This is a genomic window from Bradyrhizobium sp. AZCC 1678, assembly GCF_036924765.1.
Lineage (GTDB): Bacteria > Pseudomonadota > Alphaproteobacteria > Rhizobiales > Xanthobacteraceae > Bradyrhizobium > Bradyrhizobium algeriense.
Genome location: NZ_JAZHSE010000001.1, coordinates 4267735 through 4325405 on the forward strand (window position 1 = coordinate 4267735; position 57671 = coordinate 4325405).

The 57671-nt window shown below is 62.7% G+C and carries 51 protein-coding genes and 3 pseudogenes (2 of these 54 only partly in view); 30 read left to right on the plus strand and 24 right to left on the minus strand.

The genetic code is table 11. From position 1 onward, the window contains the following. From dxr to lpxB, 10 genes are all read left to right on the plus strand, one after another. Positions 1–613, plus strand: partial view of a 1-deoxy-D-xylulose-5-phosphate reductoisomerase gene (gene dxr / locus V1294_RS20115; RefSeq protein WP_334499560.1) — the 3' portion only. It extends 611 nt beyond the left edge of the window; only the last 613 of its 1224 coding nucleotides appear in the window; its start codon lies off the left edge, out of view; its stop codon occupies positions 611–613. A gap of 43 nt (positions 614–656) precedes the next feature. Then, a complete protein-coding gene (gene rseP / locus V1294_RS20120; RefSeq protein ID WP_334499562.1) occupies positions 657–1832 on the plus strand; it encodes an RIP metalloprotease RseP in 1176 nt (391 codons plus the stop codon). A 173-nt stretch (positions 1833–2005) separates the two neighbouring features. Further along, the gene (gene bamA / locus V1294_RS20125) at positions 2006–4534 is read left to right on the plus strand and encodes an outer membrane protein assembly factor BamA (protein WP_334499564.1); all 2529 of its coding nucleotides are present in this window, start codon (positions 2006–2008) and stop codon (positions 4532–4534) included. A gap of 126 nt (positions 4535–4660) precedes the next feature. Beyond that, positions 4661–5728, plus strand: a complete 1068-nt coding sequence (gene lpxD, locus V1294_RS20130) for a UDP-3-O-(3-hydroxymyristoyl)glucosamine N-acyltransferase (RefSeq protein ID WP_334499566.1) — start codon at positions 4661–4663, stop codon at positions 5726–5728. After that, on the plus strand, positions 5728–6186 hold the full coding sequence (gene fabZ / locus V1294_RS20135; protein WP_334481091.1) for a 3-hydroxyacyl-ACP dehydratase FabZ: 459 nt from the start codon (positions 5728–5730) through the stop codon (positions 6184–6186). Before lpxD ends, fabZ begins: the two co-directional genes overlap by 1 nt. Positions 6187–6324: 138 nt before the next feature. After that, positions 6325–6960 (plus strand): histidine phosphatase family protein, encoded by a 636-nt coding sequence (locus V1294_RS20140; protein ID WP_334499568.1) that lies wholly within the window; start codon positions 6325–6327, stop codon positions 6958–6960. 178 nt (positions 6961–7138) lie between these two features. Continuing rightward, complete coding sequence (locus tag V1294_RS20145) at positions 7139–7462, plus strand: hypothetical protein (protein WP_334489706.1); 324 nt, start codon at positions 7139–7141, stop codon at positions 7460–7462. A gap of 126 nt (positions 7463–7588) precedes the next feature. Continuing rightward, on the plus strand, positions 7589–8392 hold the full coding sequence (lpxA, locus tag V1294_RS20150) for an acyl-ACP--UDP-N-acetylglucosamine O-acyltransferase (protein WP_334481088.1): 804 nt from the start codon (positions 7589–7591) through the stop codon (positions 8390–8392). 19 nt (positions 8393–8411) lie between these two features. Beyond that, positions 8412–9269, plus strand: coding sequence for an LpxI family protein (locus V1294_RS20155; protein ID WP_334499572.1), 858 nt, complete (start codon positions 8412–8414; stop codon positions 9267–9269). A gap of 23 nt (positions 9270–9292) precedes the next feature. After that, positions 9293–10456, plus strand: a complete 1164-nt coding sequence (gene lpxB / locus V1294_RS20160; protein ID WP_334504734.1) for a lipid-A-disaccharide synthase — start codon at positions 9293–9295, stop codon at positions 10454–10456. Positions 10457–10655: 199 nt separating this feature from the next. On the opposite strand, the gene gltA is transcribed toward lpxB, so the two are convergent. Next, a complete protein-coding gene (gltA, locus tag V1294_RS20165; RefSeq protein WP_334499574.1) occupies positions 10656–11960 on the minus strand; it encodes a citrate synthase in 1305 nt (434 codons plus the stop codon). Positions 11961–12198: 238 nt separating this feature from the next. Beyond that, positions 12199–13623, minus strand: coding sequence for a glutamate--tRNA ligase (gene gltX / locus V1294_RS20170; protein WP_334499576.1), 1425 nt, complete (start codon positions 13621–13623; stop codon positions 12199–12201). 142 nt (positions 13624–13765) lie between these two features. On the opposite strand from gltX, the gene V1294_RS20175 reads away from it, so the two are divergent. Together V1294_RS20175 and V1294_RS20180 are read left to right on the plus strand one after the other, a co-directional pair. Next, positions 13766–15448: a glutamine--tRNA ligase/YqeY domain fusion protein gene (locus tag V1294_RS20175; RefSeq protein ID WP_334499579.1), complete on the plus strand. Its 1683-nt coding sequence runs from the start codon at positions 13766–13768 to the stop codon at positions 15446–15448. 7 nt (positions 15449–15455) lie between these two features. Then, entirely contained in the window at positions 15456–15848 is a 393-nt protein-coding gene (locus tag V1294_RS20180) for a YybH family protein (protein ID WP_334499582.1), read from the plus strand. A 41-nt stretch (positions 15849–15889) separates the two neighbouring features. Here V1294_RS20180 and glnA read toward each other — a convergent pair whose 3' ends face one another. The 3 genes from glnA to V1294_RS20195 all read right to left on the minus strand — a co-directional run bounded on the left by glnA (position 15890) and on the right by V1294_RS20195 (position 18029). Continuing rightward, positions 15890–17320, minus strand: coding sequence for a type I glutamate--ammonia ligase (glnA, locus tag V1294_RS20185; RefSeq protein ID WP_334481081.1), 1431 nt, complete (start codon positions 17318–17320; stop codon positions 15890–15892). A 103-nt stretch (positions 17321–17423) separates the two neighbouring features. Continuing rightward, positions 17424–17606: a hypothetical protein gene (locus tag V1294_RS20190; RefSeq protein ID WP_190241850.1), complete on the minus strand. Its 183-nt coding sequence runs from the start codon at positions 17604–17606 to the stop codon at positions 17424–17426. Between the two features lie 168 nt (positions 17607–17774). Beyond that, positions 17775–18029: a hypothetical protein gene (locus V1294_RS20195; RefSeq protein ID WP_334499584.1), complete on the minus strand. Its 255-nt coding sequence runs from the start codon at positions 18027–18029 to the stop codon at positions 17775–17777. A 462-nt stretch (positions 18030–18491) separates the two neighbouring features. On the opposite strand from V1294_RS20195, the gene V1294_RS20200 reads away from it, so the two are divergent. Beyond that, positions 18492–20786 (plus strand): ComEC/Rec2 family competence protein, encoded by a 2295-nt coding sequence (locus V1294_RS20200; RefSeq protein ID WP_334499586.1) that lies wholly within the window; start codon positions 18492–18494, stop codon positions 20784–20786. Between the two features lie 105 nt (positions 20787–20891). Here V1294_RS20200 and V1294_RS20205 read toward each other — a convergent pair whose 3' ends face one another. The 4 genes and pseudogenes from V1294_RS20205 to V1294_RS20220 form a co-directional block, all read right to left on the minus strand. After that, positions 20892–21071: a hypothetical protein gene (locus V1294_RS20205; RefSeq protein ID WP_244608325.1), complete on the minus strand. Its 180-nt coding sequence runs from the start codon at positions 21069–21071 to the stop codon at positions 20892–20894. Positions 21072–21212: 141 nt separating this feature from the next. Next, positions 21213–21641 (minus strand): hypothetical protein, encoded by a 429-nt coding sequence (locus V1294_RS20210; RefSeq protein ID WP_108516112.1) that lies wholly within the window; start codon positions 21639–21641, stop codon positions 21213–21215. A gap of 224 nt (positions 21642–21865) precedes the next feature. After that, positions 21866–22568: pseudogene (gene lexA / locus V1294_RS20215) on the minus strand (transcriptional repressor LexA). Positions 22569–22779: 211 nt separating this feature from the next. Continuing rightward, on the minus strand, positions 22780–23991 hold the full coding sequence (locus tag V1294_RS20220; protein ID WP_334499588.1) for a molybdopterin molybdotransferase MoeA: 1212 nt from the start codon (positions 23989–23991) through the stop codon (positions 22780–22782). 359 nt (positions 23992–24350) lie between these two features. On the opposite strand from V1294_RS20220, the gene V1294_RS20225 reads away from it, so the two are divergent. The 3 genes from V1294_RS20225 to V1294_RS20235 are packed head-to-tail and all read left to right on the plus strand — an operon-like array spanning position 24351 to position 27655. Continuing rightward, on the plus strand, positions 24351–26255 hold the full coding sequence (locus tag V1294_RS20225) for a YadA family autotransporter adhesin (protein WP_334499590.1): 1905 nt from the start codon (positions 24351–24353) through the stop codon (positions 26253–26255). Between the two features lie 32 nt (positions 26256–26287). Further along, positions 26288–26845: a hypothetical protein gene (locus V1294_RS20230; protein WP_334499592.1), complete on the plus strand. Its 558-nt coding sequence runs from the start codon at positions 26288–26290 to the stop codon at positions 26843–26845. A gap of 30 nt (positions 26846–26875) precedes the next feature. Continuing rightward, the gene (locus V1294_RS20235; protein ID WP_334499594.1) at positions 26876–27655 is read left to right on the plus strand and encodes a hypothetical protein; all 780 of its coding nucleotides are present in this window, start codon (positions 26876–26878) and stop codon (positions 27653–27655) included. A gap of 7 nt (positions 27656–27662) precedes the next feature. On the opposite strand, the gene V1294_RS20240 is transcribed toward V1294_RS20235, so the two are convergent. Further along, positions 27663–28289 (minus strand): HAD family hydrolase, encoded by a 627-nt coding sequence (locus V1294_RS20240; RefSeq protein ID WP_334499596.1) that lies wholly within the window; start codon positions 28287–28289, stop codon positions 27663–27665. Between V1294_RS20240 and V1294_RS20245 the strand changes: the two genes are divergently transcribed. Both V1294_RS20245 and V1294_RS20250 read left to right on the plus strand, forming a co-directional pair. Then, positions 28288–28725 (plus strand): hypothetical protein, encoded by a 438-nt coding sequence (locus tag V1294_RS20245; protein WP_334499598.1) that lies wholly within the window; start codon positions 28288–28290, stop codon positions 28723–28725. The two genes, V1294_RS20240 and V1294_RS20245, sit on opposite strands and share 2 nt — an antisense overlap. Before the next feature lie 73 nt (positions 28726–28798). Continuing rightward, entirely contained in the window at positions 28799–29962 is a 1164-nt protein-coding gene (locus tag V1294_RS20250) for an NADH:flavin oxidoreductase/NADH oxidase (RefSeq protein ID WP_334499600.1), read from the plus strand. Positions 29963–30116: 154 nt separating this feature from the next. Here V1294_RS20250 and V1294_RS20255 read toward each other — a convergent pair whose 3' ends face one another. After that, complete coding sequence (locus V1294_RS20255) at positions 30117–30602, minus strand: GNAT family N-acetyltransferase (protein WP_334499602.1); 486 nt, start codon at positions 30600–30602, stop codon at positions 30117–30119. A 274-nt stretch (positions 30603–30876) separates the two neighbouring features. Between V1294_RS20255 and V1294_RS20260 the strand changes: the two genes are divergently transcribed. From V1294_RS20260 to V1294_RS20270, 3 genes are all read left to right on the plus strand, one after another. After that, complete coding sequence (locus V1294_RS20260; RefSeq protein WP_334499604.1) at positions 30877–32211, plus strand: S41 family peptidase; 1335 nt, start codon at positions 30877–30879, stop codon at positions 32209–32211. 321 nt (positions 32212–32532) lie between these two features. Further along, positions 32533–33543: a hypothetical protein gene (locus tag V1294_RS20265; RefSeq protein WP_334499606.1), complete on the plus strand. Its 1011-nt coding sequence runs from the start codon at positions 32533–32535 to the stop codon at positions 33541–33543. Positions 33544–33829: 286 nt separating this feature from the next. Beyond that, positions 33830–34252, plus strand: a complete 423-nt coding sequence (locus V1294_RS20270; RefSeq protein ID WP_334499609.1) for a hypothetical protein — start codon at positions 33830–33832, stop codon at positions 34250–34252. Between the two features lie 368 nt (positions 34253–34620). Here V1294_RS20270 and V1294_RS38040 read toward each other — a convergent pair. The 3 genes and pseudogenes from V1294_RS38040 to V1294_RS20285 all read right to left on the minus strand — a co-directional run. After that, a pseudogene (locus tag V1294_RS38040) lies at positions 34621–34734 on the minus strand (PEPxxWA-CTERM sorting domain-containing protein); the annotation flags it as partial. A 1266-nt stretch (positions 34735–36000) separates the two neighbouring features. Continuing rightward, a complete protein-coding gene (locus V1294_RS20280; RefSeq protein ID WP_334499613.1) occupies positions 36001–36933 on the minus strand; it encodes a class I SAM-dependent methyltransferase in 933 nt (310 codons plus the stop codon). Beyond that, on the minus strand, positions 36926–37936 hold the full coding sequence (locus V1294_RS20285; RefSeq protein WP_334499615.1) for an acyl-CoA desaturase: 1011 nt from the start codon (positions 37934–37936) through the stop codon (positions 36926–36928). The genes V1294_RS20280 and V1294_RS20285 overlap by 8 nt, the downstream gene beginning before the upstream one ends. A gap of 192 nt (positions 37937–38128) precedes the next feature. Between V1294_RS20285 and V1294_RS20290 the strand changes: the two genes are divergently transcribed. Next, positions 38129–39271: a helix-turn-helix transcriptional regulator gene (locus tag V1294_RS20290; protein ID WP_334499617.1), complete on the plus strand. Its 1143-nt coding sequence runs from the start codon at positions 38129–38131 to the stop codon at positions 39269–39271. Between the two features lie 449 nt (positions 39272–39720). Here the strand turns inward: V1294_RS20290 and V1294_RS20295 are convergent, their stop codons facing one another. The 6 genes and pseudogenes from V1294_RS20295 to V1294_RS20320 all read right to left on the minus strand — a co-directional run bounded on the left by V1294_RS20295 (position 39721) and on the right by V1294_RS20320 (position 47447). Further along, a complete protein-coding gene (locus V1294_RS20295) occupies positions 39721–42453 on the minus strand; it encodes a bifunctional diguanylate cyclase/phosphodiesterase (RefSeq protein ID WP_334499620.1) in 2733 nt (910 codons plus the stop codon). A 264-nt stretch (positions 42454–42717) separates the two neighbouring features. Beyond that, complete coding sequence (locus V1294_RS20300; protein ID WP_334499622.1) at positions 42718–42984, minus strand: hypothetical protein; 267 nt, start codon at positions 42982–42984, stop codon at positions 42718–42720. Between the two features lie 108 nt (positions 42985–43092). Further along, entirely contained in the window at positions 43093–43611 is a 519-nt protein-coding gene (gene moaC, locus V1294_RS20305) for a cyclic pyranopterin monophosphate synthase MoaC (RefSeq protein ID WP_334499624.1), read from the minus strand. Between the two features lie 3 nt (positions 43612–43614). After that, the gene (gene trpC, locus V1294_RS20310; protein ID WP_334499626.1) at positions 43615–44436 is read right to left on the minus strand and encodes an indole-3-glycerol phosphate synthase TrpC; all 822 of its coding nucleotides are present in this window, start codon (positions 44434–44436) and stop codon (positions 43615–43617) included. 17 nt (positions 44437–44453) lie between these two features. Beyond that, positions 44454–45467 carry an anthranilate phosphoribosyltransferase gene (gene trpD / locus V1294_RS20315; protein WP_334499628.1) on the minus strand — a complete coding sequence of 338 codons (1014 nt, stop codon included), beginning with the start codon at positions 45465–45467 and terminating at the stop codon, positions 44454–44456. Between the two features lie 77 nt (positions 45468–45544). After that, positions 45545–47447, minus strand: a pseudogene (locus V1294_RS20320) (peptidyl-prolyl cis-trans isomerase). A gap of 258 nt (positions 47448–47705) precedes the next feature. On the opposite strand from V1294_RS20320, the gene tpiA reads away from it, so the two are divergent. Next, the gene (gene tpiA, locus V1294_RS20325; protein ID WP_334499630.1) at positions 47706–48458 is read left to right on the plus strand and encodes a triose-phosphate isomerase; all 753 of its coding nucleotides are present in this window, start codon (positions 47706–47708) and stop codon (positions 48456–48458) included. Between the two features lie 28 nt (positions 48459–48486). Here the strand turns inward: tpiA and V1294_RS20330 are convergent, their stop codons facing one another. The 4 genes from V1294_RS20330 to V1294_RS20345 form a co-directional block, all read right to left on the minus strand. Then, positions 48487–49878: an MFS transporter gene (locus tag V1294_RS20330; RefSeq protein WP_334499632.1), complete on the minus strand. Its 1392-nt coding sequence runs from the start codon at positions 49876–49878 to the stop codon at positions 48487–48489. A 150-nt stretch (positions 49879–50028) separates the two neighbouring features. Then, positions 50029–50562 carry a GNAT family N-acetyltransferase gene (locus V1294_RS20335; protein ID WP_334499636.1) on the minus strand — a complete coding sequence of 178 codons (534 nt, stop codon included), beginning with the start codon at positions 50560–50562 and terminating at the stop codon, positions 50029–50031. Between the two features lie 41 nt (positions 50563–50603). Next, positions 50604–50948 carry a hypothetical protein gene (locus V1294_RS20340; protein WP_334499638.1) on the minus strand — a complete coding sequence of 115 codons (345 nt, stop codon included), beginning with the start codon at positions 50946–50948 and terminating at the stop codon, positions 50604–50606. A gap of 6 nt (positions 50949–50954) precedes the next feature. After that, complete coding sequence (locus tag V1294_RS20345; RefSeq protein ID WP_334499639.1) at positions 50955–51521, minus strand: helix-turn-helix domain-containing protein; 567 nt, start codon at positions 51519–51521, stop codon at positions 50955–50957. 226 nt (positions 51522–51747) lie between these two features. Between V1294_RS20345 and secG the strand changes: the two genes are divergently transcribed. From secG to V1294_RS20380, 7 genes are all read left to right on the plus strand, one after another. Then, positions 51748–52125: a preprotein translocase subunit SecG gene (gene secG / locus V1294_RS20350; protein ID WP_334499640.1), complete on the plus strand. Its 378-nt coding sequence runs from the start codon at positions 51748–51750 to the stop codon at positions 52123–52125. Between the two features lie 166 nt (positions 52126–52291). Next, positions 52292–53923 (plus strand): CTP synthase, encoded by a 1632-nt coding sequence (locus V1294_RS20355; protein WP_334499641.1) that lies wholly within the window; start codon positions 52292–52294, stop codon positions 53921–53923. Positions 53924–54255: 332 nt separating this feature from the next. Beyond that, on the plus strand, positions 54256–54582 hold the full coding sequence (locus V1294_RS20360; RefSeq protein WP_057834587.1) for an NIPSNAP family protein: 327 nt from the start codon (positions 54256–54258) through the stop codon (positions 54580–54582). A gap of 94 nt (positions 54583–54676) precedes the next feature. Continuing rightward, the gene (kdsA, locus tag V1294_RS20365) at positions 54677–55528 is read left to right on the plus strand and encodes a 3-deoxy-8-phosphooctulonate synthase (protein WP_334499642.1); all 852 of its coding nucleotides are present in this window, start codon (positions 54677–54679) and stop codon (positions 55526–55528) included. Between the two features lie 14 nt (positions 55529–55542). Then, positions 55543–56718 carry an MFS transporter gene (locus V1294_RS20370; protein WP_334489699.1) on the plus strand — a complete coding sequence of 392 codons (1176 nt, stop codon included), beginning with the start codon at positions 55543–55545 and terminating at the stop codon, positions 56716–56718. Positions 56719–57085: 367 nt separating this feature from the next. Beyond that, positions 57086–57553 carry a hypothetical protein gene (locus tag V1294_RS20375; protein WP_334481040.1) on the plus strand — a complete coding sequence of 156 codons (468 nt, stop codon included), beginning with the start codon at positions 57086–57088 and terminating at the stop codon, positions 57551–57553. Next, positions 57546–57671, plus strand: partial view of an HlyD family secretion protein gene (locus tag V1294_RS20380; RefSeq protein ID WP_334481038.1) — the beginning only. 1107 nt of this gene lie beyond the right edge of the window; only the first 126 of its 1233 coding nucleotides appear in the window; it begins with the start codon at positions 57546–57548; its stop codon lies off the right edge, out of view. The genes V1294_RS20375 and V1294_RS20380 overlap by 8 nt, the downstream gene beginning before the upstream one ends.

Here is a 57671-nt window from a genome sequence, read left to right on the forward strand (position 1 = left end):
GCTGGAGCAGGCTCTGAAGCATCCGAACTGGAGCATGGGCCAGAAGATCACCATCGATTCGGCGTCGATGATGAACAAGGGCCTCGAAGTCATCGAGGCCTCCTATCTCTTCGCGCTGAGCGCCGACGAAATCGACGTTCTCGTCCATCCGCAGTCGATCATCCACGGCATGGTCGAATTCTCCGATCGCTCCGTGGTTGCACAGCTCGGCGCGCCCGACATGCGCATTCCGATTGCGCACTGCCTCGGATGGCCCGAACGAATCGTCGGCCCGTCGGCCCGGTTGGATCTGGCAAAAATCGGACAGCTGACCTTCGAGGCGCCGGATTTCGAGCGGTTCCCGGGCTTGCGTCTGGCCTACGAGGCGTTACGTACTGGACGTGGTGCGACCACGGTATTCAACGCTGCCAATGAGGTGGCGGTGGCGGCGTTCATTGCCGGAAAGATCAAGTTCGGGTCGATTGCGCGTCTTGTCGAAGCCACCATGAACGACTGGATTCGCGCCGGGAACCTTGCGCCTTTGAGCTCGGCCGACGACGCGATTGCCATTGACCATAACGCGCGAAATAGAGCCGCCTCCCTATTGCCTCAAATTGCCTTAAAGGCATCCTAGAGGGTTGGGGACGGAGCCTTTGGCTCTTGTCGAGGGGAACCTGATGTCAGAGTTTTTTCTAAGTAGTTTCAATACGTTGGGCCATGGACTCGTCGGCTACATCATTCCCTTCCTGTTCGTCCTGACCATCGTCGTGTTCTTCCATGAACTCGGCCACTTCCTGGTCGCCCGATGGGCGGGCGTGAAGGTGCTGACGTTCTCGCTCGGCTTCGGGCCGGAACTCGCCGGCTTCAACGATCGCCATGGCACGCGCTGGAAGATCTCCGCGATCCCGCTCGGCGGCTATGTGAAGTTCTTCGGCGACGAATCGGAAGCTTCGACGCCGGCCTCGGCCGAATCGCTCGCCGGCATGACCGAGGAGGAGCGGGCGGGCAGTTTCCATCACAAGAAAGTCGGCGCGCGCGCGGCTATCGTTGCCGCCGGTCCGGTCGCGAATTTCATTCTGGCGATCGTCATCTTCACCTGTCTCTTCACTTTCTTCGGCAAGCCGAGCACGACGGCGCGCGTCGACAAGATCGAAGCCAGCAGCGCCGCCGAGCGGGCGGGCTTTCAGGTCGGCGACGTCGTCACCGCGATCGACGGCAAGAAGATCGGCAGCTTCTCCGACATGCAGCGCTCCGTCAGCGTTCGCGCCGGCGATACCCTGACCTTCACCGTCAAGCGCGGTGATTCCACGCTGCAATTGAAGGGCACGCCGGAACTGCGCGAAGTGAAGGATCCCTTCGGGAACACGCAGCGCCTCGGGATTCTCGGCATCACCCGCGCAACGTCGCCGGGCGAAGTGACCACCGAGAAAGTCGATCCGGCCAGCGCGCTTTGGCTGGGAATCAAGGAAACCTGGTTCGTCATCGACCAGACGCTCTCCTATATCGGCAACATCTTCACCGGGCGGGCGAGCGCGGACCAGATCGGCGGGCCGATTCGGATCGCGCAGATTTCGGGTCAGGTGGCCACGCTGGGACTGATTCCCTTGCTTCATCTGGCAGCGGTGCTGTCCATTTCGATCGGACTGCTGAATCTGTTCCCGGTACCCCTGCTCGATGGCGGCCACCTTTTGTTCTACACGGCCGAGGTGCTGCGGGGGCGTCCTTTGTCGGAAAAATCCCAGGAATACGGGTTCCGAGTCGGGCTGGTTTTAGTGCTGATGTTGATGGTGTTTGCCTTCTATAACGACTTCCATCAGGTACCGTGGCTGAAGGGGCTGTTCGGGAGATCGTAGAAGCGGCTTTTTTGTGACGTTGCCCATTGGCAACGTCTTGGAATGAAAATGGAATCGCACCGCGATGTCTGGTTTGCCCCCCTGTCGAAATTGGCTACAAGCAATGCAACTTTGGGATTCTGCCGGTTCGTAGGGGTACGAGCCGGCAGTGCAATGACGAGGGCGCGTTGCGCATGATGTTGGGAATGCGAGTGCGGGGGGCTCTGCTGGGCGCTCTGATCATGGTGGCCGCGCCGATGGGGAGCGCGCTGGTGTCTGTGCCGGCTTCGGCCCAGACCGTGGCGTCGATCTCCGTTGAGGGGAACCGGCGTGTCGAGGTCGAGACCATCCGTTCCTATTTCAAGCCAGGCCCCGGCGGCCGGCTCGGGCAGGCCCAGATCGACGACGGCCTCAAGGCCCTGATCGAGACCGGCCTGTTCCAGGACGTGCGAATCAACCAGGTGGGCGGCCGGCTGGTCGTGACCGTGGTCGAAAACGCCGTGATCGGGCGCATCGCCTTCGAAGGTAACAAGAAGGTCAAGGACGAGCAGCTTTCGGCTGAAATCCAGTCCAAGCCGCGCGGCACGTTCTCGCGTCCGATGGTCCAGTCGGACGCCCAGCGCATCACCGAAATCTACCGGCGCTCCGGCCGCTATGACGTGCGCGTCACCCCTGAAATCATCGAGCAGCCGAACAACCGCGTCGATCTGATCTTCACGGTCACCGAAGGCACCAAGACAGGCATCAAGTCGATCGAGTTCGTGGGCAACGTCGCCTATTCGGCCTATCGCCTGAAGGACGTCATCAAGACGCGCGAATCCAACCTCTTGAGCTTCCTCGGCGGCGCCGACGTCTACGATCCCGACCGGGTCGAGGCCGACCGCGATCTGATTCGCCGCTTCTACCTCAAGAACGGTTATGCCGACGTGCAGGTGGTCGCCGCACTGACCGAGTATGACCCCGAGAAGAAGGGCTTCCTCGTCACCTTCAAGATCGATGAGGGGCAGCAATATCGCGTGGCCTCCGTCGACTTCCAGACCTCCATCGCGACCCTCGATGCCGCCTCGATGCGCAGCTTCTCGCGCGTCAACGTCGGCTCAGTCTACAATGCCGAGGCGCTTGAGAAGTCCGTCGAGGAAATGCAGATCGAAGCCTCGCGGCGCGGCTACGCGTTTGCCGTGGTGCGGCCGCGCGGCGATCGCAATTTCGAAGCGCACACCGTTTCGATCGTGTTCGCCGTCGATGAGGGCCCGCGAACCTATATCGAGCGCATCAACGTCCGCGGCAACACCCGCACCCGCGACTACGTGATTCGCCGCGAGTTCGACCTGTCCGAAGGCGATGCCTACAACCGCGCGCTGGTCGATCGTGCCGAGCGCCGGCTGAAGAACCTCGACTTCTTCAAGAGCGTGAAGATCCTGACCGAGCCGGGCTCGTCGACCGATCGCGTGATCCTGATCGTCGATCTTGAAGAGAAGTCGACCGGCGACTTCTCGGTGTCGGGCGGCTATTCGACCACGGACGGTGCATTGGCCGAAGTCAGCATCTCCGAGCGCAACTTCCTCGGCCGTGGCCTGTATGCGAAGGCAGCCGTGACCTACGGTCAGTATGCGCGCGGCGGTTCGCTGTCGTTCGTCGAACCCTATCTGCTGGACTACCGCGTCGCCCTCGGCCTCGATTTGTTTTATCGCGAGCAATTGGCCAACAGCTACATCTCCTACGGCACCAAGACGGCGGGCTTCAGCCCTCGGCTCGGCTTCACGCTGCGGGAAGATCTTGCGCTGCAGTTGCGCTACTCGATCTATCAGCAGGAAATCTCGCTGCCGAATAACCTTGCGAACTGCAACAACAATCCGGCGAACTCGCTGCTCGCGTTCAATCCAAGCCCCGCCTTCGCGAACGCGAACGGGATCGACCTGACATCCACAAACGGTCTCGGCTGCTACTTCGACGGCGAAGCCTCGCTGCCGATCCGCAGGGAACTGCAGAGCGGCAAGGCGCTGACCTCGTCGGTAGGCTACTCGCTGAACTACAACACGCTGGATAACAACAAGAACCCGACCGACGGCTTGCTGGTCGACTGGAAGCAGGACTTCGCCGGTGTCGGCGGCGACGTGAAGTACATCAAGTCGGCGATCGACGCGAAGTACTACAGCCCGCTGGTCGCCGATATCGTCGGACTGATCCATCTCCAGGGCGGCATGCTGAACCAGTTCGGCGGCAGCGAGCTGCGCATGCTGGATCATTTCCAGATGGGACCGAACCTGGTTCGCGGTTTTGCGCCGAACGGCATCGGTCCGCGCGATCTCAATCCGTTCGGCACGCGTGACGCGCTTGGCGGCACCAAGTACTGGGGCGCTTCGTTCGAACTGCAGATGCCGTTCTGGTTCCTGCCGAAGGAAGTCGGGCTCAAGGGCTCGGTCTATGCCGACGCCGGCGGACTGTTCGACTACAAGGGGCCGACGTCCTGGGCGCAGACGGGCGAAGTCAATGTGCCTGGTTGCGTGCCGCCGACGCAGGCGACGGCGACGACCAATGCCAATCCCGGAACGTGTTTGGGATTGCAGTACGACAACGGCAATGTGGTCCGCACCTCGGTCGGTGTCGGCTTGATCTGGGCCTCGCCGTTCGGTCCGCTGCGCTTCGACTATGCGGTTCCGCTTACCAAGGGTCAGTTCGACCGCGTGCAAGAATTCAAGTTTGGCGGCGGCACGTCGTTCTAGGGCGGTTTCAGGCGAAGCGATCATTGCTTCGCATCTGGAAGCGCAACAGGACAAGGAGAGCGGTCGGTTCTGGTTCTTCAGACCCGACCCTCTCGTGTGAAGGCCGGCCGGACTGCGACGGGTGGAATGGCGCAGCCGATATTTTTCAAGCAACCCCCTTCCTCGACGCTGACCGAGCTGGCCGCGTTGACGGGAGCGGTATTGGTCGACCCCACACGGGGCGGTCATGTGATCAGGGGCCTCGCTTCGCTCGACGAAGCCGGCCCCATGCATCTGGCGTTCTTCGACAACCTCAAATACGCCGATCAGCTCAAGGTGACCAAGGCTGGGGCCGTTCTGGTCAGCCCGCGTTTCGAGGCCCAGGTGCCCGCCCATGTGGCGGTATTGCGGGCCGGCCAGCCGTTCCGCGCCTTCGTGAAGCTGGCGCGCGAGTGGCATGCGGACGCGCTTCGTCCGCAATCCTGGTTCGACAATGACGGCATCGCGCCATCGGCCATCATCGACCCGTCGGCCCATCTGGAGGATGGCGTCATCGTCGATCCGCTCGCGGTGATCGGCCCCAGGGTCGAGATCGGCGCCGGCACCGTGATCGGCGCGGGCGCGGTGATCGGCGCCGACGTCAAGATCGGCCGCGACTGCAATGTCGGCGCTCGCACCGCGATCCAGTTCGCCCTGATCGGCAACAACGTCCTGATTCATCCCGCCTGCAGCATCGGTCAGGACGGCTATGGCTTCATCTTCTTCGGCCCCGAGGGGCACATCAAGGTGCCGCAGACCGGCCGGGTCCTGATCCAGAACGATGTCGAGGTCGGCGCCGGCACCACCATCGACCGCGGCAGCCTGCGGGATACGGTGATCGGCGAGGGCACTAAAATCGACAATCAGGTCCAGATCGGCCACAATGTAACCATCGGCAGGCACTGCCTGCTCGCGGCCCAGATCGGGCTCGCGGGCAGCCTGACGATCGGTGACAACGTCGCGCTGGGTGCGAAGGTGGGCATCAACAACCACCTCAAGATCGGCGACGGCGCCCAGGTAACGGCCATGAGTGCGGTCAAGGACGACATTCCGCCCAATGGTCGCTGGGGCGGCCATTTTGCCAAACCGACCAAGCAGTGGTTCAGGGAGATTGTTGCGGTGGAGCGACTGGCGCAGGGCGGCACGGCCGGTCCGAAAGGCGAGGGGCAGGAGTGATGGAGGAGGCAGCGGTCAGATTCGAACTCGTGGATATCAACGAGATCCTCAAGACGCTCCCGCATCGTTATCCGATGCTGCTGATCGACCGGGTGATCAAGATCCGGACCGATTACAGCGGTATCGGCATCAAGAACGTCACCTTCAACGAGCCGCCGTTCCTCGGCCACTTTCCCGATCGTCCGGTCTATCCCGGCGTGATGATGATCGAGGCCATGGCGCAGACCGCCGGCGTCATCGGCATCAAGTCGGTCGAGGGCACCGAGAAGCCGCGCGCGGTTTATTTCCTCACCATCGACAAGTGCAAATTCCGGAAGCCGGTGATGCCCGGCGACACCATCGAGTACCACATGCGCTCGATCGGCCGCCGCAAGGCGATGTGGTGGTTTCACGGCGACGCCAAGGTGAATGGCAGCGTGGTCGCGGAGGCCGACGTCGGCGCAATGCTGACGGATTGAATTCATCCGTCACACAACGGACGTCTTCCTGCTATCTTTATTCAATCGTTGGTAGTGGGACCCCGCCGAGGTCGCTTGACGAAATTTTCCGAATAATTCGGGTTTGGGCCCACGCTTCTTTTTTAACGGAGGCGTTCCTTGAGCAAGCTTGCGTCTATTATTTCGTGTTTGGTCATTTTTCTGCTGATGTCGCCGCAAAGTTACGCGGCAGATCTGGGCGGTCTCGTATCGTCCCTCAAGGGTGGTGGCTATGTCATCGTTTTTCGGCACGGCGCCACCGACGATAGCCAGAAGGACATCTACCCCTTCAAATTCGACGACATGAGTGCGCAGCGGCAACTGAGCGAAAAGGGCCGCGAGCTGGCGCGCGAGCTTGGGGCAGCGCTGAAGAAATTGGGCGTGCCGATCGGCGAAGTCTACACAAGCCGGCTGAATCGGGCGGTTGAAACCGGCAAACTCATCGGCGGCAAGGATGTGTCGCCAGTGGATGAGTTGACCGACAGCAGCGCCGGCAGCGCGTCTGGAATGGCGAACCCCGACGGCAAGAACGCCAAGGCTGGACGCGCCGTGCGCGATCTCGTCAACGCGCCTCCGAAAGCCGGCGCCAATAATCTGGCGGTGACACACAAGACCAACGTCACCGACGCCTTCGGCAGGGAATTTGCCGATATCCGCGAAGGCGAGGCGCTCGTCTACAAGATCAGCAACTCGGGGCCGGCTGTCCTGGTTACGCGGGTGCAGCCTGGCGAATGGATTGCGCAGGCCGGTAGCTAGATTTCGGTCTCGCCTGGACAGGTGCCTGCGCGGGAGGCGGCCGTGTGATCTCCGATCGATGCACATAATATCTGCTGAACGCGAGGGAACTTCAGCCGCCCGACAGGTTTGTAGGTCGGTGGGTATTGTGGTTGCCGAGACGGGCCGCATGAAATCTCTCAGAACTGCCGTAGCGCTGATGGCCTCAACCGCTGTTCTCGTCGGGGTTGCAACGGCCCGCGATGATGGCCGCTACGCCAACTCCCCGCTAAAGTCCTGGTTCGACAGCCTCAGAAGCGGAAAGGGGCCATGTTGCTCCGATGCTGATGGCTCGGCCGTTGCCGATGTCGATTGGGAATCCAGGGATGGTCACTACCGGGTGCGGCTCGAGGGCCAATGGATCGACGTCCCCGACGATGCCGTCATCACCGAGCCAAACCGCGCCGGCCGGACCATGGTCTGGCCGATCAAGGGAGCCTACGGGATTTCGATTCGCTGCTTCCTGCCTGGCAGCATGACCTGATGACATTCTTGATGCCAGCGTGCCGCAACATGACGTAACGATACGTCACTGGACAGTATTCGGGTGCCGCGCTAACCACCGGAAAACGCGCGATATTCGCGCGTAACGGATGGGCTGGGCTGCTTGATGGGTACGATCGATCCAACCGCGCGGGTTGAGGATGGCGCTGTGATCGGCGAGGGGACGACAATCGGTCCCTATTGCATTATCGGCCGGAACGTCGTGATCGGCGAAAGCTGCAATCTGATCGCGCATGTGCATGTGATGGGTCATACTTCCATCGGCGCTGATTGCACGATCTCGCCTTTCGCGGTGCTCGGAGGGGCGCCGCAAGACCTGAGCTATCGCGGCGAGCCGACGCGGCTCGAAATCGGCTCCGGCTGCACCATTCGCGAAGGCGTGACCATGAATGTCGGCACCGTGAAAGGCGGCGGGCTGACTCGTGTCGGTGATGGCGGCTACTTCATGAACAACAGCCACGTCGGTCACGACTGCATGGTCGGCAATAACGTGATCTTTGCGACCTCGGCGACGCTGGGCGGTCACTGCGAGATCGGCGATTTCGTCTATATCGGCGGGCTCTCCGCCGTGCACCAGCTAACCCGGATCGGGCCGCAGGTGATGGTCGGCGGCGTCTGCGGCGTGCGCGGAGATATCATTCCATTCGGCCTCGCCAACGGTCAGTACGCTGCTCTCGAAGGGTTGAACATCATCGGTATGAAGCGCCGCAAGTTCACCAAGGAGCGGCTGGCGAAAGTGCGCGCGTTCTATCAAAGCCTGTTTCACGGCCCCGGCATCTTTGCCGAGCGGCTGAATTCAGTGCAGCCGCTCGCTGCAGAGGATCCGGCGATCGCCGAAATCCTCGCCTTCATCGCGCAAGGCAAGCATCGTGCGCTCTGTCTTCCGGCCGATAGCGGCAACAAGCATTGATGACGGGATCGCCGCAGCCATGATTTCCGCGGCTTCTGACATTTCATCACCGGTCGGCGTCATCGCAGGCGGCGGCGCCATGCCGTTCGCGGTGGCGGATTCGCTTAGCCAGCGCGGGATCGCGCCGGTGCTGTTCGCGCTGCGCGGCGCCTGCGATCCGGCGCGCGTCGAGCGCTTCCGCCATCACTGGATCTCGGTCGGGCAACTCGGCCGCGCCACAAAACTGTTCCGCAGCGAGGGCTGCCGCGACCTGATCTTCATCGGCACGCTGCTGCGCCCGGCGCTGTCGGAAATCCGGCTGGACTGGGGAACGATCCGCGTGCTCGGCCGCGTCTGGGCGGCGTTTCGCGGCGGCGACGATCATCTGCTGTCGGGGATCGGCCGCATCCTCGAACAGGACGGTTTTCGGATGGTCGGCATCCGGGATGTCGCCCCCGATATTCTGATGCCGGAGGGAAACATCGCCCGCGCCGCGCCCGATGCCGTTGCCGCCGCTGACATCGCCAAGGGGCGGGAGGTGCTCGGCGCGCTCGGGCCCTTCGACATCGGCCAGGCCGTGGTCGTGATCGACGGGCACGTGGTGGCGGTCGAGGACATCGAGGGCACTGACGGGCTGTTGGTTCGCGTGGCGCGGCTGCGTGAGGCCGGGCGCATTCGCGCCAAATCCGGCCGCGGCGTGCTGGTGAAGGCGCCCAAGAGCGGCCAGGATTTGCGCTTCGACCTGCCGGCCGTGGGCGCGAGGACCATCGAGGGCGCAGCCAAGGCCGGGCTCGCCGGCATCGCCGTGATCGCCGGCCATACGATTGCCGCGGACTCGCAAGCCATGATCGAGGCCGCTGATAGCGCCGGCCTGTTCATCCAGGGCTTATCAGCGTGACGCCGTCTCGCACCACCGCCGGGATGGAGCGGAGGATATTTCTGATCGCGACGGAAGAGTCCGGTGATCGCCTCGGCGCCAATTTGATGAAAGTGCTGCGCCAGCGCCTTGGCGACGGGGTGCAGTTCGAAGGCGTCGGCGGCCGTGCGATGGCGCGCGAAGGCCTGGAGTCGCTGTTTCCGATCGAAGAGCTCTCGATCATCGGGCTTGCCGCCGTCGTCAAAGACCTGCCGAAGATCCTGGGCCTGATCAAGGAAACGGCCATCGCGGTGACGGAAGCGGCGCCGGATATTCTCGTCATCATCGACAGTCCGGACTTCACCCATCGCGTCGCCAAACGCGTTCGCGCCAAGGACCCCAGCATTCCGATCGTCGATTATGTGTCGCCCTCGGTCTGGGCGTGGCGGCCCAGGCGGGCGCGCGCAATGGTGAAATATGTCGATCATGTGCTGGCGCTGCTGCCGTTCGAACCCGAGGCCTATCGCAGGCTGCACGGGCCGCCCTGCAGCTATGTCGGCCATCCCCTGACCGAGCAGCTGACTCAGCTGCGCCCGAACGTGGATGAAGCCGCGCGGCGGACGGAATCGCCGCCGGTTCTGCTGGTGCTGCCGGGAAGCCGGCGCAGCGAAATCCGCCACCACATGGCAGTGTTCGGTCAGGCGGTCGCCCGGCTGCAGGAGCAGGGCGTGACGTTCGAACTGGTGCTGCCGACCATGCCGCATCTGCAGGAGGCGGTCGTGGACGCGGTGAAGGGCTGGCCGGTGCAGCCCCAGGTCGTGATCGGCGAGCAGGAGAAGCGGGCCAAGTTCCGGATCGCGCATGCGGCGCTGGCCAAATCCGGCACGGTGACGCTGGAGCTGGCACTGGCCGGGGTGCCGATGGTGACGGCCTACCGGACCGGCACAATGGAGGCCTGGATCCTGCGCCGCGCCATCAAGGTGAACTCGGTGATCCTGGCCAATCTCGTGATCGGCGAGAACGTCATTCCCGAATTTCTGCAGGAAGACTGCACCCCGGAAAAACTCGCAGCCGCGCTGCGCGAGGTGTTGAGCGATTCTGAGTCACGACGAAAGCAACTCGAGGCCTTCGCCAAGATCGACGGGATCATGTCGACCGGCCACCAGCCACCCAGCGCCCGCGCCGCCGATATCGTGCTGGCGACGATGTGGCAGGCGCGGCGGGGGTAGGTTTCGGTAGTTTCGTAGGGTGGGCAAAGCGAAGCGTGCCCACCATCTCTCCTCAAGCGGTATCCGCCATGGTGGGCACGCGGAGCCTGTCATCGGGCGCGCATTCGCGCGACCCGTTGGCTTTGCCCATCCTACAAGAAAAAAGCCGGACGCGACGATCGCGTCCGGCTTTCCGAATTGTCCTATAAGCGACCAGCGCTTACTTCCGCTTCGCCATATCGACGTAATCGCGGCGGCCGACGCCGGTGTAGAGCTGGCGCGGACGGCCGATCTTCTGCTGCGGGTCCTCGATCATCTCGCTCCACTGGCTGATCCAGCCGACGGTGCGGGCGACCGCGAACAGCACGGTGAACATCGAGGTCGGGAAGCCCATCGCCTTCAGCGTGATGCCCGAATAGAAGTCGACGTTCGGATAGAGCTTGCGGTCGATGAAGTACTGGTCGGAGAGCGCGATCTTTTCCAATTCCAGCGCGACCTTCAGCATCGGATCGTCGCCATGGCCGGTCTCGGCCAGCACGGCGTGACACATCTTCTGCATGATCTTGGCGCGCGGATCGTAGTTCTTGTAGACGCGGTGGCCGAAGCCCATCAGGCGGACTTCGCTGTTCTTGTCCTTCACCTTGGCGATGAATTCCGGGATGTTGTCGACCGAACCGATCTCGGCGAGCATCGCGAGCGCGGCTTCATTGGCGCCGCCATGCGCCGGACCCCACAGGCAGGCGATGCCGGCGGCGATGCAGGCGAACGGGTTGGCGCCGGAGGAGCCGGCGATACGCACCGTCGAGGTCGAGGCATTCTGCTCGTGGTCGGCGTGCAGAATGAAGATCTTGTCGAGCGCGTCAGCCAGCACCGGATTGATCTTGTATTCCTCGCACGGCACCGCGAAGCACATGTGCAGGAAGTTCTCGGCAAAGGAGAGCGAGTTCTTCGGGTACATGAAGGGCTGGCCGATGGTGTATTTGAAGGCCATCGCGGCCAGCGTCGGCACCTTCGCGATCATCCGCATCGACGCGATCATGCGCTGCTTCGGATCGTTGATGTCGGTGCTATCGTGATAGAACGCGGCCAGCGCGCCGACGGCAGCAACCATGATCGCCATCGGATGGGCGTCGCGGCGGAAACCCTGGAAGAAGCGGGCCATCTGCTCGTGAACCATGGTGTGATGGATCACGCGGCTGTCGAAATCCTGCTTCTGGGCCGGCGTCGGAAGCTCCCCGTAAAGCAGCAAGTAGCAGGTCTCGAGGAAGTCGCCCTTCTCGGCGAGTTGCTCGATCGGGTAGCCGCGGTATTCGAGAATGCCGGCGTCGCCGTCGATATAGGTGATCTTCGACTGGCAGCTTCCGGTGGAGGTAAACCCGGGGTCGTAGGTGAACATCCCGGCCTGGGCGTAGAGCTTGGCGATGTCGATGACATCAGGCCCCACCGTGCCGCTGAGGATCGGGAAATCGTAGGTCTTGTTGCCTACCGTGAGCGTTGCAGTCTTGTTGCTGGATTTTGCGTCCATCGTGAATCCCCGATGAAATCGTTACGAAAAACCGCGCCGACCCTTGTGCCATTTCGCGGCAGCAGCAAGGGAAGCCGGATTGTCTAGAAGCGGCGCCAAAGGCGTAGCTTATTGCCCTGTGCACTGCAAGATGGCCGCGGACCCCCATATGGTAGGGGCTCTATAGCGTTTTCGAGCGAAGTGGATCCCGGTTCGCGTAGAGAAAACGCGTCAAAACCTAATGCTAGAGCCCGGGGCTCTAGCTGGCCGCCTGATCGGCGAGGCGGGCGAGGCATTCCTCCCGCCCCAGCACCGCCAAAACATCGAAAATTCCCGGTGAAGTCGTGCGTCCGGTCAACGCCACCCGGAGTGGCTGAGCGACGGCACCGAGCTTGAGGTTGTTCTGCTCTGCGAAATTCCGCATGGCGGCTTCGGTGGTTTCGGCGCGCCAGTCGGTGACGGTCTCGAGCGCGGTCCGGAGCTGGCCGATCAGGATGCGGGTCTCCGGCGTCAGCATGGCGGCGGCCTTCGGCTCGATCTCAAGCGGACGGTCGGCGAAGATGAAGTAGGCGCCCGAGATCAGCTCGATCAGCGTCTTGGCGCGCTCCTTCAGGCTCGGCATCGCCCGCAACAATTGCGCGCGGGTGGTGTCGTTGAGTTTTGCCTTCAGCTCGGCGCCCTCGGGGACGTAATCCAGCACGCTCTCGAACTGGGACACCAGTTCGCGGTCGTCGGCCTGGCGGATGTAGTGGCCGTTGAGGTTCTCAAGTTTCGCGAAATCGAACCGCGCCGCGGAGCGCCCGATCGCCGGCAGGTCGAAGGCGTCGATCATTTCCTGCGTCGAGAAGATTTCCTGGTCGCCATGGCTCCAGCCGAGCCGGACCAGGTAATTGCGCAGCGCCGCCGGTAGATATCCCATGGCGCGGTACGCCTCGACCCCGAGCGCGCCATGACGCTTCGACAGTTTTGCGCCGTCCGGCCCGTGGATCAGCGGGATGTGGGACATGTTCGGGATGTCCCAGCCGAGCGCGTCGTAGATCTGCTTCTGCCGCGCGGCGTTGATCAGATGGTCGTCGCCGCGGATGACGTGGGTGACACCCATGTCATGGTCGTCGACCACGACAGCCAGCATGTAGGTCGGGTTGCCGTCGCCACGCAGCAGCACGAGATCGTCGAGGTTCTCGTTCTGCCAGACCACGCGGCCCTGAACCTGGTCCTCGATCACGGTCTCGCCGGTCTGCGGGGCCTTGAGGCGGATGGTCGGCTTCATGCCTTCAGGCGCCTCTGCCGGATCGCGGTCCCGCCACAGTCCGTCATAGAGGCGGGTGCGGCCCTCGGCGCGCGCCTTCTCGCGCATCGCCGTCAGTTCCTCCGCGGTGGCGTAGCAGCGGTAAGCCTTGCCGCTGGCCAGCAATTGCTCGGCGGCCTCGCGGTGGCGGGCGACGCGGCTGAACTGGTAGATGACCTCGCCGTCCCAATCGAGCTCGAGCCACTTCAAGCCGTCGAGAATGGCTGCAATCGCAGGCTCGGTCGAGCGCTCGCGATCGGTATCCTCGATCCGCAGCAGCATCTTGCCGCCGGTCTTCCTGGCGTAAAGCCAGTTGAACAGCGCGGTGCGGGCGCCCCCGATGTGGAGGAAGCCGGTGGGCGAGGGGGCAAAGCGTGTGACGACGGGATCAGTCATTTACCGGGCGGGCTGAGGGGTGAATTGGCGGTGGTGTATAGCAGGAACATTGCATAACTAAAGCCTGGCCATTGGCAAAGTAGGCTTGGCTCACAAGGGCGAATTTGGCAGAAGGTTCGCCAATCCCTAACAGGAACCCAGGATGACCACAGAACCGGTAGCGGCAGAGGCGGGGCGCGATTTCATCCGCGACATCGTGCAGGCCGATCTCTCCTCCAAAAAACACAGCCGGATCGTGACCCGATTTCCGCCGGAGCCGAACGGCTACCTGCACATCGGCCATGCCAAGTCGATTGCCCTTAATTTCGGCATCGCGCAGGAGTTTGCCGGAAAGTGCCATCTGCGCTTCGACGACACCAACCCGACCAAGGAAGAGCAGGAATATATCGATTCCATCCAGGCCGACGTGCACTGGCTCGGCTATGACTGGGGAACCGATCTCTATTACGCCTCCGACTATTTCGAGCGCCTGTACGACTGGGCGGAAGGCCTGATCAAGGCCGGCCACGCCTATGTCGACGACCAGTCGCAGGAGGAAATCCGCGTCAACCGCGGCACGCTGACGGAACCCGGCAAGAACTCGCCGTTCCGCGACCGCACGGTGGAAGAAAACCTCGACCTCTTCAGGCGCATGAAGGCGGGTGAATTCCCGAACGGCACCCGCGTGCTGCGCGCCAGGATCGACATGGCCGCCGGCAACATCAACCTGCGCGACCCCGTGCTGTATCGAATCCTGCACGCCGAGCATCCGCGCACCGGCACCAAATGGTCGATCTATCCGAGCTACGACTATGCCCACGGCCAGTCGGACGCGATCGAAGGCATCACGCACTCGATCTGCACGCTGGAATTCGAGGACCACCGGCCGCTCTATGAATGGCTGCTCGACAAGCTGCCGGTGCCCTCAAAACCGCGGCAGTACGAATTCGCCCGGCTGAGCCTGACCTATACGCTGCTGTCGAAGCGCGTGCTGACGCAGCTCGTGCGTGACGGTCACGTTTTGGGATGGGACGATCCGCGCATGCCGACCATTGCCGGGTTGAAGCGGCGCGGCGTGCCGCCGGCGGCGGTGCGCGAATTCGTCAAGCGCATCGGGGTGGCCAAAGCCAACAGCGTGGTCGATGTCGGCATGCTGGAATTCTGCATTCGCGAGCACCTGAACAAGACTGCGCAGCGGCGGATGGCGGTGCTGCGGCCCTTGAAGGTCGTGATCGAGAATTATCCGGAAGGCCAGGTCGAGGAGCTGGAGGCCGTCAACCATCCCGACGATCCCGCCGCCGGCACGCGAAAGATTTCATTCGGCCGCGAGCTCTATATCGAGCGCGACGATTTCATGGAGAACCCGCCGAAGAAGTTCTTCCGCCTGTCGCCGGGAAATGAAGTGCGGCTGCGCTACGCCTATTTCGTCAAATGCACCGGCGTCATCAAGAACGATGCAGGCGAAGTCGTCGAACTCCGCTGCACCTACGATCCCGCCACCAAGGGCGGCAACGCGCCTGATGGACGCAAGGTCAAGGCCACCATGCACTGGCTGTCGGCCGCGCAGTCGGTGCCGGCGGAAATCCGCGTCTACAATCAGCTGTTCGCGAACCCGAGCCCGAACGCCGCGAATTTCGCCGCCGACCTCAATCCGGAGTCGCTGGAAGTATTGCCCGACGCGCGCATCGAACCTTCGGTGGCCGCTGATAATTCGGGCGAGGTGATGCAGTTCGAACGGCAGGGCTATTTCGTGCGCGACAAGGATTCGATGCCCGGCAAGCCCGTGTTCAACCGCACCATCGGCCTGCGCGATACGTTTGCGAAGGAAGTCGGCGGGAAGGGGTAGGCCATCGGTGCAAAGCGCAGCCGACAACGCGGTGTCCGCCATCATCGAGAAATGGTCGGCGGGATTCCGTAAGCTCGACGCGAACGCGCTGGCTGCGCTCTATTCGCGAAACGCGTTCTTTTACGGATCGAACCCCACGCTCTACCGCGGCAACGAAGGCGTTGCGGCCTATTTCAATGCGCTTCCACGCTGGCGCGCACCGATGGTGCAGTTCACGGATGTGAGGACCGCACAGGTCAGTCCCGATCTGATCAATTTTGCCGGTACCGCCAATTTCGATCTCGGCGAAGAGGCCCCGCCGCTGACGGTGAAAATCACCTGGGTGATCGTCCGCGAAGACGGCGAATGGAAGATCGTCAGCCATCACGTTTCGTCGAAGACGCCGCTGATCGAGCCGTAGGCCGGTTGCGTGTCAGGACACGGTCCCTGCGTCATCCCGTTCTAGATGTCGTAATACAAATGAAACTCGTAAGGATGAGGACGCAGCCGGATCGGATCGATCTCTTTCTTGCGCTTGTAGTCGAGCCAGGTCTCGATCACGTCGCCGGTGAACACATCGCCGCGGAGCAGGAAAGCGTGATCGCGTTCGAGCGCGTCAAGCGCCTGATCCAGCGATCCGGGTGTCGACTTCACGTCCTTCGCCTCGGCGGGCGGCAGGTCATAAAGGTTCTTGTCGATCGGGCTGCCCGGATCGATCCGGCTGTTGATGCCGTCAAGGCCGGCCATCAGCATCGCGGCAAAGGCCAGATAGGGATTGCAGGAGGGATCCGGTGAGCGAAACTCAACCCGCTTTGCCCGCGGGTTCGGCGAATACATCGGAATCCGGCAGCAGGCTGAGCGGTTGCGCTGGGAATAGACCAGATTGATCGGAGCTTCGTAGCCCGGCACCAGGCGCCGATAGGAGTTCGTGGTGGGCGCGCAAAGCCCGCACAACGCCCAGGCGTGGGTCAACAGGCCGCCGATGTAGTAGCGGCCGAGCTGGCTCAACTCGGCATAGTCGCCCTTGTCGTAGAACAGATTGGTCTCGCCCTTCCACAGGGACTGGTGAACGTGCATCCCCGAGGCATTGTCCTCGAACAGCGGCTTCGGCATGAACGTTGCGGTCATGCCGTGCTCGCGGGCGGTGTTCTTCACCACGTATTTGTAGATCATCAGATTGTCCGCCATGCGGGTGAGCGTAGTGAAGCGCATGTCGATCTCGTTCTGGCCGCCGGTCGCGACTTCATGGTGATGGGCTTCGATCTGTATGCCCAGCTGTTGCATCGTCAGCACCATTTCGGTGCGGAGAGCCTGCATGCTGTCGGTCGGGGGAACCGGAAAGTATCCCTCCTTCGGGCGCGGCTTGTGGCCCAGATTCGGCTCTTCCTCTTTGCCGCTATTCCAACTGCCTTCGCTGGAATCGATTTCGTGGAAGGCGAAATTGATACCCTGCCCGTAGCGCACGTCGTCGAACACGAAGAACTCCGCCTCAGGGCCGAAGTAGCTCGTATCGGCAAGGCCGCTGCCCTTCAGGTAAGTTTCGGCCTTCTGGGCGATGTAACGGGCGTCACGGCTATAGGGTTGACCGGTCACGGGGTCCCTGATGTTGCAGATCAGGACCAGGGTCGATGCAGGGGAATACGGGTCGAGGAAGGCTGTGGTCGGGTCGGGCACGACCAGCATGTCGCTTTCCTGAATTTCCTGGAAGCCGCGGATGGATGAGCCGTCGAATCCAATGCCTTCGCTGAGAGCATCGATATCAGCTGCACCCGGCGGGACGGAAAAATGCTGCCACACGCCAGGCAAGTCGGTGAAGCGCAGATCGATCATCTGCACCTCCTCTTCCCTGATCGCCTTCACGAGATCTTCGGCTGTTGCACACTTCGGAAACATGGCTTCACTCCTGTTATGGAGAGCCGCATCTTGGAGGTCGTGCTGCCATTCAGCCGCAGCGAAGCGGCTTGTGACTGGCTCACGTTCTGCGTTGCCGGCGGCTTCAGCTTTGGTGCGGTCCGCGCATGAGCTTCATGGCGTCTTCGATATGCCGCCAGGTTCTGGCCAGTTCGAGCTCGCCTTTTGCTTCGAGTTCGATGGCGTTCTGGGCAGCTTCGGCAATGGCCTTGGCGCCATGTGCTTCCAGCAATTGCCGCGCATAGTCGTGGATTTCGATTTCTCGCATGGCGTCATCCTCCGCTCGTTCCGCGCGCAACCGTGAATTCCAGTCGGGCCGAGAGCTGTAGACGTTGACACCTAGTCAAGCGCACCCAGTGTGCATCCTGCTGCGGCGCAATTGCAAGAGCGCTTTCCAGGGCGGTGGGCTGCCGGGATTGGATGGTGGCGCCGGCGCCTAGCAGCCCCGGCAAATGCTGCGCAGGGATTTGGCGAGCAGGGCATCCTCCTGCGACACCGGCTCATACGGCTTTTGCTGCGCCTGCTTGGCCTCGTCGGTTTTCTGCCGGGCGGTCCGTTCAGCATCCTGGCGCTTATAGCATGCCTCGCGCTCGGACCTCGGCTCGATGAAACGGCATTGTTCAGCCGCTGCAGCCGTGGTCGCCGAGGCGATAATCATGAGGGCGGATGAAAGGCAGGCGGCAAGCTTCATGCAGCGACTATAGTGCGAGCCGCAGCGCATTTCTTCAGGCTTCTGCCTGAACACGCAAAGCGCATGGAAGCTTTTAACGCAGGTCAATCAACGGCGGCGGAGTGCTCCCGGTGACATCAGATGCATCACCGGAGACGCGCCAGGCTGCTATTCCGAAGCATGCCGTGAGCGTGAGAGCCATCACGAGCAAAAGCATGCAAGAAAACTGGCTCACGTCGTGCTCCGCAACCGGCCTGAATTTCAGAGAACGAGCACGCTTTGCCGAGTCGGAAAATGCAGTTGGGCTGACCTAACGGTGGTTTTCCACGCGATTGAAGTATCTTTTGGTGGAAAATCAGTCGGGAGAGGTCCCGTGGGTGTCGCGGCCCATTTCCTCAGGTTTCTGCATCCGTTCCGCTAGCGGCCGCAATACACCGTCCGGTAGTCTTGTGATCTCCACGGGATCGTAAGGTGTAGACCGGGGTGGCGGAGCAGGGCGACATTTCGGGCCGGAAGCGGGGCTATGCCGGGACCTGGCCGCCGCGCGCGGCGGCGCCTATCGGCGGCCTCCTGCCGTCGCGTCCCGCTTTCTGGCCGCCGCTTATCGAAACCCTGCGCGTATGGGCTCGCGCCGAGGCTGGCGCCGGCCGCCTGCTGCCCTGGGTGCCCGTCGCGTTCGGCACCGGCATCGCCTTTTACTTCGCCGCCGACCATGAGCCGGTGCTCTCAGTCGCCGCCGTCGTGGCCATCGCGCTATGTGCGGTCGCGGTTGTGTTGCGGCGGCAAAAATTCTTTCCCATAGCTGTCATGATCGCAGCGGTCGCGGCGGGCTTTGCGATCGCGACGTGGAAGACGGCGCGGGTCGCGCATGGCGTGCTGGCGCGGCCGATGTTTTCGGTGTCGCTGACGGGCTTTGTCGAAACCCGCGACATCCGCGAACGCACCGACCGTTTTGTCCTGCGCGTCGTCACCATGGAGAGCGCGCGCGGGACGACCAGGCTCGAACGCGTACGGCTGTCGGTGAAGAAGGGCACGGCGCCCGCGGTCGGCAGCTTTGTCGAGTTGAAGGCGCGGCTGTTGCCGCCGCTCACGCCGGTGCGGCCGGGCAGCTACGATTTCAGCCGCGACATGTTCTTCGCCGGCATCGGTGCCTCCGGCTTCGTGATGGGCGCGATCAAGACCGCGGAGGCGCCCGCCACCGGCGGTGGGCTGCGCCTGCGCTACTCGGCGTTGATGCAGGGCCTGCGCGACACGATCGACGCGCGGATCAGGACGACGCTGGAGGGCGACAAGCGCGCGATCGCCACCGCGCTGTTGACCGGGCGGCGCGACGCGATCTCGCCACCGGTGAACGACGCGATGTTCATCTCAGGCCTCGGCCACGTGCTTTCGATCTCCGGCTATCACATGGCCGTCGTCGCCGGCGTCGTGTTCTTCGCGGTGCGGGCGCTGCTGGCGCTGTTTCCCGTGCTCACGGTCGGCTACGCCATCAAGAAATGGTCGGCGGTGGCGGCGCTTGCAGCCGCTGCGTTCTATCTGCTGCTGTCGGGGGCGGAAGTGGCGACGCAGCGCTCCTTCTTCATGACGGCCGTGGTGCTGATCGCGGTCATGGTCGATCGCCGGGCGATCACGTTTCGCACGCTCGCGGTCGCGGCCCTGATCGTGCTGACGGTGGCACCGGAAGCACTGGTGCATCCGAGTTTTCAAATGTCTTTTGCCGCCACGCTGGGCCTGGTGGCGTTGGTGCAGATCGGCATGCCGCGCCTGTTCGCGGCGCCGGACAACACCGCAACCGCGCGCGCGGCGCTGTGGGGCGGTCGCGAACTCACGATGTTGTTGCTGGCCTCATTGGTGGCGGGGTTCGCGACCATGCCCTATGCGGCCTTTCACTTCCACCGCGTCACGCCCTATGGCGTGCTGGCCAATCTCGCGGCAATGCCGGTCGTCTCCGCGGTCGTGATGCCGGCGGGCCTGCTCGGGCTCGTCGCGATGCCGTTCGGCTTCGACCGGCTGTTCTGGGCGATCATGGGCGTCGGCATCGACTGGATGATCGCGGTGACCCAATGGGTCGCGGCGTTGCCCGGCGCGGTCGGCCGGGTGCCGGCGTTCGGCATCGGCCCGCTGATTGCGGCCAGCCTCGGCATCATTCTGCTCGGCCTGCTGCGCACGCCGCTGCGCTGGTCGGGCGCGGCGCTGGTGCTATCGGCGGCGCTGTGGGCGGCGAGGGTGCCGCAGCCGGATATTCTGGTCTCCGCCGACGGCCGCAATGTCGGCGTCCGCGGCCAGGATGGAAGGCTGCATCTGATGCATGCGGTGAAGGGCTCCCGGGATGCCTTCCTGCTGAAGGAGTGGCTGGCGGCGGATGCGGACGCGCGCACAGCGGCCGATGCATCGCTCACCGCAGGTGTTTCATGCGACGACCTTGGCTGCGTGATGCAATCCGCCGCCGGCGGCCTGGTCGCGCAGGCGCACAAGCCCGAGGCGCTGGCGGACGATTGCGAACGCGCGGCGCTCATTGTGACGCTGCGGCAGGTGCCCGCTTCATGCGCGGCTTCGGTCATCGATGCCGACCGGCTGCGGCGGCAGGGCGCGATGGCGTTGCGGCGAGGCCGTGAGGGATTTGTCGTCGAGGCGGCAAAACCCAGGGGGATCGATCGCCCGTGGTCGCCGGCCATCGCCGACGAGAGCGAGGCAGACGCCACCGTGCTTGCGCCACGCGTCGTGCCGCGCGCGGTCGACGCCACGCCGGCCGAGGCCGACCTTCAGGCGGAGGAGTAGAGCTCCAGCGAAAGCCTGCCCCGGACTTGATCCGGGGAGGAGACCGGTTCGCGTCAAGAAAACGCGTCAAATCAAAAAATCTAGCCCCAGGGCTCTAGACGAATTTCAGTGCTCGTCGAGCGGGGGACTTGAGGGAGTGGCCGGTATTTCGAATGCGCCGAGGTGGAATTCCTCCGGCGCGTCGGGGGTCGACGGCAGGTTGACCAGCGTGAACGACGCCTCGGGGAATTGCCGCCAGATCGCGAGATCTTCGGCCGTGATAGTCAGCCAGCCGTACCGGAACATGTACCGTCCGGGCTCCGTGACGCGACCGGCTTTTTGCCATGTAACCTTGTTGACCACCGACTGCCCCTCGGCGCCCAGTTTCTCACAAAACCATATCACCACGATCCGCCGGCCTGAACCGGCGGATCGCATATGCGTCGTTTATCCGGTCACGATGGATCCGGCCCGAGGCGCCTCCGTCACCGCTTCCTTTGCCTTCGCCGACCGTTCGCCCTCGGTCACCGGCAATTGCAGCACGGTCGCGCGCTGGCCTTCGCAAAGCTGCGTCACCAGCACATGGCTTCCGTCAGGAAATTCGATCGCGTCATGATGGCGATCGGACACTTCGGGTTCAATCTGGTTGAACTTGCCGACCCGCCAGTCGGTGGTTCGCGTCCAGATCCATCGGTTGTCGTATCTGACGTCCTCGGTGAACGCCAGTTCGGTGCCGGGAAGCATGCAGACCGCCACTGCGGGCTCGCGTTCCGACGCAAAGCCGCGGGTCGATGTACCGCGGAATGTGGTGGTGATCAGCGTCTCGCCGACCTGGGCCGGTCGCGTTGCCACAGCATGCAGGCTATAGTCACACATCGGATGGCTCCCTCATTTGAGATAGCTGACCCGTGTCTTGAAGGAGGCACAGGCCTCTATCAGAGTAGACTTGGCGCAGAGCCTTTTCTTGTTTCTGGGCATTTCTGCGACGGACGCACTGCGCTTAAATCACAAACGCGATAACGCAGGTTAGTTCCCCACGCCCCACAAAAAACCTCGGCCGAAGGCCGGGGCCGTCGCAGTCGTGTCGGTAACCCGACCATTCAATACTTCCGGTACAGACCGATCAGCTTGCCCTGAATCCGGACCCGGTTCGGCGGCAGGATGCGCACTTCATAGGCGGCGTTGGCGGGCTCCAGCGCGATCGAGGCGCCACGGCGGCGGAAGCGTTTTAGCGTGGCTTCCTCCTCGTCGATCAGCGCCACCACGATGTCGCCGGTGTCGGCGGTTTCGTTGCGCTGGATCAGCGCCATGTCGCCATCGAGAATGCCGGCGTCCACCATGGAATCGCCGCGCACTTCGAGCGCGTAATGCTCGCCGGAGCCGAGCATGTCGGGCGGCACGCTGATGGTGTGGCTGCGGGTCTGCAGCGCCTCGATCGGCGTACCGGCGGCGATCCGGCCCATCACGGGCACGGCGACCGGGCGGTTGCCGTCGTCCTCGCTGGCCGGCGCGCTTACGGGGCGTTTGCCGAGCGTGCCTTCGATGACGCTCGGGCGTGAAGCCGCGGCGGCCGTTGCCGGCGGCAGCCAGCTCCGGCAGCTTGATGACTTCGATGGCGCGGGCGCGGTTGGGCAGGCGGCGGATGAAGCCGCGCTCCTCCAGCGCCGTAATGAGGCGATGAATTCCGGATTTCGAACGCAGGTCGAGCGCATCCTTCATCTCGTCGAAGGAGGGCGGTACGCCGGCTTCCTTCAGCCGTTCATTGATGAAACGCAGAAGTTCATACTGTTTGCGCGTAAGCATCGCGAGCATTCCCCCGGTTGGTACAGTCTTTCGGTCCCGAATCTCCAGGGTCCATCGCGGGAGTCCCCAAAACTCCCAACCATAGACACTAGCAGTCGAAACAAATCATGAACGGACACTATATGTTCGATATGTGTTCCGCAACCACTTAATTTCAGGTGAACGCATTGCGGCTTCGGCTGAAGACACCCCTAAAGCCACCGTTCAGGCGTCATTCCGGCAGCCGGAGCAGCTCGCAACGCGAACCCTTCGCGGCAGCCGGCGCGAACGGCGGACGTATCACAAGTGCCCGTGCCGCAGCGAGATTCCCTAATAGCGATGAGTCCTGGTGGTTGACCGGCACCGCGATCAGCGTGCCGTCTTCGCGCGCTTCGAGGCGGGCCCGAAGATAGTCTTCGCGCTGGTCGTTGGCGGCGAGATCGCGGCCCAGCAGGGCGCTTTCGCGCCGATGATGGACGGCGTCGCGGCCCGATAATGCACGAATCAACGGCACCAGAAACAGGAAGCCGCAGACATAGGAGGAGACGGGATTGCCGGGCAGGCCGATCACCCGCATCGTGCCCAGCCTGCCGTGCATCATCGGCTTGCCCGGCCGCATCGCGATGCGCCAGAACGTCATGGCCGTCCCCTCGGCCTCCAGCGACCGCTTGACGAGGTCGTGGTCGCCGACCGAGGCGCCGCCCATGGTGATCAGGATGTCCGCGTTTGCCTCGCGCGCACGGCGGATGCCTTGCGCGGTGGCATCGACCGTATCGGCGGCGATCCCGAGATCGACGACCTCGGCGCCCGCCGCCCGCGCCAGCGCTCGGATCCCGTAGCCGTTGGAATAGACGATCTGGCCGGGGCCGGGGGTAGCGCCCGGCATCACCAGCTCGTCGCCGGTGGCGAGCACAGCGACTTTTGGGCGGCGGTGCACCGCAAGCTCCGGATAGTTCATGCCGGCGGCGAGCGACAAATCGCGGTCGGTGAGGCGGCGTCCGCGCGTGAGCAGCACATCGCCCTCGCGAAAATCGACGCCGGCGGGGCGGATATGCCGCCCTCGAACGGCGGCTTCGGTGATGGCGATGTGATCGCCGTCGATGGCCGTGTCTTCCTGGATGATGACGGCATCAGCGCCGTCAGGGATCACGCCGCCGGTGAAGATCCTCATCGCTTCGCCTTGGCCTACCTTCCGCTCGAACGGGCGGCCGGCGGCAACCTCGCCGATCACCTTCAGCCGCACCGAAAGATCGGCGGCATCGGCTGCGCGCACCGCATAGCCGTCCATCGCCGACATCGCCTGCGGCGGCTGCGTCCGCCGTGCCGCGACGTCGCGCGCCAGCACGCGATGCCAGGCATCGTCGAGCGCCACCATTTCCTCGGGTAACGGTTCGGCGCCGGCAAGGATTGCGGCAAGCGCATCGGCGACAGGCATCAAGGCCACGGGCACTTCTCCTCGGGTGCAATCACGCCGTTCGGCTTGGCGACGAGATCGCGCGCTTTCATATCGGAGAGCGCGAGCGGAGGCAAAAATGCGGCGCGGCAGGCGCCCGATACCGCAGTTTTGGAATTTGTCCGCTGTCTGAACTTTATCCGGACCTCACCGGGATATGTTGCTGAACAGCAACATTATTCTGCAATCTCACCAGAGGTCAGGCAGGAATCGTTTCGATCCGCGCCAGCGATTTGTTCGCATCTGTGATTGGGGTAGGGTTCCATGAGGTAGAGGTGTGGGCGCCCAAAGTTTTGGCCAGCCACAGGCTGGCTCACACGAGCCGGTTTCGCGTGAATGCGGAGCGGACGATGACGGGGGCGATAGCGACGGCAACGGATTCGGCGTCCCCGTACGCTTCCGGTGTGCTTCTTCCATCCGACCGCCGGGCGAGCCTGCTGGCGAGCAGCATGCTCTGCGGCGGGACCTTGCGCAGCCTCGCGGCGGCGGCCGGGATGATGACCGCCCTCGGCGTCTCGCCGGCGTTCGCACAATGCTACTCCACCGCGACAGGGCTGGCGGGAAACTGCACGGCCGTGGTTCCGACCGGTATCGCCGCCACGGCGATCGGCTCCGGCGCCAACGCGAACGGACTCTTCGCTACCGCGTACGGGAACGCTGCGACCGCGAACGGCATCGCCGCGACGGCGACGGGTGGGAATGCCAACGCCAACGGCGATCACGCGACGGCGACCGGGCAGGACAGCATCGCGAATGGCGGTGGGGCTACCGTAACCGGTCAGAATGCCAATGCGACCGGCAACTTTGCGACCGCAACCGGTCAGAGTAGCCGTGCGACTGGCAATTTGGCGACGGCCACCGGCAACGGCAGCTTTGCGAACGGCGATTTCGCGGCCTCCACAGGTGCGTTCAGCCTTGCGAATGGCACCAACGCGACCGCAACAGGCACACAAAGCAGCGCCAACGGCGCCCTCGCCACCGCGACCGGCGCCGGCAGTGTTGCGAACGGCATCACCGCGACCGCGACCGGCATGGGCAGCTTTGCCAACGGCGAGCAAGCCTCCGCGACCGGCGTGAGCAGCCATGCCAACGGCTCTCAAACGACCGCGACCGGCTACGCCAGCACCGCGAACGGGGCTCAAGCCACCGCGACGGGGGTGTTCAGCACCGCCAGCGGCAACTTCGCGACGGCAACGGGCGCGGGCACTACCGCGACTGGTGATTTTGCCACTGCGACCGGCGGCTCCAGCACCGCGACCGGGGCCTTCGCCACCACGACGGGGGCCTTTAGCTCGGCCATTGGCGCGAACGCGACGGCGACTGGTACGAGTGCCGTCGCCAACGGCACCAACGCGACGGCGATCGGCCAAGTCAGCAAAGCGAATGGCGTCAGCGCGACCGCGACCGGCCGGGGCAGCACCGCCAACGGTGCCACCGCCAGCGCCTTCGGCGAAGGCAGCAACGCCACCGGCGCGGCCACCACCGCGATCGGCCAGGCCAGCGTCGCCAGCGCCACCGGTGCCACGGCGGTCGGCGCCAGTGCGCGGGCGACCGCGACCGGCGCGGTCGCCGTCGGCAACGCGGCCGCCGCCACCGGCGTTAATTCGATTGCGATCGGTAACGGCGCGACCGCCACCGGTTCGATCGCTGTCGGTGCCGGGGCGTTGGCTTCCAATGGCGGCGCCGCGTTCGGCGACGGCACGGTGGCGACCGGAACGAATTCGGCCGCTCTTGGCACCGGCGCCACGGCGACGTTCGCCAATTCGACCGCGATCGGCAGCGGCGCAACTGCAACAGCGGCGAACCAGGTCGCAATCGGCACGGCGACGAGCACCTATAAAATGACCGGCATCGCCTCGGCGGCGAGCCTTGCCGCACAATCCGGTCCGACCGCGTTCGTCACCAGCGACGCCAACGGCAATCTGGCGACCACCACCTTCAACCCGCAAAGCCTCACCTCGCTGCAGTCGCAGGTAACCTCACTGCAATCTCAGGTCACCGACAACCGGCTCGAGGCGCGTACCGGCACCGCACTGGCGCTCGCCGTCGGTGCGTCGCCGGCCCTGCAGGCCGGGCGTCGGTTTGGCATTTCGGCAAGCTACGGCAACTTCCAGGGCAGCAACGCCTTCGGCGTGGGAGCGACAGCGCTGCTGTATGACAACAAGAACTATGCGGTTGTCATTAACGCCGGTGCGGGCATTGGCATGGAGCGAAATGTGGTCGGCGTGCGCAGCGCGATCGGACTCCAGTGGTAGTTCGCTGGCGGGTTCTGATATTTGCGGCTGTGATGGCGGCAAGCACGTCCGGCGGGCATGCGCAGCAGGCGCCCGAGCAAGCGCCGAAACCCGCGCAGATCGATCGCAACGGCGTGATGATCCTGATCCGGTCGTCGCTGCTGGCGCTCGACCAGGCCAACAAGACCGGCAATTACACCGTGCTGCGCGACCTCGGCGCGCCCGGCTTCCAAACCAATACGGCGGCGCGGCTGGCCGAGATATTCGCCAAGCAGCGCAACGACAATCTCGATCTGTCTGGTGTCGCGGTGATTGATCCGCAGCTCAATCTGCTGCCGCAGATCGAAGCCAACGGGTTGATGCGTATGGCGGGCTTTTTTCCCTCGGTACCGAGCCAGGTCAATTTCGAACTGGCGTTCGCGCCGGTGAACGGGCAATGGCGACTGTTCGGCATCTCGGTGTCGATCGGACCGAGCGGGCCGGCCGCGCCCGAACCGCCCGCGCCGCCGGTTGCGCAAAAACAGCCGTCTGCAAACGCAGCCAAGCCAGCGGCTGCAAAGTCCGCGCCCGCGATCAAGCTCGCGCCGGCCGACAACCAGCCGCCGAAATAGACCGACCCGCAAGCCAACAAACGACGGAAAATGTTACCCGACGAAGCCCTGAAATCGATGAAGGTGATGTTCGCGACGCCGTGCTACATCTCGGCCGTCAGCATGCACTACGTCACCAGCATCTTCGAGCTCACCCATCATTGCAACCGGTTCGGGTTGCAATGCGTCCTGCACATGCATTCGGAAAGCCTGATCACCCGCGCGCGCAACAACATGGTGCGCAAGTTCCTGTCCGACGAGACGCTGACCCATCTGTTCTGGATCGATTCCGACATTACCTTCACGCCGCAATCGGTGTGCCGCCTCTTGCTGATCGACCGCGACGTCACCGCCGGTGTCTATCCGATGAAGAACTTCAACTGGCCTGAACAGGGCCTGCCGGCAGGCACGACGCGCCAGCAATTCGAGGATCGCTATACCGAATATCCGTTCAACCCGATCGGCCACGGCGCCGAGCGGGTCAGCACCTATGCCGACGCCGACGGCTTCGTCGAGGTCGCGGAGGCGCCGACCGGCTTCATGTGCATCAAGCGGGATGTCTTCTTGCAGATGATGGAGAAATACCCCGGTTTGAACTACGTTCCAGACGGCCCGCCGAACCCGCAGGCCCATCTGCACTGGCTGTTCTTCGACTGCATGGTCGATCCGGATTCCGGCCGCTATTTGTCCGAGGATTATGCGTTCTGCCGCCGCTGGCGCGACATCGGCGGCAAGATCTGGGTCGATCTGCAATGCAAGCTGATGCACCTCGGGCAGCACCATTTTCGTGGCGACCTCGCCGAGAGCTTGCGTCTTCAGGGCCGGTGGTAGACGGCCGCTAGATCCCGAGCACGGCGAGCGCCCTTGCCACGTCATCCGTCGATGTCACGTGGATGGCACAAAGGCCGCGCGCCCGCGCACCTTCGATATTGGCGGCCGAGTCGTCGAAGAACAGGATCCGCGACGCCGGCACACCGATCGCTTTTACCACATGATCATAGGCTTCCGCGTCGGGCTTGCGCAAACCGATGCTCGATGACAGGAATATCTCGCGGAAATGGCTGAGCACGCCGGCATAGGCTTCGGAAAAATGCGCGACATGGGCCGGATTGGTGTTGGAAAAGGCATAGAGCGGCAGGCGTTGTGCTGCGCCGGCCAGCAGCGGCGCAATTCCCGGCATCTCGCCGGTGAAGATCGCGTTCCAGCCTTCCAGGAACTGCGCGTCGGTGAGGCCGATGCCGAGCGACTGGCGCAGGCTCGCAAAGAACGCCGCGTCGTCGATCCGGCCGATCTCGTGATGCTTGAAATTGTCGTTGACGACAAAGCGCCTGGCGAGGTCGGCGGGCTCGCAGCCCGCGTGCCCTGCCCATTTCGCCATCACCTGATCGAAGCTGATGTCGAGCACGACACGGCCGAGGTCGAACAGCAACACGTCGACGGAGGAGGGCGCTGGCGGCAAATTCATGGCCATCGTTTACAAAAATGGTCAGCCATGGGCAACGGGCTGGACTGAATTCGGCCCGATCCGGCGTTTAAGCCGGTGCCGGAGCTGTGCTAAGCCTTGGCGCGAAAAAGGGAGTGCTGGTGGCATGAAAATCCTGGGCAGAATTTTGGGCGCTACATGTGTGATCGCCGCGCTGACCGGGCCCGTCTGGGCTCAGAATCCTATTCCCAGATACGGTGAGACCGACAAGGAAAAGTCGGCAACCGAAAAAGCGGCCGAAAGGGACGCCGAAAGGGCCTACAAGCGCTCGCTCGGCAATATCCCGGAGCAGAAGAGCACCGACCCCTGGGGAACCATGCGCAGCGACAGCGCGCCGCCGAAAGCGGCGGCCAAAGATACTGCCAAGGCGTCGCCGGCCAAGCCGAAAGCCAAATCTGCCGACGGCGCCGCAAAGTAGAAGACACTTCCCGGCGCCAGCACTTCCAGGTGCGATGCCGGGACAATGATGTCCGGGTGCGAGGAAACGACGGATGACGGAAACGCTGCTGTTTTCCCCGATGACGATCCGCGGCGTTACGCTGAAGAATCGCATCGTGGTGCCGCCGATGCATCAATATTCGGCCCAGAAGGGTTTTCCGACCGACTGGCACCTGATGAACGCCGGCAAATTCGCCGCCGGCGGCGCCGGCCTCGTGGTCGTGGAATCGACCAAGGTCGAGCGGCGCGGCTGTGGCACGGTCGGCGATCTCGGCATCTGGGACGACGGCTTTGTCGAACCGCTCGGCCGCCTCGTCAAATTCATCAGGCAGCAGAATTCGGTCGCCGGCATTCAGCTCGGCCATTCCGGCCGCAAGGCGCGCGCGACCCGGCCCTGGGAGGGCGATCGCCCGCTGCAGCGGACGCCCGAAATCGAGGATTGGGACGCCTGGCAGCCGGTGGCGCCGAGCGCCATCGCCCATAGCGAGAAATGGCCGGTGCCGAGGGCGCTGGCTCGGGGCGGGGTGAAAGACCTGGTGCAGGCCTGGGGCAGTGCTGCGCGGCGCGCGCACGAAGCGGGTTTTGACGTGCTGGAGCTGCACGGCGCGCACGGCTATCTCGTGCATCAGTTCCTGTCGGAGCGGTCGAACCAGCGCAGCGACGAATATGGCGGCTCCGAAGCCAATCGCATGCGTTTCATCACCGAAATCACCGAAGCGGTGCGTACGCATTGGCCGGACCACAAGCCGCTGTTCGTCCGCCTCTCGGTCGAGGACAATGCCGGATGGGGACCGGAGCAGAGCGCGCGGCTGGCAAAAATCCTCAAGGTGAAAGGCGTCGACGTCATCGACTGCTCGTCCGGCGGCATCACCGAGATGGCGCCGATCCTGGGCAAGGAAATCAAATACAGCTACCAAGTGCCGCTGTCTGAATATGTGAAACGCCATGCCGACATCATGACGATGGCGGTCGGCCTCATCATCCACGGCGACCAGGCCGAGCAGATCCTGCGCGAGCGCCAGGCTGATCTGATCGCGGTGGGGCGGGAAATCCTCAACAATCCCAATTGGCCGATGGACGCCGCGCTCAAGCTCGGCGTCGAGGGTCCGTTCCGCAACGTTCCGCCGCAGTTCGGCTACTGGCTGGGCACCCGCGCCAAGCGCGGTTTTGGAACCCGGCCCTCCACCTGGCAAAACGGGCTGCAGGAAGCCGATTAGGCGACCGAATCCGTAGCCCGCAGGGGGCCACCGGGTCGCGCGAATGCGCGCCCGACGACGAGCGCAATTGCGCTCTCGCAGTGATGACAGGATTCGCGATATGCGGGTATTGGAGGAAGTAAGAGAATCCCGGATGTCGGTAGATTAAACTTGGCTACGCGCCGATCCGCTTCTCGAAGAACACACTGCTCGCAATGGATTGCGGTGCCATCATTGCGTAGGCGCCGAACGCCGGACACTCCCGGAACCCCATTCGCACATAGAGCCGCATCGCCGCGATCTGCCGGTCTCCCGTCTCCAGACGCAACATGGAGATCCCGGCACGACGGACCTCCGCTTCGATGCGGGCCAGGATAGCGTCTGCAACTCCCTGTCCCCGTGCGGTGTGCCGCACGTACATGCGCTTGACCTCCGCGAAATCGGGAAAGAGGGAGACGCCGCCGCAGCCCACCGCCGCTCCGTGTAATCTTGCGAGGAAGAATCGGACGTGTGGTTGAAAGATCGCATCGAGCGTCAATCCATGCCGCTGCTCAGGCGAATACTCCGCAGAGAGCACGGCCTCCAACTCACCGACAAGTGAGCGCACCTCGTCGGTCGCGGTCAGCACAGGTTCGATCTGCACTTCATCTTTGTCGCCCATGGTTGCCCCCTTCGAACCCTGCGGAACCCGGCTCGGCCTATCCTACATTCGACAGGAAACTCAGCAAATTGTCGTCCACTCTCAATGAGAAAATGTTCCTTTTTTCAGGGTTTCAGATCATTTCGGAGCCGATAAGGCCTCGAAGGCCGTATCGCCCCGGGTCGGCGTGCCTTGATCCGACCAAAAAGCCATTGTGAGTTGGCGGTGCCGGGACAGGGGCGCCGATTCACGGGAATCGTGGGCGTCCGCACAAAAGAATAAGGGACGCCCTATAATGCGCAGGAATTTTGCCTTTCTTCTCGGCACGGTGACGGGCGCGTGTCTGACTCTTCTCGTGACGGGACCGCAGGGGGCCAGTCTGGTGGCGGCGGCAAAGGCCGCTGCCCGTTCCGACGCCTACACCCAGCTCAATTTGTTCGGCAACGTGTTCGAGCGGATCAAGACCAGCTACGTCGAGAAGCCCGACGATTCCAAGCTGATGGAAGGCGCCATCAACGGCATGATCTCCGCGCTCGATCCTCATTCGCGCTACATGAATGAGAAGGGCTGGAGCGACATGCAGGAGACCACCCATGGCGAGTTCGGCGGGCTCGGCATCGAGGTCACGATGGAAGACGGCCTCGTCAAGGTGGTGACGCCGATCGACGAGACTCCCGCGGCGAAGGCCGGCATTCTGTCGGGCGACGTGATCACCCAGATCGATGACGAGCAGATTCAGGGCATGACGCTGGAACAGGCGGTGAGCAGGATGAAGGGCCCCGCCAACAGCAAGATCCGGCTGAAGGTCGCGCGCAAGGGTTCCGCCGCGCCGATCGATATTGCCATCGTGCGCGAGATCATCCGGGTGCGGCCGGTCCGCTACAAGACCGACAGCGGCGATATCGGCTACATCAGGATCACCCGCTTCAACGAGCAGACCACCGACGGCCTGAAAAAGGCCATCGCAAGCATTTCGAAGGAGATCCCCGCCGACAAGCTTGCGGGCTATGTCATAGACCTCCGCAACAATCCCGGCGGATTGCTCGACCAAGCCGTTTCCGTGTCGAGCGCCTTCATGACAAGGGGCGAGGTGGTTTCGACGCGCGGCAGAACTTCGGAGGAAACCCAGCGCTTCACCGCGCGCGGCGGCGACATCACCAAGGGCAAGCCGCTGGTCGTGCTGATCAATGGCGGCTCGGCTTCCGCGTCCGAGATCGTGGCCGGCGCCTTGCGCGACCACAAGCGCGCCACCCTGATCGGCACGCGCACCTTCGGCAAGGGCTCGGTGCAGACCATCATCCCGCTCGGCGCCGGCAACGGCGCGCTGGCGCTGACCACAGCGCGCTACTTCACCCCCTCGGGCCGCTCGATCCAGGCCCAGGGCATCGCGCCCGACGTCGAAGTGCTGCAGGAGGTGCCGGATGAACTCAAGAACCGCTCCGAGCTAAAGGGCGAAGCCTCGATGCGCGGCCATCTTGCGGCAGATGGCGCCGAGCAGGCCGGCTCGCAAGCCTGGGTTCCGCCGAACGACAAGGACGACAAGGCGCTGAACGCCGCGTTCAACCTGCTGCGCGGGGTTACGGTGAACGCGAACGCGCCGGCTGCGGCGAAGCGGGCGGTGCCGAATTAGTCGCAGCCCGGCGCTAATAACGCTTTCGGAATTGCCTGCGTAGTCCGATGACAGGCTCCGCGATATCCGGGGCTCTGGTCTATCCTGCATGCCGCCGTGTTTATGCGGGCTACTGGCTTTCGTCTGCCCCGGCTACGACATCATGCCGATGCCCTTCGGCGGCACGCCTGAAGCCCCCGAACACAAAATCTCGAAAACAACCCCATGCAAAGTAGGATGGGTGTCCTTTTTTGAAACTCCGCCTCTGCCCCACCCGTAGCTCGCGTGCGAGATCGCTCACCAGGCCGGTTCCCGCCCCCTGCGCGTTCAAACGGAGTTGTCATGTCGAGAAATTGGACTTTGCTGATCCTGATCCTGTTCCTCGGTTCGAGCGGAACGCTGCAGGCAGAACCGCTCGATTCACCCGGCGTCGTGTATATCGACGGACAGCCGTGCAACCGCGCGTGCCAGTCCTACATGGACTGGTCTTACCGGGCATTGTCCGCCCGGCGCCACGAGGAACGCGATACCAGCGTCGCGGGACCGGATGAGGTGGAAATAGAACGGGTCGAACCGGCGGCTCGCCCGCGTTCGGCACGGCATGCCGCGCCGGTCGCCCGCAGTGTGCCGCACGCCGGCAAGGCGGCGTCGAATGGCAAGGCACCCGGCACAAAGGCGTCGAACAGCAAAAAGATCGCTGCACCCAACGCCGCGCCTCAAGCGGCGGGGAAGGAAATTCCGGCGGTCACGGCGGCTGTGACTACGCAAAAGGCCGCAGGCGAGACCGCCGCAGCCGTTCAAAAGCCGGAGCCCAAGGTCGAGGGCGCTGACCAGCCGGCGCAGACAGCCGTGATCGCCGCGCCGCAGCCCGACGAGGCTCCTGTGTCCAAGGCGGCCGCACCCGAGGTCAAGCCCGAGGCGAAGGCCGAGGTCGTGTTGCCGCCGCCGGCGACGCTCGATGTTGCCGCAGCGCCTGCTGCGCCGGCGCCCGCCATGGCGTCCAGCAAGGCCAGGGAGATTGGAAAGTCCGCATCCTCATCGCTCGATGATCCGGACAATCTGGTTGCGCTCGTACTGGCGCGCCCTGAGATCAATTCGTTGTCCGACCTGAACAACAAGACCATCGCGATCACCGAGAAGCAATCCGCCTCGAGCGGACGCGTCAGCGCCGCGCTGATGGCGGCCGGAGCCGCCGAAGTCCAGTTCAGCGAAGCAAAAGCCAGCGCGATCGACCGGCTGATCAGCGGCGAAGTCCCGGCCGCCGTCGTGCTTGCTACGCGCGAAGTGGCGAACCTGTTTCCCGAGGTCGAGGGGTTCCAGACGTTTCGGGTGCCGCTGAAGGCCCGGCTGTAGCGAGCAGAGCGCGGATGAGCGCAAGCGATATCCGCGGTCTTGGCTTATTCCTGCATATCGCAGCGCTCATTCGGGCTACTTGGTGTCACAAAAATTATCGTTTCTCACTCCAGGGGTGCAGTCCAGTCCAGTGCACTTAATTCGCAGATGTTACAAAGGCGCGACGCCGCAATTGAGTGGCTTGTTACCGCAATTCATCAAGTTATCGTGAGAGCCCCGGAAACGCACGCGTGGATATGATTAGCGCAGCGACGGCAAGGCAACGAATTGCATGTATGAGGGGTCAATGTCTGCACCCTGCAAGTTCGAGCTAAGTATCCTGAAGCACGATGAGAAAGCGCTGATGCAGACCTCTCATCACCCCGAAATTGGTGACGCGGATCGCGCGACACTTGAAAACCTGAAATCATCGCTCAGAAAACTCCGGGACAGAGAGCGCACGCTCGCCTTCCACCGGCGTCGGATCAGCAAAGGCCCCGCCGAGCCGCGAGGCCAAAGCGCTTCGGGGACTGCCGAGCATTCTCTCCATCGCAAGCAGGTCTTCGTGGCTGCCCTGAAGCGGGTCAACAAGGAGCTCGCGCGTCTGCAAAAATTTGAGGCGAGGAAGGAACTGGGAGAAGCGGCTCGGCGAGCGCTTTCTCTTCGTAGGGCACAGCAGTTCTCCCGTCCGACAAATGAGCCAACTTCCCATGAAGGCATGAAGGCATGAAGGCATGAAGGCGATTCCGAGTCGCCGGCGAAGTATCAAACTTCCGCGGTCAACAGTTGGGCGGGTGTCACAGGCGAACAAGAGAGCGCAGGCCGCAAGAGATTCCCGCCGCTAACGGAGCTTATCCATTTCGGCTGCACGGCAAATGAATTTTGCCGCAACCTGCTGACGGCGGTCTGATCGGGAAATCGGCTTCGTTGTATTCTCCGCCGATCTCGGCGGGTGTGAGGCGAGGTGAAATCAAACGGGCATCGGCGGCGCGACCGCTGTGAGCAAGCGTAGCCCGGATGAGCGAGAGCGATATCCGGGTTTCGGTTGTGCCGATCCCCGCATATTGCTTTGCTCATGCGGGCTACTTGCTAGTTCGATCAAGCAGCGAGCGCGATGCCCCGATCCTTCGACCGGCGATATGCCATCGCGCCAACGCCAGCGAAGCCGAGGATGATCATGGCCCAGGTCGATGGCTCGGGGACAGCAGCGGCAACCTCAACTGTGATAGGTGTCTGAAGGCCTGTGAAATTTCCCGATCCGGCAAATGTTATGCCTGTAATGAATGCGGTCGTGTTGTTCGGATCCAATCCAAGTAGCGGATCAATCCCTAGCACCGAAAATGCACCAACTCCTCCCAATGGAAAGAAGTATTCAACGCCTCCAAGGAGCGAAATATCAAACGTATTTCCGCCGAAGAGATAGTGCAGAGTGAAAGCGTCTGACTGTAGGGTCGGAAGAGTTACTGACGCGAAGTTAGGATCGCCTGAGCCAATTTGGAAGACGTAGCCGATGGCGATCTGTGGATCGAGATAATAGGTCTGCCCCGCTTGGACCGCCAAATTGAACTGGTAGCTGCCGTTATCCAATGTCACAGGCAGGTTGACTGCCGGCGATCCATTCGGCAGTGGGCTAAAATCGGAATAGATCCGAGAAGCAGAGGCGATATTGCTGTTCGTTAGGTTCGTACTCAGGCCATCACGCGTTTGCATGCTCAAAATTTCCAACGTGTATTGATGTCCTGGGGTTAAGCTGAGACCACCGGCAAGTTGATCGGGTATAGTGAAATTCGTTACGTTCGGCTGCAAATTCAGCGTGTAAACTAAGTCTTCGTTGCCAGCTGCGTTTGTGCGATTTTTGTCGTAAATGTTAACGCGATAACCATTGATGGTCGTAGCTGCTGGCGCCGCCCACGAAAACGTTGGATTGAGGCTCGAACCCGAGACTGTAACTGAACTTGCAAACGGAATCTGAGTTGCACTGGGAGCGAATGAAAGATTTCTTACGGTCGTGTCGGGACCATTGGTGAACTGTAATTGCCAACCACCACGAAGATTGGGATTGTCAACGATATAGCGACTGAACAGATTTGGCGTAGCGGTGTTGCCGGCAAATGTAATGTTTCGGGTAACGGTCTGGCCAGTAAGCAGGTTGGTTGTCACACCCTCGGCTGTCGTGCCGCTGTTTCCGTTAGGAGCGGCGTTTCCGCCGAAGCGAATGTAGTGCCCAGAGAGATCGTTGAGCGTGTTCGGCGAGACGTTATTTAACTGCAAAAACGCATTAGTTACGGTAACAGGGGTTGCTGAACCGATAGATGTGAATGCTACCAGTGTTCCTATGGCTATACAGACAGTACTTTTCGCTAACATTCGGTCCCTCCGAAAAAGTTAAAAAGATGCTGTTCTAATCGAAAGCGCCACGACAAGCACGGCGATGGCAGCAGCAACAAATCGGCAAAAACTCATACTTAAATTCCCCCTCTAGAAGGACGCCTTGCGGATGTGCAAGAATAGATTGACCCCATTCGGCTCCTCACCGATGTGCGCCGAAGCATCCGCGATGTTAGCCCGTTCGAAAAGCAACATGAGCTTTGTGCTATCTCGGTGAACAAGATTCCACCCGCCAAACTCCATATAATTGCGATGTGTATTGCGGTTTGAGAAGTTTCCTACAACTAGTTCTCCTCCGGGGTAGACCATGCCCGCCAACTTTCGGAGCAATCGAACAAACAGAGCATCGGTCAGATAGTCAAATAGCCCAGCGCACCAGATCAAATTGAAGCGCTGGTTGGTTCGCCAACGAAAGATATTGTTTTGCTCCAGCGTTATCTGGCTGAGGAAAGGCGTAAGAAGCTTGCTGGCGTGTTCTAGCGCCTTGCTATCCTGTTCAACAAAATGGATCCGGAGCGTGTGCGCTAGATCGGCATGCTTGATAAAGAACTCGAAGATGTCCCTGCCAGGACCGCTCGCAACGTTCAGTACCTGAGCCCCGCCTGGACAGGAGTTCGCGATATCGCGCAGCAGGGCATGGCAATAGTCTTTCCGCGCCCGCACGGCTTTGGCCGCCGAACTTCTCTGGAAGAAATGATCCCAGCGTTCGAGCGTAGGGTCGGGGGATACCCAATGGGTGTAGATGCGATCGATGATTTCAAAGTCCCCGGGGTATCCATGCGGACGAATACAAACGAAACCTTGATTTGTTTGCGTGGAGTTGAACGCTCCCCTTGAGCTTTGGGCAAACGCCTTCACGGATTCGACGTCGCCTTCAGTGCGCCGCATGGCAATTTCATCGAACAAGGTTGAAAGTTCGTCGTATTCGGCCGGATGAGGCCCGCCCGCTTCAACAAATTTCGTGAGACGCTCGAGAGAGGAAGTGATAGCCGATCTCGTCGGAATGAGCACTCGATCATCCATGCTTGGCACCAATGGTGATGCTATCGAGTGTCTCTGATCGATCCCGCGGCAATCTTATGACGTTCCAGACTAGTCCAAGCTTTTCCAGCCACGTGATGATGTGACCGTTTATGTCGAGTTGCCCTTCTGCCAACCCATGAAAAGCCGAGCGCGGAAAGCGGTGATGATTGTTGTGCCAACCGTCACCAAATGTGAGAATTGCCAGAATTCGATTGTTCTTGCTTCCGTTGCCTTGTGAATAGGCCTCTTCGCCGAAGAGATGGCCGAAAGAATTGACGGCCCAGACAACGTTGTGAAGTCCCGTGGTGCGGAGGCATCCGCCGATAAGCATCGCGCTCCATGCCGCATCGGGACCGGCGAGGAAGTAACCGTATCCGTAAGGCATGGCCAGCGAAACGGCGGGCCATACCCAGTAGGTTCGATTGAAAAAAGTTATCAGCTTGTTGTCGGTAACGCCTGCTCCGTAGACTTTGACATCCGTCGTGGTGCAGTCAAACAACCAACCGGCGTGGGCGTGCCAAATTCCCGGTAGTCCACTGAGAGAAGAGCCCCATTCGTCGACAAGCGGAGAGTGCACGTCTCCGAATTGGTCTGTATGGGCGTGGTGACGCCTATGATCTATAACCCAACGTGCTATCGACCCCTGAAAGGCCATTGAGCCCAGCGCTCCCAGCAAAAATGCAATTGCTGGGGTGGTCTCAAAACTCTTGTGCGAGAAATAGCGGTGCAACCCGAGGGCGACGCCCAAACCGACAAGGACGTAAAAGAGCACGAAAGCAGAAATATCGATCCATGTAACGCCGTGCTGTACTATATGAAGTCCGGCCCAGAAGCTTCCCAACAGAGGAATTCCGACCAGTAGTCCATTCTCGATACGCTTTCTGATTGCCGGCAGGCCACCGAACTGGACGCCTTCAAAGATTACAGGCTGTAAGAAACTGTCCACTGAAGCCGTGCGGGCTATCACTACCTTGCGAACCACTGTTGATAATGCAGTGAGCATTCCGGGATGCCATTTCGATCGACGGCGGGACCACGCCGGTCTTCATAGCTCTACGATTGTCTCGAGTTGATTGTCGTGACCCAAATAGGCTACGAGAAGAAGATTGGATGACGGGTCTGTTGCCGAATTTGACTAGTTAAGGTTGTATTGGGGCTGCAATGTTGCTTTGTGCGCGGGCCGCAGGCGGTCCGGATGATTAACTATGGATCACAGGATCGGCTTCTTACAGCGGTCGAAGCTATATACGAAGCAGCTACGGACCCATCGAAATGGCCAACCGCGTTGGGAGCAATTGCGGATTGCTTTGGTGATGTTGGCGCGGTGCTGGTTTGGCGTCGCGATGATGGATCGTTTGGCACGATTGTATCCGATACACTAATAGACGCACAAAGAGATTACGAAGAGAGTGGTTGGGCCAGCCGCGATATAAGAGCTACTCGGGCGATGGAACGGGGCTATTTCTTCAACGGAGTGCCGTTGACTGACCGGCACCTCTGTTCACCCGACGAAATCAGGAGCGACCCATGCTACACGCAATTCTTGGCCAAGCACGGGCTCGGCTGGGTTGCGGGAATCGCCGTGTCTCCGGATCCGCACGTCGGAGTTATTGTCAGCATTCAGCGTGATGCTAGCCGTAAGCCGGAATTCTCCGATGATGAGCTTGGCTTGCTGGTCACTATTGGCCGGCATATTGAGAAGTCTCTGCGTCTGTCGATCAGATTGCTCGATGCCGAGCTAACTGGACTTGGACTCGGTGAAGCGTTGGCGAGAATCGGAATCGGCGTTTTTTCCCTGGATTCACTTGGCCGCGTCGTTTTTTCAAATCCAGCAGGGCGACGGCTCATCGGAGATGAACTTCATTTGGTGCAGGATCGATTGTGTATCGGTTCAGGCACTACTCGTGAAGCGATTGACAAAGCCATCTCGCGTGCGCTCCGCGGGTATCGGCACGATTTGTTCGCCGAACCAAGACCTTTGCTGGTTCACTCCCTCAACTCGAACCGGCGGCTGGTCATCTATTTGCTTCCAATCGGGGAGCGGACCAGCATCGCCGAGGAGTTTCTAACGAACACGCGAGCTATCGTACTCGTCATCGAACAGAAGCTCGACGAGCCTCCTGACCCAACACTGGTTCGCGACGTTTTAGGCCTCACCTTGGGAGAAGCCCGCATCGCCGCACTTGTGGGCTCAGGCCTGCCACCCAGAGAGGCGGCAGAGCGACTTGGGATAGCGGAAGATACGGCGCGGAATTTGCTCAAGCGCGTATTTGCTAAAGTGGGCGTCTCTCGGCAGAGCGAATTAGTAGGGTTATTGGCAAAGCTTGTGCTTCGGTAATGATTTGCATCGGGGTGCGGCGCCCGGCGCAAGGTGATCGCAGGCCCTGCGGCGGATTAGGTCGCAGCCGTAATCCGCTGCCTGTATGTGATTGCGGTGACAGTGCACTTATCTCTTTCGATGACTGTGCTCGTCGACGGCGCTCTGGTCCGGACTGCCAGATGGCTGTGTGGGCCGCGTCCGCCCCGCTTCTGTAGCCCTGATCGCTGCGCGTTTGAACACGGGATCGCGGGTGCAGCAAGCACCCGGCATTCCCTGCGCCCTCTGTTTTTGGGGGACAAGATTCATGCAAAGCCTCGGACGCAATGCGCCGCGAGATTGCGAAACTATATCCACCGTCATTGCGAGCGAAGCGAAGCAATCCATGTTGCGGCAAAAAGAGAGAATGGATTGCTTCGCTTCGCTCGCAATGACGGGAACAGGCAGTCGTACGAAAAATGCGAAAATCCTTACGCCGTCCGCGCCACCGGCTTGCGCCTGCGCGCCCGGTTCACCCGCGCCGCGTCGGGTCCCTGCCGATCCGCAAACAGCAGCGGCCTGATGTCGGCCGCCGGCTTCGGCGGGCTGAACAGGTAGCCCTGCATTTCCGAACAGCCGAGTTCGCGCAGCAGTTCGCGTTGCTGCTCGGTCTCGACGCCTTCGGCCGTCGTCGTCATGTGGCGGTCGGCGGCGATGGTCACCACGGCCTGCACGATGCTGGACGATCCGTCCGGCTCGGCGATTCCGGTGATGAAGCAGCGGTCGATCTTGATCTTGTCGAACGGAAAACGCTGCAGGTAGCTCAGCGAGGAATAGCCAGTGCCGAAATCGTCCAGCGCAATGCGGACCCCGATGGCGCGAAGGTCGTGCAGAACGGCAAGCGCCGCCTCGTCGTCGCGGATCAAGACTGCTTCGGTGATCTCGAGCTCCAGCCGGCTCGCGGCAAGGCCCGATTCGGCCAGCGCCGCCATCACCTTCAGCGCCAGCGTGCCGCTTCTGAATTGAACCGGCGAGACGTTGACCGCGAGCCTGATATTGCCGGGCCAGCTCACGGCTTCCTTGCATGCGGTGGTCAGCACCCACTCGCCGAGCCGATTGATCAGGCCGGTGTCCTCGGCAAGCGGAATGAACTCGGCGGGCGAAATCATGCCGCGCTGCGGATGGCGCCAACGCACCAGTGCCTCGCAGCCGGTGATCGCGTTGGTCTGCAGGTCGAGGCAGGGCTGGTAATAGACCTCGAAGCCGCCGTCGACGAGCGCCTGGCGCAGGTCTATTTCCAGGCTGCGGCGGGCGCGGACCTCGGCCTCCATGTCCGTTTCGAAGAAGCGATAGGTGCGGCGGCCGGCGGCCTTGGCCGCGTACATCGCCAGGTCCGCGTTCTTCAGGATCCGCTCGATATCGGAACCGTCGCGCGGCGCCAGCGCGATGCCGATACTGGCGTCGGTGGTCACCTGATGGCCGAGGCATTGATAGGGCGAGCGGATCGCCTCGAAGATGCGGCTGACCAGCTTCATCACGTCGTCGGTATCCTCGATCCCGGTCTGAACGATGGCGAACTCGTCGCCGCCGAGCCGGGCCACGAAGTCGGTCTTGCGCGCGCAGCCGGCAAGGCTCGACGCGACCGATTTCAAAAGCTCGTCGCCGATCATGTGGCCGAGCGAGTCGTTGACGCTCTTGAATTCGTCGATGTCGATATAAAGCACCGCCAGTTGCCGGTCCGGCGCGGCGTGGGACAGTTCGCGCTTGAGCCATTCGTGGAACAGCGTGCGGTTCGGCAGGTCGGTCAGCGCGTCGTAATGGGCGAGGTGGGTGATGCGCTCCTCGGCGCGGCGGCGCTCGGTGATGTCTTCATGGGTCGCCAGCCATCCGCCGTCCGCCACCGGCTCGTTGACGACCTGGATCGAGCGCCCGTCGGGCGTCGATATGATCATGGCGTTGCGGTGCGAGATGTTGCGCAGCACCGTCTCGACGTATTGATCGATGTCGCCGACGAACGAGCCGGTTTCCTTGCGGTGGACGATCACCTCGCGGAAGCTGCAACCCGGCTTCACCACGTCGGCCGAGAGGCCGTACATCTCGAGATACCGCTTGTTGCAGATGATGAGGTGCTGCTTTGCATCGAACAGCAGCAGGCCTTGCGTCATGTTGTTGACGGCGGTGTCGAGGCGCTGCTTCTCCAGCGACAGCCGCTGCTTCGACGTGCGGTGCTGATGCGACAGCTTGCGGACCACGAGAAGCAGTAGTGCGGCGATCGCGAGCACCGAAAGTCCGGTGACCGTGATCAGGATTGCGATCTGCTCGCGCCAGTCGGCCAGTGCAGCCGATGTCGCGGTTGAAGCGACGATCACGATCGGGAAATTCGTCAGCGTGCGCGACGAGATCAGCCGGTCCTCACCGTCCATCGGGCTGGCGAGGCGCGAAGTGCTGTGGGCCAGCTCGAACACCTGCCGCTGGGCGGCCGGGCCGGTCTTGAAGTTCTTGCCGATCATATCAGCCACGTGCGGATAACGGGCGAGCAGCGTGCCGTCGCTGTGGAACATGGCGATGGAGGCGCCGGGTCCGAGCGCGACGGTCGCGAAGAACTTCTCGAAGTTGACGGGTTCGATGCCCCGGCCGATAAGGCCGAGGAATTCGCCCTTCGGCCCGGTGACCTTGCGCGCGATCACCGTGGTCCAGACGCCGGTGACGCGGCTGTAAACCGGTTCGACCAGCATCTCCGGCGATTGCGCGCTCGACTTGAAGGTCCTGAAGAAAGCACGGTCCGCCGAGTTGACCGGCGGCACCGGCCAGGCGGCCGATGCGTTGATCAAATTGCCTTCGGCGTCGAAGACGTTGACGCCGCCGACATAGGACAATGCGTCGATCTTGGATTTCAGCATCAGATGGATGTCATGGCCGGACATCCGGCGCTTGTAGTTCTCGGGCGTCGCGATCCCGCTGGAACGCATGAACGCGATCAGGTCCTTCTGCACGACCTGGAAGTCTTCGAGCTGCTGGTCGAAATGGCCCGCCAGCAGCAGCACGGTGTTTTCCAGCTCGCGTTCGCTGCTGCGCAGCGCGCGCTCACGGAAATTACCGGCCATGACGGTCGCGCCGATCGCGATGGTGGCGATCAGGAGCGCGCCGCCCAGGATCAACCAACGGATCGGGCCGCCGCGGAAGGCGGACGCAATCCTGAAGGATGTTGTACCGGTCGAAACCATTGAGCGTGATCGCTGCCGAGAAATGAACTTCCGGAATCGGAGTTCTCCCACCCCCCGGCCCATGACTTCGATATCGCGCCGATATGGAATTGACGTTAGGAAGTCTGGTTAATGAAGCGTTAGCCGGTGGCGGCGGGTTCCGTCGGCAACCACAGGGGGTATGGAACCGGCAAGGTGCAACCAGGAAAAAATCGGCGAACCGCCTGCTCGCGGTCCGCCGATCGGAAGTGTGCGGGCGTGCCGGCCTTGTTAGATCCGGAGCCGTCACTGCATGCGTGTCGTGGATCTGTGCGTGCGTTTCCTCGCGATGCCGACCGTCTGGCCGCTGTCCGGCAGGGCGTAGTCTTGGGGGTAACCTTGGTTGAACCGCTGCGGATCGGTGTAGGGGTTGCCCGGACCCTTGTTCTGGCAGTTGGCGTTCGGATAGAAGAACGCGCAATAGCCGGGTTCGGAGATGACTTGCTGTGCGATGGCGGGTGCCGTCATCACAGCCAACGCAGCCGCGGCGCCCACAAGCCTGTATCTCGACATCGGATTCCTCCTTGTGAAGGTCCCGAAGGAAACAACCCCGCGCGCCCGGAGCGCATTCCTCGCCGCGCCGGTCACACAAGCGTGACGACGGGGATCCGGTCGCCGGGCTCACCGCTCCGCGCGATAATGGCCGGACTTGCCGCCGATCTTCTCGACGAGATGGATGCCTTCGATGCGAACGCCGCGTTCGACCGCCTTGATCATATCGTAGATCGTGAGGCAGGCGACCGACACCGCCGTCAGCGCTTCCATCTCGACCCCGGTCGGGCCGGTGACCTTGACGGTGGCGCGGACGATGCAGCCGGGCAGTTTCCTGTCGGGCGTGATGTCGAGCGTCACCTTCGACAGCGCCAGCGGATGGCACAGCGGGATCAGTTCCGAGGTGCGCTTGGCCGCCATGATGCCGGCGATGCGGGCCGCGCCCAGCACGTCGCCCTTCTTGGCGTTGCCGGAGACGATCAGATCGAGCGTCGCCTTGCCCATGACCACGCGTCCCTCGGCCACCGCCGTGCGCTCGGTCGCTGCCTTGGCCGAGACGTCGACCATCCGCGCTTCGCCCGACGCATCGATATGGGTGAGGGCGGAGCCGCCTTTGGAAGCCTTGTCCTTGGAAGCCTTGCCGGCCATCTCTCAATCGGTCCCGGTCGCACGCGGCGTATTGACCCGCGTCAGCAGCGCGCGGGTTGCCGCCGTCACGTCAGCCTGCCGCATCAGGCTTTCGCCGACCAGGAAGGTCGACATGCCGACGCGCTCGAGCCGCGCCAGATCCGCAGGCGCAAAGATGCCGCTTTCGCCGACCATCAGGCGATCGCGCGGGATCAGCGGCGCCAGCGCCTCGCTGGTCGCCAGCGTGGTCTCGAAGGTCCGTAAGTTGCGGTTGTTGACGCCGATCATCGGCGAGCGAAGCTTTAGCGCGCGATCGAGTTCGGCGGGGTCGTGGATTTCGATCAGCACGTCCATGCCAAGTGCGATCGCCGCGTCCTCCAGATCCCTGGCGGTAGCATCGTCGAGCGAGGCCATGATGATCAGGATGCAGTCTGCGCCATGGGCGCGGGCTTCCACCACCTGATAGGTGTCGAACAAAAAGTCCTTGCGCAGTACCGGCAGGCCGGTCGCCGCGCGCGCGGCCACCATGAAGTCGAGATGGCCCTGGAACGAGGGCGCGTCCGTCAGCACCGACAGGCACGCTGCGCCGCCGGCCTCGTAGGCCTTTGCCAGCGCCGGAGGATCGAAATCGGCGCGGATCAGTCCCTTCGAGGGCGAGGCCTTCTTCACTTCCGCGATCAGCGCATAGTCGCCGCGTGCCAGCTTGTCGCGGATCGTGCGCAGAAAGCCGCGCGGCGGCGATGCTGTCTTGGCGCGGGCGTCGACCTCGGACAACGGATGCGCCCGCTTGGCCGCGGCGATTTCCTCGCGCTTGTAAGCCTCGATCTTGGTCAGGATATCGGACATCTCTGGCGCCCCTCGGATCAGCCGCGCGAGACCGCGATCAGGTGTTTCAGCCGCGCCGCTGCCGCACCGCTGTCGAGCGATTTGGCGCCGATCGCGACGCCGTCCTTCAGGTCCTTGGCGCGGCCAGCCACAATCAGGGCAGCCGCGGCGTTCAACAGCGCGACGTCGCGATAGGCGCTCGGCTTGCCGTTGAGCACGCTCGAGAGCGCCAGCGCATTGGCGTCGGCGTCGCCGCCCTTCAGCGCGTCGACATTGCAACAGGTGAGGCCCGCGTCCTCCGGCGTCACCTCGAACGTGGTGATCTTGCCGTTGTCGAGGCTGGCGACGAAACTTGGCCCGGTGAGCGTGATTTCATCGAGCCCGTCGGAGCCATGCACGACCCAGACGGATTCGGAGCCGAGGTTTTTCAAGACCTGCGCCAGCGGCTGCACCCAGTGCCTGGAGAACACGCCGACCATCTGCCGCTTCACGCCGGCCGGATTGGAGAGCGGGCCGAGCAGGTTGAAGATCGTGCGGGTGGCGAGCTCGACCCGGGTCGGGCCGACGTTCTTCATGGCCGGATGATGCGCGGGCGCGAACATGAAGCCGATGCCGGCCTCGGCCACGCAGCGGCCGACCTGATCGGGCGTCAGGTCGATCTTGACGCCGAGCGAAGCCAGTACGTCGGCCGCGCCCGAGCGCGAGGACAGCGCGCGGTTGCCGTGCTTGGCGACGGGTACGCCGGCGCCCGCGACGATGAAGGCCGCGCAGGTCGAGACGTTGACCGAACCAGAGCCGTCGCCGCCGGTGCCGACCACGTCGACGGCGTCCGCGGGCGCCTGGACCCGCAGCATCTTGCCGCGCATCGCGGCCACCGCGCCGGTGATCTCGTCGACGGTTTCGCCGCGGACCCGCAGCGCCATCAACAGCCCGCCCATCTGCGAGGGCGTGGCCTCGCCGGACATCATGCTGTCGAAGGCGGAGGCAGCTTCCTCACGCGACAGCGTCGCGCCGGTGGCGACTTTTCCGATGATAGATTTGAGGTCGTCCATCGCTTGGGCTTTCAGGATTGGGTGTCGTCTTGAAGCATGACCGGCGCAAACCTTGGACTAGTCTTGGCCGATCATGCTCAGTTGTTAGCGCCCGTCACCTGCGCGAAGGCGGCCTGGTTGATGGTGGTGCCGATCTCGGATTCGATCTTCGTCACGTATTGCGCGACCTGTTCGTCAGTCAGAGCGCGCTGCAGCGTGTCCTTCAGTTTCCTCAGTTCGTCAGAGGCGGCGTCGACCGGCGGCACGGTCACGTCGGTGACGCGGTACACGATCCACTCGCTGCCACCGGCACCCGGCGTCTGCCCGACGCCGTCCTTGGCGGTTCGGAACGCGGCCGTGATGGCGGCCGAGGGGACGCCCGAAAGCGAGGCGTCGCGGCGGAAGCCGGTCGCGGTCTCGACCTTCGCTCCGACCGCAGCCGCTTCGGCCGCGAGCGTGCCGCCTTGCTCGAGCTTCTGGACCATCTCGGTTGCCTTCGCGCGCAGCTTGTTCGAAATCTGGTCTTCGCGCCATTTCGCCTCGACCTGGCTGCGAACCTCGTCGAGCGAGCGCTCGCGCGAGGGCGTGATGCCGAGCACGTCGTACCAGACATAGCCGCCGGCAAACTGGATCGGTTCATTATCGACGCCGACATCGCTGTTGAAGGCTTGCGAGACCACGTCGAGGCCGCGCGGAATGTTGGCCACCGGCTGGCCGTCGGGCGTGCGGCCGGAGCGATCGACGGCTTCGATCGTGACGGGGGTCAGGCCGAGCTTCTGCGAAGCCTCCACCACATTGGCGCCGCCAGAGCGCTCGTCTTCCATCTTGTTCTGGATTTCGCTGACCTTGGCGCGCGCGCGTTCGGTCGCGAGTTCCTTCTTTATCTGGGCTGCAACGCTTTCAAAGGTCGGCGTCGTGCCCGGCTCGATCTTGCCGATCTTGACCAGCGCCACGCCAAACCGCCCCTGCACGGGCTGGCTGATTTCACCCGATGGCAGCGAGAACGCCGCATCCGCAATCGCCGGATCGATGATCGCACTCTTTGCGATCATGCCGAGGTCGACGTCGGCCAGATTGAGATTGCGCTCTTTGGCGAGGTCATCGAACGACATTCCCGACGTGATGCGGCTGCGCGCGGCCTGCGCTTCGCCTTCGTTGGGAAACACGATCTGCGACACTTCGCGCTTCTCCGGCGTGCCGAGCCGGTCGCGATTTTGTTCGAAGACCTTCTTCGCATCCTCTTCGGTGACCTCGGTCCATTTGCCGATCTCTTCGGGGCTGATCACGACAAAGGACAGTTTGCGATATTCGGGTGCGCGGAACTGGGTCTTGCGCTCCTCGAAATAGGCGGCCAGCGCCTCGGGCGAGGGGGGGATCGATCGTGCCGGCCTGCGCGGCGTCGAGTTTGACGTACTCGATCGAGCGCTGTTCGTTCTGGAAACGGGTCATGGCGTCGATCAGGACCTTCGGCGGCTCCACCCCGGTCGAGACGGTGCCGACGATCTGGCGGCGCAGCCCGACGCGCCGCTGTTCGGCGAGGTAGCGTTGCTCGGTGTAGCCGAACTGCCGGATCGTGGCCTGGAAGCGGGCGGGATCGAACTTGCCGCCCAATCCCCTGAAATTCGGATCGCTGTAGATCAGCCGCATGGTTTCTTCCTGGGACTGGGCGAGCCCCATGCGCCGGGCTTCCTCATCCAGCGCGGCTTCGGCGATGGTCTGTTGCAGCACCTGCCGGTCGAGCCCGAAGGCGCGGGCCTGCTCCGAGGTCAGCGGGCGGCCGAAACTGCGGCCGAGCTGCTGCAGCTTTTCCGTGTAGATCTGGCGGAACTGCTCGGTCGAAATCTCGGTCTTGCCAACCTTGGCGAGCGACGACTGGCCGAACCCCTTGAAGATGTCGGCGATGCCCCAAACTGCGAAACTGACAATCAAAACGCCCATCACGGTGGCCATGACAATCTTGCCGAGCCAGTTTGATGAGGCTTTCCGAATTCCTCGAAGCATGGGTCCAACTTGTTTTTGCAGGAGAGGGGAACCGGGTCGTGCCCGGCGAAAATTCGATTCCGTTCAGGATCGACTTCCGCAACAGAGCGTCACCGAGTTGAAAACGCATCATAAAGTGGCAGCGCCCCCCTCGCAACCTCGCCTGTGGGGGCCATTTGAAGCGGTTAACGGCCTGGGGGATCGCCCAACCGGTATCTGGAACTGGCGGCGTGCCTCTGCTAGCGCATCTATAACGCTGACATTTGCGGGATAATTGACATGACCGACGCCATCCGGCCCCTGATCGCGGGCAACTGGAAAATGAACGGCCTGAAATCCGCCCTGGGTGAATTCGAAGCAATGATTGCCGGCGCAGGCGCGCTGGCCGGCAAGGCCGACCTACTGGTTTGCCCTCCGGCCACCCTGATCGCGGGCTTTGCCGACAGGGCGCGCGGTTCAAAGCTCGCCGTCGGGGCCCAGGATTGCCACGCGAAGGCTTCGGGCGCCCATACAGGCGATCTCTCGGCGGAAATGCTGGCGGATGCCGGCGCCAGCGCCATTATCGTTGGGCATTCGGAGCGGCGTGCCGACCATGGCGAGACCGACGCGCTGGTCCGGCAGAAGGCGGAAGCGGCCTGGCGGGCGGGCCTCGTGGCCATCGTGTGCATCGGCGAGACTCAGAAGCAGCGGGATGCCGGCCAGACGCTGGATGTCTGCGGCGGGCAACTCGCGGGTTCGTTGCCGGATGGCGCTGCGGCGGCCAATCTGGTGGTGGCCTATGAGCCAGTCTGGGCGATCGGTACCGGGCTGACGCCGACGACCGGAGATGTCGAGCAAGTTCATCGGTTTATCCGGGGTGTTCTCACCGAGCGATTTAAGGCCGAGGGCAGTCAGATCCGGATTCTCTACGGCGGATCGGTAAAACCCTCCAACGCCGCGGAGTTGATGGCCGTCGCCAATGTCAACGGCGCGCTGGTCGGCGGCGCCAGCCTGAAAGCGGCCGATTTCCTCGCGATCGCGGCGGGGTGTTAGGCCGTCGCACGTTTCTCAGAGAAAATGCTCAACTTGCCACGTCTTTTTGAGAAGATTTGGCCGGAAGCAAAATGACCGCGGCGACGATGGCGGCCAACGCGGCAAGTGTCGCGAGGGCGAATGGTGCCGCGAACGCCGTTGTCATATCGGTCCTCGTGAGCGTTGCTCCCAACGCCGCAATGCTGATGGCAAAGCCGGCCTGACGCACGATCATGGTCACGGCCGAGGCCATGCCGGTTTGCGTGGGCGGTGCGAGCGCCAGGACCACGCTCGACATTTGCGGATTTGCCAAGGCTGAGCCGACGCCGATCGTGAGCATTCCGGTGATGGTTGCTGCAAGGCGCATGGCCGGGTTGGTGGAGACGGCAGCCAACGCAAGCAATGCGTCTCCGACGGCGATGATACCAAACGCAACGACAAAGAAACGCCGCCATCCCCACTGCGTAACAAAGCAGCCACCGATCAGCGGTACCAGGAGCATCGGCAGCGTCGCCGCAAGCAGTGCGGCACCTGCCACCTCCATGCTGACGAGGAGCCCAGCGCTCAAGAACAGGGGCAAGTAGACGAGCACGGCCCAGTAGCCAAACTGGATAGCCGTGAGCAACGCGCCGACCCCGGCCATTGCCGATGTTGCGAATACGCGGGGATCGAGCACTGGACGCGAACTGTGCCATTGCTGCAAAACGAATAAGAAGGCGGCCATGGCGCTGCCGGCGAGGCAGGCGGCGCGAATTGCCAATGACCCGTCTCGCCTGAGCAGTGCATCGATCGCCAAGCCTAGCGATATCGTGAGCAACGCGACACCCACGGGGTCGAGCGGTGGCCCGTCCGGATCATTCGTCTCGGCAACAACTCGCGGCACCAGGAGGGTCAGCGAAAGGCAAAAGGGGATATTGGCGTAAAAGATCCAGCGCCAACCGAACCATGAGGCGAGCAAGCCGCCCAAGGTCGGGCCCAAGGCCATGGCGACACCGGAAAGGACCCCGATCATGCCGAATGCCCGTGCCCGCTCAGCAAGATTCGGAAATGCACCGGCGACGAGCGCGATTGCGCCCGTGACCATGAAGGCGGCCCCGACGCCCTGTACGACCCGTGAGGCCAGCAGCATCGGGCCATCCGTCGCAAGACCGCATGCGATTGAAGCAACGAGAAACACCGCGTTGCCTGTTAACATCGAGCGGCGGCGGCCGAAGCGGTCTGCAAGCGCGCCGGAAGCCAAGAGAGCGCCCGTGAAGGCAAGGCTGTACGCGTCGATGACCCAGGCGGCGCCGGCGACGGCGAAGCCGAGGTCCTTCGCGATGCCGGGCATGGCGACCACGACTGCGGTCACGTCAAACAGCGTCAGAAATGTGCCGAGGCCAAGGGCGAATGTGATTGGGACTATTCGCCCTTCCGCTCCGGGAGGTGTCCGTTCGTACATGCCGGCCGTCGATATCGGTGATTGGAAGGCAGGCCCAAATCGAGGACGCGCCGACGCGCGATTGAATAGCGGATGCCGATGCGTCCTTAAGTCGGTCCTGCTGACAGCGTGGTGTCAGCAGCCTGATACGACGCTCTGAACCCGGGTAGGCTATGCCGGCACGGCGTCCTGCAGCCGCTTCCAGTAGATCAGCGTGCCCGTGAGGCCGCCGTGGGGCTTGAGTGCGTAGTCCGGAATGAGCCCGGTCAGCTTGAATCCCATCCGTTCGTACAGGCCGGCCGCGCCTTCGTCCTCGGCGGTATCGAGCACCAATAGCCAGCGTCCGCACGCGATCGCGATGCGTTCGGCCTCGCGCAGCAACAGCGTGGCAATGCCACGGTGGCGGTGACTGACCCGCGTCATCATTTTCACGATCTCGGCGCGGTGCGGTTGGTTTGGCGCGAGGTTGAGCACGAGCGTCACGGTGCCGATCAGGTCTTCGCCGTCAAAAGCGCCGAGAACGACGCGCTCGCCCCGGTCGGCCGAAGCAAGCGAGTTGCGCCAGAATTCGTTGGCCGCTTCGAACGGAAGCGGGTGCATGAAGCTGACCGAACCGCCATTCGCTACGGTTTCAATCAACATTTCACTGAGCGTCGCACAGGTATCAGGTGAGGATTTCAGTGTTTTGATTTGGATGTCAGGCACGAATGATCAGCTCCGGGCGAATGAAATGTTTTTCCGAGGGGTCAGCTTCGATGATTGCGGGCGCGCGCGGCGCGCGCCTGCTTGATCTCTGCAATCCGTTCGACATCCTCGATCTGCAGGTGACGGCCGCGTTCGAGGATTTCCAGCGTGTATTCTTCGTAGGTGAGGCCCAGCCGCTCGGCTTTCCGGATGCGAAACGCGACGATGCCGGGCGAGGGATTTTTCCAGGCCGCGCGATGCGCCGCCTTCCAGTAGAAGTAATTTCCGATTCCCCCGTCGCCCCATTCCGGAATGTGCTCCTGATCGAGCGGCGGGCCGCCATTGTGGCCGGCGGGAGAAGAGCTTGCCGGCTCGATCGCCAAACCTTCGATCTTGAGCTCCGCCATCGCCAGCTAACTCCGGGCAAGGGCAACGACATAGGTGCAGGGCGCGGCGCTCTCGTTGGCAAACGTCACTTCCGCCGGAGGGCCGAACCCGAGACAGTCGCCGGCCCGGAGTTCGTGGCGTTCGCCACCGTCGATGAGGACGAGCGCGCCCGACAACACCCAGAGGACCTGGCGGATGCGTGCGTAGGACGATGCGGGCAGCGTCACGCGCTGCTTCGCCGGCATCTCGACCTTGATGATCTCGACGGGATGATCGGGCCGGTTGAATACCTGCGTGCGCAGATAGCCGGTTTCGGGATCGCGCCACACCGGCTGGTCGACGGACCTTGAAAGACGTTCCCCCTGGCCTTCGGCGCGCAGCATCAGGCCGGCGAGGGTGAGGTCGAAGGCGCTGGCGAGCCGCACCAGCACGACTGCGGTCGGACTGACCTCGGCGCGCTCAATCTTGCTGATGGTGGCCTTGGACACCCCGGAGCGCTCCGCGAGGTCGGCCAGCGACCAGCCGCGGCTGTCGCGTTCGAGCCGCAGGCGATGGGCGAGTCGGGCGCCAAGATCGTCTACTATAGTATCCATTCGTCTATTATAAGAGAAATTGGTGCGACCTCAAGTCCGGATTCGAGGTCGGCCGGGAGCTGGGGACAGCCTTGCCATCGCCCCTGCGGCAATTATCTCCGGGGCTGCGGTTGGGGGTGACAATGCCCCGTCCGATCGTGTAACACCGCGCAACTTCAGGAAAACCCGCAAGCTCTTGGTGCAGCCGAAGCCCGGCGCTGTCAGCTTGTGACGGAAGGTTTTTAAGATGCAGACCGTCATTATCGTTGTTCACCTCATGATCGTCTCGGTGCTGATCGGCGCCGTGCTGCTGCAGAAATCCGAAGGCGGAGGCCTCGGCATGGGCGGCGGGGCCGGCTTCATGTCGAGCCGCGGCACCGCCAATCTCCTGACGCGGACGACGGCGATCCTGGCGGGGATTTTCTTCGTGACCAGCATGACGCTGGCCTGGCTCGCCGGTGTCGACCGCAAGCCGGCATCGATCCTCGGCGCACCGACGACGCAATCGCAGCCCGGTGGCGCGACGCCGGTCGCTCCGCCGACCTCCGGCGGCGTGCTCGATACGCTCAAGAAGGTGGATGAACAGCAGGGCCAGTCGGGCCCGCAGGCCCCGCGTTCGCAATAAAGCAGGGTGGCTATGCAGGACGGTCTCTACCGTCCTGCATCAGAACTTCCCATTAGTGCTCTGATATCGCTTTAAAATTCACGTCACCCACAGCCCGGCAGAATGTTCGCCCGTGCATGCGATTCGTTTTGGCGAATCGGGCCAGTGGCCTTAAAGGTTGAGTCCCATGGCGCGGTACATTTTCATCACCGGCGGCGTGGTTTCTTCGCTCGGAAAGGGTCTGGCTTCGGCGGCACTTGGTGCCCTGTTGCAGGCTCGCGGGTACAAGGTCCGTCTCCGCAAACTCGACCCCTATCTCAACCTCGATCCCGGAACGATGTCGCCGTATCAGCACGGCGAAGTGTTCGTGACCGACGACGGTGCCGAGACCGATCTCGATCTCGGCCATTACGAGCGTTTCACCGGGCGTCCGGCCACCAAGGCCGATAATATCACGACCGGGCGCATCTATCAGGACATCATCACAAAGGAACGCCGCGGCGATTATCTCGGCGCGACGATTCAAGTCGTTCCGCACGTCACCAACGCGATCAAGGAATTCGTGCTCTCGGGCAATGACGAATATGATTTCGTGCTGGTCGAGATCGGCGGCACCGTCGGCGACATCGAAGGCCTGCCATTCTTCGAAGCGATTCGTCAGCTCAAGAACGAACTGCCCCGCGACCATGCGGTGTACATTCACCTGACGCTGTTGCCCTTCATTCCGAGCGCCGGCGAACTCAAGACAAAACCGACGCAGCACTCGGTGAAGGAACTGCGCTCGATCGGCATCCAGCCGGATATTTTGCTGTGCCGCACCGATCGCGAGATACCGAAGGAAGAGCGACGCAAGCTTGGCCTGTTCTGCAACGTGCGCGAAAGCGCCGTGATCGAGGCGAGGGACGTCGACAACATCTACGCGGTCCCTGAGGCCTATCACGCCGCCGGCCTCGACGACGAAGTGCTGGCCGCGTTCGGCATCAGCCCGAAGATTCCGCCGGCGCTGCAGAGCTGGAATGTCATCAACGAGCGCGTGCGCAACCCGGAAGGCGCGGTGACCATTGCCATCGTCGGCAAGTACACCGGCATGAAGGACGCCTACAAATCGCTGATCGAGGCGCTCTCCCATGGCGGCATCGCCAACAAGGTGAAGGTCAATCTCGATTGGATCGAGAGCGAAGTGTTCGAGAACGAGGACCCGGCGCCGTTCCTCGAACACGTCAACGGAATCCTGGTGCCCGGCGGCTTCGGCCAGCGCGGCGCCGAGGGCAAGATCCGCGCGGCGCAGTTCGCCCGCGTGCGCGACGTGCCGTATTTCGGCATCTGCTTCGGCATGCAGATGGCGGTCATCGAAGCCGCACGCAATCTCGTCGGCATCGAGGAAGCCAACTCCACCGAGTTCGGCCCGACCAAGGAGCCGCTGGTCGGCCTGATGACGGAATGGCTCCGTGGCAACGAGCTGGAGAAGCGGTCGAAGACCGGCGATCTCGGTGGCACCATGCGCCTCGGCGCGTATCCTGCAACGCTGAAGCGCGGCAGCCGCGTGTCGGAAGTCTATGGCGGCGCCACCGAGATTTCGGAACGCCATCGCCATCGCTACGAGGTCAATACGGCCTACAAGGACCGGCTTGAACAGCACGGCCTGCGCTTCTCAGGGCTTTCGCCCGACGGCGTGCTGCCGGAGATCGTCGAATACGAGGACCATCCCTGGTTCATCGGCGTGCAGTTCCACCCCGAGCTGAAGTCACGGCCGTTCGAACCGCATCCGCTGTTTGCGTCGTTCATTCAGGCGGCGATGGCACAGTCGCGGCTGGTATAAGATCTGGTAGGTGGGCAAAGCGGCAGCGTGCCCACCATCTGGCCGCCTGCCCGGTTTTGGATGAGGTGCCATTTCTTCACCCGCCCCTTGAGGGGGCGGGTCGATGCGCGCAAAGCGCGCGGCGGGGCGGGGTGACGGTCGCTCCACATCCAACAGTGTTCGTGTTGAGAGACCGTCACCCCACCCCGTCTCACATTACGCTGCGCTCCATGTGAGCCGACCCGCCCCCTCAAGGGGCGGGTGAAGTGGGCTCTGCCTTTGACGAAGGCGTGGATTGTTGCGACAAACCCCCGCCGTGAACGGCAAGAACAATAATTGAAGGAGCAAAGCCGATGATCATGGAAATGCGCGTCTATCGCTGTCTGCCGGGCCGCCTGCCGGCGCTGATGAAGCGTTTCGATACGCTAACGCTGAAATTGTGGGACAAGCACGGCATCAAGCAGGCCGGCTTCTACACCACGCTGATCGGCACCTCCAATCAGGAACTGACCTATTTCGTCGCCTGGGATTCGCTCGCCGATCGCGAAAAGAAATGGACCGCATTCCAGAGCGATCCCGACTGGATCGCCGGCCGCGCCAAGAGCGAGGAGGACGGCCAGATCATCGACAATATCGTCAGCCAGTTGCTGGTGCCGACGGCGTTCTCCGCGGTAAAATAGGGCGACGCTGCAACCCTGATATTCGGGGGTTAAACGGGGTTGATCCTGGTGGCGCGGACCGGCATGGTCCGCGGCAGATACGAAGGAAAATCCCTTGAACGCGAAAGTAGATGCAGCCCCGGTCGTCTCGGTCGGCCCGGTCAAATTCGGCAATACCTTGCCGATTTCGATCATTGCCGGGCCGTGCCAGCTCGAGAGCCGGGCGCACGGGCTGGAAGTCGCGAGCGCGCTGAAAGAGATCGCAGGTCGCCTCGGAATTGGCCTCGTCTACAAGACCTCGTTCGACAAGGCTAACCGCACCTCGGGATCGGCCGCGCGCGGCGTTGGCCTCGCGCAGGCCCTGCCGATCTTCGCCGAGATACGTTCGTCGCTCGGGCTACCCGTGCTCACCGACGTCCACGAGGCTTCGCAATGCGCCGAGGCCGCACAGGCGGTCGACGTGTTGCAGATTCCGGCCTTCCTGTGCCGGCAGACGGATCTATTGCTGGCGGCAGCGGCGACCGGCAAGGTTGTCAACGTCAAGAAGGGTCAGTTCCTCGCGCCGTGGGAGATGGCGAACGTCGTCAGCAAGGTCACCGGCGGCGGCAATCCAAATGTGCTGGTGACCGAACGCGGCGCCTCGTTCGGTTACAATACACTGGTCTCCGACATGCGCGCGCTGCCGATCATGGCGCAGACGACGGGCGCGCCGGTTATTTTCGACGCCACCCATTCGGTGCAGCAGCCCGGAGGGAAGGGCACCTCATCCGGCGGCCAGCGCGAATTCGTGCCCGTGCTGGCGCGCGCGGCGGTCGCGGTCGGCGTCGCCGGTGTATTCATCGAGACCCATCCCGATCCCGATCGCGCGCCGTCGGACGGGCCTAACATGGTGCCGCTGCGCGAGTTCGAAGCGCTGGTGAAGCGGCTGATGGCGTTTGACGCGTTGGCTAAGAACGCTGCGCCGTGACCGCCACCAGCGGCATGCCGCCGGCGCTCAATATCATTGCACTCGCGACCTTTTCGGCAGCCCTGTCCGCCCGCGCGCTGGATCCGGTATTGCCGCACGTGGCCGCGGATTTTTCCGTCAGCATCGCTACCGCCGCCAGTTTCGCCGCCGCCTTTGCCTTCACCTTTGCCATCATCCAGCCCGTGCTCGGCGCCATGGCCGACATGTTCGGCAAGGCCCGGCTGATGATCGTCTGCCTGGTGCTGCTCGGGCTTGCCAATATTCTCGGCGCGATGGCGACCTCGTTCCCGCTGCTGTTCGCAAGCCGGATTCTCGCAGGCATCGGCTCCGGCGGCGTATTCCCGGTCTCGCTCAGCCTGACCAGCGATCTCGTCGGTCCCGAAAAACGCCAGGTCGCGATCAGTCGTACATTGGCGGGCGCGATGACCGGCAATCTGCTGGGGGCCTCCGCGTCCGGCCTGATCGGAGACTTTCTCGGCTGGCGCGGCGTGCTCGCCGTGCTCGGCGTTCTTGTCGTGCTGGCTTCGATCGCGGTGGCGGCCGGGTTTCGCGGTGCTGCGCTGACCCGTCCGCCGCGCACCGGCCTGTCAGCCCTCCTGCAAGGCTATCGCACGATTTTCACAAACCCGAATGCGCGCGTCTGCTACGGGGCCGTGTTCATTGAAGGCTGCTGCGTGCTCGGACTGTTTCCGTTCCTCGCGGCCTTCCTGTTCGAACTCGGCGAAACCTCGCTGTCGATCGCCGGCATCGTCATCGCGGGCTTCGCCGTCGGCGGGCTGTTCTACACCATGACGGTGTCGCGGTTTCTGCCGAGGATCGGCGTCAATGGCATGATGATCGGCGGCGCGGCGATGGTCGGCGTGCAGCTCATCGCGGTGGCGATGGGGCCGGAATGGAGATTGCAAACGCTCAGCCTGATTTTCATGGGCTGGGGGTTCTACATGATCCACGGCAGCCTGCAGGTATTCGCCAGCGAATTGTCGGCGGAAGCGCGCGCGACCGCGCTGTCGCTGCACGCGTTCTTTTTCTTCATGGGCCAGACCATCGGACCGATCGCCTACGGTTTCGGCATCCAGCACGCCGGCAAGGTCCCGACCTTGCTGACCGCAGCGGCCGTCATGATCGCGCTCGGCTTTGCCTGCGCAAAGCTGCTGCGCCAGACGCGGCCGGCGGACGCGGCGGCGACCTAGACGGCGCCCTCACAAGAATCCGATGATGTAATCGACCAGACAGACCATCGTGAAATAGGCGAGGGTGCCGAGGGCCAACAGGGCAACCGACAGCCACACCCACAAGGGTGTCGTTTCCTTGGTCATGTTGCCCAGACGTCGGCGCTGCGGTGCTGCTCGATGATCGCCATCAACCCGAGAATGGGGGAGAAAGCTTTGTGCATGTGCGGTGGTCGGTCGCAGAGGCCATCCGGTTCACGAAATGGGGCCTGATCGGCCTCGCGCGCGCAGGCCGCGCCTTATCCCTTGCCAAGTTTTCACATTGTGCAAAGATTGAACCGAGCTGATCGACCCAGTGCGTTAGTCCCGTTGTGAACGGAGGATTGCCATGAGCGAGTCGATTCACCCCAGCGCGCCCCATCACCTGCCGTCTTTCATCACCGCACCGGGTGACACCGACGTTCTGATGGTCGCCGTCGGCATTTTTCTGATCGTCGCCGTTCTCGCGGTCGGTAATTTCTATTTGCACCTGCACTCGTTGCCGGAGCGGATGGCCCACAAGTCGCAAAAATTCCAGTTTGAAATCGTGGCCGTGCTGGGCCTGCTGTCGCTGTTCACGCACAACCACCTGTTCTGGGTGATCGGCCTGTTCCTCGCGATGATCGACCTGCCGGACTTCAGCACGCCGCTGCGCAGAATTGCAGGATCGGTCGAAAAGATGGCTGGCGTTCCGCCTGAACCGGACCCAACCGAGGCGCCAGTTGGGGACACGGCGCACGCTGTCGCAACGGGCGAGGCCAAGGCCCGCATCGAGAAGGCTGGTGGCGCCAAGAGCGAAGTGCACAGCCATGCTTGAGCTACTTCTCTGCTCCCTCTTGACAATATTTCCGGACTATCTCTATCGCCGCTACCGGCAGGGCAAGCGCATCGGCCACGAGATCACGCTCTATTCGGTCTGGTTCGAACTGCGCTTT

Bases quoted from the DNA above. Each gene is read 5' to 3' on its own strand.
- rseP (WP_334499562.1), top strand. From the start codon at position 657: ATGTCAGAGTTTTTTCTAAGTAGTTTCAATACGTTGGGCCATGGACTC.
- bamA (WP_334499564.1), top strand. From the start codon at position 2,006: ATGATGTTGGGAATGCGAGTGCGGGGGGCTCTGCTGGGCGCTCTGATC.
- lpxD (WP_334499566.1), top strand. From the start codon at position 4,661: ATGGCGCAGCCGATATTTTTCAAGCAACCCCCTTCCTCGACGCTGACC.
- fabZ (WP_334481091.1), top strand. From the start codon at position 5,728: ATGGAGGAGGCAGCGGTCAGATTCGAACTCGTGGATATCAACGAGATC.
- V1294_RS20145 (WP_334489706.1), top strand. From the start codon at position 7,139: ATGGCCTCAACCGCTGTTCTCGTCGGGGTTGCAACGGCCCGCGATGAT.
- lpxA (WP_334481088.1), top strand. From the start codon at position 7,589: ATGGGTACGATCGATCCAACCGCGCGGGTTGAGGATGGCGCTGTGATC.
- V1294_RS20155 (WP_334499572.1), top strand. From the start codon at position 8,412: ATGATTTCCGCGGCTTCTGACATTTCATCACCGGTCGGCGTCATCGCA.
- lpxB (WP_334504734.1), top strand. From the start codon at position 9,293: ATGGAGCGGAGGATATTTCTGATCGCGACGGAAGAGTCCGGTGATCGC.
- gltA (WP_334499574.1), bottom strand. From the start codon at position 11,960: ATGGACGCAAAATCCAGCAACAAGACTGCAACGCTCACGGTAGGCAAC.
- gltX (WP_334499576.1), bottom strand. From the start codon at position 13,623: ATGACTGATCCCGTCGTCACACGCTTTGCCCCCTCGCCCACCGGCTTC.
- V1294_RS20175 (WP_334499579.1), top strand. From the start codon at position 13,766: ATGACCACAGAACCGGTAGCGGCAGAGGCGGGGCGCGATTTCATCCGC.
- glnA (WP_334481081.1), bottom strand. From the start codon at position 17,320: ATGTTTCCGAAGTGTGCAACAGCCGAAGATCTCGTGAAGGCGATCAGG.
- V1294_RS20190 (WP_190241850.1), bottom strand. From the start codon at position 17,606: ATGCGAGAAATCGAAATCCACGACTATGCGCGGCAATTGCTGGAAGCA.
- V1294_RS20195 (WP_334499584.1), bottom strand. From the start codon at position 18,029: ATGAAGCTTGCCGCCTGCCTTTCATCCGCCCTCATGATTATCGCCTCG.
- V1294_RS20205 (WP_244608325.1), bottom strand. From the start codon at position 21,071: ATGTTCCGGTACGGCTGGCTGACTATCACGGCCGAAGATCTCGCGATC.
- V1294_RS20210 (WP_108516112.1), bottom strand. From the start codon at position 21,641: ATGTGTGACTATAGCCTGCATGCTGTGGCAACGCGACCGGCCCAGGTC.
- V1294_RS20225 (WP_334499590.1), top strand. From the start codon at position 24,351: ATGACGGGGGCGATAGCGACGGCAACGGATTCGGCGTCCCCGTACGCT.
- V1294_RS20230 (WP_334499592.1), top strand. From the start codon at position 26,288: ATGGCGGCAAGCACGTCCGGCGGGCATGCGCAGCAGGCGCCCGAGCAA.
- V1294_RS20235 (WP_334499594.1), top strand. From the start codon at position 26,876: ATGTTACCCGACGAAGCCCTGAAATCGATGAAGGTGATGTTCGCGACG.
- V1294_RS20245 (WP_334499598.1), top strand. From the start codon at position 28,288: ATGGCCATCGTTTACAAAAATGGTCAGCCATGGGCAACGGGCTGGACT.
- V1294_RS20240 (WP_334499596.1), bottom strand. From the start codon at position 28,289: ATGAATTTGCCGCCAGCGCCCTCCTCCGTCGACGTGTTGCTGTTCGAC.
- V1294_RS20250 (WP_334499600.1), top strand. From the start codon at position 28,799: ATGACGGAAACGCTGCTGTTTTCCCCGATGACGATCCGCGGCGTTACG.
- V1294_RS20255 (WP_334499602.1), bottom strand. From the start codon at position 30,602: ATGGGCGACAAAGATGAAGTGCAGATCGAACCTGTGCTGACCGCGACC.
- V1294_RS20260 (WP_334499604.1), top strand. From the start codon at position 30,877: ATGCGCAGGAATTTTGCCTTTCTTCTCGGCACGGTGACGGGCGCGTGT.
- V1294_RS20265 (WP_334499606.1), top strand. From the start codon at position 32,533: ATGTCGAGAAATTGGACTTTGCTGATCCTGATCCTGTTCCTCGGTTCG.
- V1294_RS20270 (WP_334499609.1), top strand. From the start codon at position 33,830: ATGTCTGCACCCTGCAAGTTCGAGCTAAGTATCCTGAAGCACGATGAG.
- V1294_RS20280 (WP_334499613.1), bottom strand. From the start codon at position 36,933: ATGGATGATCGAGTGCTCATTCCGACGAGATCGGCTATCACTTCCTCT.
- V1294_RS20285 (WP_334499615.1), bottom strand. From the start codon at position 37,936: ATGCTCACTGCATTATCAACAGTGGTTCGCAAGGTAGTGATAGCCCGC.
- V1294_RS20290 (WP_334499617.1), top strand. From the start codon at position 38,129: ATGATTAACTATGGATCACAGGATCGGCTTCTTACAGCGGTCGAAGCT.
- V1294_RS20295 (WP_334499620.1), bottom strand. From the start codon at position 42,453: ATGGTTTCGACCGGTACAACATCCTTCAGGATTGCGTCCGCCTTCCGC.
- V1294_RS20300 (WP_334499622.1), bottom strand. From the start codon at position 42,984: ATGTCGAGATACAGGCTTGTGGGCGCCGCGGCTGCGTTGGCTGTGATG.
- moaC (WP_334499624.1), bottom strand. From the start codon at position 43,611: ATGGCCGGCAAGGCTTCCAAGGACAAGGCTTCCAAAGGCGGCTCCGCC.
- trpC (WP_334499626.1), bottom strand. From the start codon at position 44,436: ATGTCCGATATCCTGACCAAGATCGAGGCTTACAAGCGCGAGGAAATC.
- trpD (WP_334499628.1), bottom strand. From the start codon at position 45,467: ATGGACGACCTCAAATCTATCATCGGAAAAGTCGCCACCGGCGCGACG.
- tpiA (WP_334499630.1), top strand. From the start codon at position 47,706: ATGACCGACGCCATCCGGCCCCTGATCGCGGGCAACTGGAAAATGAAC.
- V1294_RS20330 (WP_334499632.1), bottom strand. From the start codon at position 49,878: ATGTACGAACGGACACCTCCCGGAGCGGAAGGGCGAATAGTCCCAATC.
- V1294_RS20340 (WP_334499638.1), bottom strand. From the start codon at position 50,948: ATGGCGGAGCTCAAGATCGAAGGTTTGGCGATCGAGCCGGCAAGCTCT.
- V1294_RS20345 (WP_334499639.1), bottom strand. From the start codon at position 51,521: ATGGATACTATAGTAGACGATCTTGGCGCCCGACTCGCCCATCGCCTG.
- secG (WP_334499640.1), top strand. From the start codon at position 51,748: ATGCAGACCGTCATTATCGTTGTTCACCTCATGATCGTCTCGGTGCTG.
- V1294_RS20355 (WP_334499641.1), top strand. From the start codon at position 52,292: ATGGCGCGGTACATTTTCATCACCGGCGGCGTGGTTTCTTCGCTCGGA.
- V1294_RS20360 (WP_057834587.1), top strand. From the start codon at position 54,256: ATGATCATGGAAATGCGCGTCTATCGCTGTCTGCCGGGCCGCCTGCCG.
- V1294_RS20370 (WP_334489699.1), top strand. From the start codon at position 55,543: ATGCCGCCGGCGCTCAATATCATTGCACTCGCGACCTTTTCGGCAGCC.
- V1294_RS20375 (WP_334481040.1), top strand. From the start codon at position 57,086: ATGAGCGAGTCGATTCACCCCAGCGCGCCCCATCACCTGCCGTCTTTC.